The organism is Methylobacillus glycogenes JCM 2850, from assembly GCF_000617925.1.
GTDB lineage: Bacteria > Pseudomonadota > Gammaproteobacteria > Burkholderiales > Methylophilaceae > Methylobacillus > Methylobacillus glycogenes.
On the sequence record NZ_BAMT01000006.1, the window covers coordinates 56705 to 114375 of the forward strand.

General features: G+C 54.9%; 48 protein-coding genes, 12 pseudogenes and 1 riboswitch (2 of these 61 running past the window's edge). Of the genes and pseudogenes, 34 read left to right on the top strand and 26 right to left on the bottom strand.

The annotated features are described in order from the left end of the window. The 8 genes and pseudogenes from JCM2850_RS09615 to JCM2850_RS22780 form a co-directional block, all read right to left on the bottom strand. Positions 1-73, bottom strand: the beginning of a protein-coding gene (locus JCM2850_RS09615) for a MotA/TolQ/ExbB proton channel family protein (protein WP_025871463.1). The gene continues 359 nt to the left of window position 1, outside the view; only the first 73 of its 432 coding nucleotides appear in the window; it begins with the start codon at positions 71-73; its stop codon lies beyond the left edge, outside the window. Between the two features lie 293 nt (positions 74-366). After that, positions 367-4464, bottom strand: a complete 4098-nt coding sequence (locus JCM2850_RS18395) for a cobaltochelatase subunit CobN (RefSeq protein WP_234406191.1) — start codon at positions 4462-4464, stop codon at positions 367-369. Continuing rightward, positions 4461-5773 (bottom strand): annotated as a pseudogene (locus tag JCM2850_RS18400) (cobyrinic acid a,c-diamide synthase CobB). The gene JCM2850_RS18395 and the pseudogene JCM2850_RS18400 overlap by 4 nt, the downstream one beginning before the upstream one ends. Then, a complete protein-coding gene (gene cobO, locus JCM2850_RS09630) occupies positions 5767-6381 on the bottom strand; it encodes a cob(I)yrinic acid a,c-diamide adenosyltransferase (RefSeq protein WP_025871465.1) in 615 nt (204 codons plus the stop codon). Before cobO ends, JCM2850_RS18400 begins: the two are co-directional and overlap by 7 nt. Further along, positions 6378-6665, bottom strand: coding sequence for a hypothetical protein (locus tag JCM2850_RS22765; protein WP_234406192.1), 288 nt, complete (start codon positions 6663-6665; stop codon positions 6378-6380). The genes cobO and JCM2850_RS22765 overlap by 4 nt, the downstream gene beginning before the upstream one ends. Beyond that, on the bottom strand, positions 6608-6826 hold the full coding sequence (locus JCM2850_RS22770) for a hypothetical protein (protein WP_234406193.1): 219 nt from the start codon (positions 6824-6826) through the stop codon (positions 6608-6610). The genes JCM2850_RS22765 and JCM2850_RS22770 overlap by 58 nt, the downstream gene beginning before the upstream one ends. Before the next feature lie 263 nt (positions 6827-7089). Next, a complete protein-coding gene (locus tag JCM2850_RS22775; protein WP_036265906.1) occupies positions 7090-8019 on the bottom strand; it encodes a TonB-dependent receptor domain-containing protein in 930 nt (309 codons plus the stop codon). Beyond that, a complete protein-coding gene (locus JCM2850_RS22780) occupies positions 7971-8969 on the bottom strand; it encodes a TonB-dependent receptor (RefSeq protein WP_234406194.1) in 999 nt (332 codons plus the stop codon). The genes JCM2850_RS22775 and JCM2850_RS22780 overlap by 49 nt, the downstream gene beginning before the upstream one ends. Positions 8970-9098: 129 nt before the next feature. Beyond that, positions 9099-9299, bottom strand: a riboswitch (cobalamin riboswitch). A 117-nt stretch (positions 9300-9416) separates the two neighbouring features. On the opposite strand from JCM2850_RS22780, the gene JCM2850_RS09645 reads away from it, so the two are divergent. Then, positions 9417-9617, top strand: a complete 201-nt coding sequence (locus JCM2850_RS09645) for a coiled-coil domain-containing protein (RefSeq protein WP_025871467.1) — start codon at positions 9417-9419, stop codon at positions 9615-9617. Then, on the top strand, positions 9614-9916 hold the full coding sequence (locus JCM2850_RS09650) for a cell division protein ZapA (RefSeq protein WP_025871469.1): 303 nt from the start codon (positions 9614-9616) through the stop codon (positions 9914-9916). The genes JCM2850_RS09645 and JCM2850_RS09650 overlap by 4 nt, the downstream gene beginning before the upstream one ends. Before the next feature lie 277 nt (positions 9917-10193). On the opposite strand, the gene JCM2850_RS09655 is transcribed toward JCM2850_RS09650, so the two are convergent. Further along, entirely contained in the window at positions 10194-10553 is a 360-nt protein-coding gene (locus JCM2850_RS09655) for a DUF2237 family protein (RefSeq protein ID WP_025871471.1), read from the bottom strand. A gap of 64 nt (positions 10554-10617) precedes the next feature. Between JCM2850_RS09655 and JCM2850_RS09660 the strand changes: the two genes are divergently transcribed. Both JCM2850_RS09660 and JCM2850_RS09665 read left to right on the top strand, forming a co-directional pair. Then, the gene (locus tag JCM2850_RS09660) at positions 10618-11076 is read left to right on the top strand and encodes an EVE domain-containing protein (RefSeq protein ID WP_025871473.1); all 459 of its coding nucleotides are present in this window, start codon (positions 10618-10620) and stop codon (positions 11074-11076) included. Positions 11077-11165: 89 nt separating this feature from the next. Then, positions 11166-11615, top strand: coding sequence for a ferric uptake regulation protein (locus JCM2850_RS09665; RefSeq protein WP_051525359.1), 450 nt, complete (start codon positions 11166-11168; stop codon positions 11613-11615). Between the two features lie 158 nt (positions 11616-11773). Here JCM2850_RS09665 and ilvA read toward each other — a convergent pair. Then, positions 11774-13284: pseudogene (gene ilvA, locus JCM2850_RS18420) on the bottom strand (threonine ammonia-lyase, biosynthetic). Between the two features lie 178 nt (positions 13285-13462). On the opposite strand from ilvA, the gene rpiA reads away from it, so the two are divergent. The 3 genes from rpiA to ppx all read left to right on the top strand — a co-directional run bounded on the left by rpiA (position 13463) and on the right by ppx (position 16501). Beyond that, on the top strand, positions 13463-14122 hold the full coding sequence (rpiA, locus tag JCM2850_RS09675) for a ribose-5-phosphate isomerase RpiA (RefSeq protein WP_025871477.1): 660 nt from the start codon (positions 13463-13465) through the stop codon (positions 14120-14122). 120 nt (positions 14123-14242) lie between these two features. Beyond that, positions 14243-14950 carry a phosphate signaling complex protein PhoU gene (gene phoU, locus JCM2850_RS09680; RefSeq protein WP_025871479.1) on the top strand — a complete coding sequence of 236 codons (708 nt, stop codon included), beginning with the start codon at positions 14243-14245 and terminating at the stop codon, positions 14948-14950. Positions 14951-15004: 54 nt separating this feature from the next. Continuing rightward, on the top strand, positions 15005-16501 hold the full coding sequence (gene ppx / locus JCM2850_RS09685) for an exopolyphosphatase (protein WP_025871480.1): 1497 nt from the start codon (positions 15005-15007) through the stop codon (positions 16499-16501). A gap of 131 nt (positions 16502-16632) precedes the next feature. On the opposite strand, the pseudogene ppk1 reads toward ppx, so the two are convergent. The 5 genes and pseudogenes from ppk1 to JCM2850_RS09710 all read right to left on the bottom strand — a co-directional run bounded on the left by ppk1 (position 16633) and on the right by JCM2850_RS09710 (position 22429). Further along, a pseudogene (ppk1, locus tag JCM2850_RS18425) lies at positions 16633-18712 on the bottom strand (polyphosphate kinase 1). A 108-nt stretch (positions 18713-18820) separates the two neighbouring features. Continuing rightward, positions 18821-19093, bottom strand: a complete 273-nt coding sequence (locus JCM2850_RS09695; protein ID WP_025871482.1) for an oxidative damage protection protein — start codon at positions 19091-19093, stop codon at positions 18821-18823. Between the two features lie 134 nt (positions 19094-19227). After that, a pseudogene (locus JCM2850_RS18430) lies at positions 19228-21292 on the bottom strand (TonB-dependent receptor). 129 nt (positions 21293-21421) lie between these two features. Beyond that, entirely contained in the window at positions 21422-21730 is a 309-nt protein-coding gene (locus JCM2850_RS18435; RefSeq protein ID WP_025871484.1) for a hypothetical protein, read from the bottom strand. Between the two features lie 117 nt (positions 21731-21847). Beyond that, positions 21848-22429, bottom strand: a complete 582-nt coding sequence (locus JCM2850_RS09710) for a superoxide dismutase (protein WP_025871486.1) — start codon at positions 22427-22429, stop codon at positions 21848-21850. A 307-nt stretch (positions 22430-22736) separates the two neighbouring features. On the opposite strand from JCM2850_RS09710, the gene JCM2850_RS09715 reads away from it, so the two are divergent. Continuing rightward, on the top strand, positions 22737-23078 hold the full coding sequence (locus JCM2850_RS09715; protein WP_025871488.1) for a helix-turn-helix domain-containing protein: 342 nt from the start codon (positions 22737-22739) through the stop codon (positions 23076-23078). After that, complete coding sequence (locus JCM2850_RS09720) at positions 23078-24403, top strand: type II toxin-antitoxin system HipA family toxin (RefSeq protein ID WP_025871489.1); 1326 nt, start codon at positions 23078-23080, stop codon at positions 24401-24403. Before JCM2850_RS09715 ends, JCM2850_RS09720 begins: the two co-directional genes overlap by 1 nt. Before the next feature lie 77 nt (positions 24404-24480). Here JCM2850_RS09720 and JCM2850_RS09725 read toward each other — a convergent pair whose 3' ends face one another. Next, complete coding sequence (locus tag JCM2850_RS09725) at positions 24481-25569, bottom strand: NAD(P)/FAD-dependent oxidoreductase (protein ID WP_025871491.1); 1089 nt, start codon at positions 25567-25569, stop codon at positions 24481-24483. 235 nt (positions 25570-25804) lie between these two features. On the opposite strand from JCM2850_RS09725, the gene JCM2850_RS09735 reads away from it, so the two are divergent. The 15 genes from JCM2850_RS09735 to JCM2850_RS09805 all read left to right on the top strand — a co-directional run bounded on the left by JCM2850_RS09735 (position 25805) and on the right by JCM2850_RS09805 (position 38913). Then, entirely contained in the window at positions 25805-26716 is a 912-nt protein-coding gene (locus JCM2850_RS09735) for a KpsF/GutQ family sugar-phosphate isomerase (protein ID WP_025871493.1), read from the top strand. Positions 26717-26718: 2 nt separating this feature from the next. Continuing rightward, on the top strand, positions 26719-27255 hold the full coding sequence (locus JCM2850_RS09740) for a KdsC family phosphatase (protein WP_234406195.1): 537 nt from the start codon (positions 26719-26721) through the stop codon (positions 27253-27255). A 14-nt stretch (positions 27256-27269) separates the two neighbouring features. Further along, a complete protein-coding gene (lptC, locus tag JCM2850_RS09745; RefSeq protein ID WP_025871497.1) occupies positions 27270-28037 on the top strand; it encodes an LPS export ABC transporter periplasmic protein LptC in 768 nt (255 codons plus the stop codon). A gap of 58 nt (positions 28038-28095) precedes the next feature. Then, positions 28096-28632, top strand: a complete 537-nt coding sequence (lptA, locus tag JCM2850_RS09750) for a lipopolysaccharide transport periplasmic protein LptA (protein WP_439645860.1) — start codon at positions 28096-28098, stop codon at positions 28630-28632. Positions 28633-28660: 28 nt separating this feature from the next. Further along, entirely contained in the window at positions 28661-29383 is a 723-nt protein-coding gene (lptB, locus tag JCM2850_RS09755) for an LPS export ABC transporter ATP-binding protein (RefSeq protein WP_025871501.1), read from the top strand. An 18-nt stretch (positions 29384-29401) separates the two neighbouring features. Then, complete coding sequence (locus tag JCM2850_RS09760) at positions 29402-30859, top strand: RNA polymerase factor sigma-54 (RefSeq protein WP_025871503.1); 1458 nt, start codon at positions 29402-29404, stop codon at positions 30857-30859. A gap of 30 nt (positions 30860-30889) precedes the next feature. Then, positions 30890-31216, top strand: a complete 327-nt coding sequence (gene hpf, locus JCM2850_RS09765) for a ribosome hibernation-promoting factor, HPF/YfiA family (protein WP_025871505.1) — start codon at positions 30890-30892, stop codon at positions 31214-31216. Positions 31217-31333: 117 nt separating this feature from the next. Next, positions 31334-32290, top strand: coding sequence for an HPr(Ser) kinase/phosphatase (gene hprK / locus JCM2850_RS09770; RefSeq protein WP_025871507.1), 957 nt, complete (start codon positions 31334-31336; stop codon positions 32288-32290). Between the two features lie 2 nt (positions 32291-32292). Then, entirely contained in the window at positions 32293-33135 is an 843-nt protein-coding gene (gene rapZ / locus JCM2850_RS09775; RefSeq protein WP_025871508.1) for an RNase adapter RapZ, read from the top strand. Between the two features lie 86 nt (positions 33136-33221). Further along, entirely contained in the window at positions 33222-33629 is a 408-nt protein-coding gene (locus JCM2850_RS09780; RefSeq protein WP_025871510.1) for a PTS sugar transporter subunit IIA, read from the top strand. After that, positions 33622-33891: an HPr family phosphocarrier protein gene (locus tag JCM2850_RS09785; protein WP_025871512.1), complete on the top strand. Its 270-nt coding sequence runs from the start codon at positions 33622-33624 to the stop codon at positions 33889-33891. Before JCM2850_RS09780 ends, JCM2850_RS09785 begins: the two co-directional genes overlap by 8 nt. Positions 33892-33938: 47 nt before the next feature. Next, positions 33939-35681, top strand: a complete 1743-nt coding sequence (gene ptsP / locus JCM2850_RS09790) for a phosphoenolpyruvate--protein phosphotransferase (RefSeq protein WP_025871514.1) — start codon at positions 33939-33941, stop codon at positions 35679-35681. Between the two features lie 114 nt (positions 35682-35795). Further along, positions 35796-36137: a DUF4870 domain-containing protein gene (locus tag JCM2850_RS09795; RefSeq protein WP_025871516.1), complete on the top strand. Its 342-nt coding sequence runs from the start codon at positions 35796-35798 to the stop codon at positions 36135-36137. A 60-nt stretch (positions 36138-36197) separates the two neighbouring features. Continuing rightward, the gene (locus JCM2850_RS09800) at positions 36198-38240 is read left to right on the top strand and encodes a M3 family metallopeptidase (protein WP_025871518.1); all 2043 of its coding nucleotides are present in this window, start codon (positions 36198-36200) and stop codon (positions 38238-38240) included. A 136-nt stretch (positions 38241-38376) separates the two neighbouring features. Then, on the top strand, positions 38377-38913 hold the full coding sequence (locus tag JCM2850_RS09805; protein WP_025871520.1) for a YaeQ family protein: 537 nt from the start codon (positions 38377-38379) through the stop codon (positions 38911-38913). Between the two features lie 74 nt (positions 38914-38987). On the opposite strand, the gene JCM2850_RS09810 is transcribed toward JCM2850_RS09805, so the two are convergent. Then, positions 38988-39476 carry an aminoacyl-tRNA deacylase gene (locus tag JCM2850_RS09810; protein WP_025871521.1) on the bottom strand — a complete coding sequence of 163 codons (489 nt, stop codon included), beginning with the start codon at positions 39474-39476 and terminating at the stop codon, positions 38988-38990. 88 nt (positions 39477-39564) lie between these two features. Between JCM2850_RS09810 and JCM2850_RS09815 the strand changes: the two genes are divergently transcribed. The 3 genes and pseudogenes from JCM2850_RS09815 to xth all read left to right on the top strand — a co-directional run bounded on the left by JCM2850_RS09815 (position 39565) and on the right by xth (position 42077). Next, complete coding sequence (locus JCM2850_RS09815; protein WP_025871523.1) at positions 39565-40179, top strand: SAM-dependent methyltransferase; 615 nt, start codon at positions 39565-39567, stop codon at positions 40177-40179. Positions 40180-40329: 150 nt separating this feature from the next. Then, positions 40330-41190, top strand: coding sequence for a 23S rRNA (adenine(1618)-N(6))-methyltransferase RlmF (gene rlmF, locus JCM2850_RS18440; protein WP_369384873.1), 861 nt, complete (start codon positions 40330-40332; stop codon positions 41188-41190). Positions 41191-41304: 114 nt separating this feature from the next. Next, positions 41305-42077 (top strand): annotated as a pseudogene (gene xth, locus JCM2850_RS18445) (exodeoxyribonuclease III). A 70-nt stretch (positions 42078-42147) separates the two neighbouring features. Here the strand turns inward: xth and JCM2850_RS09830 are convergent. Then, entirely contained in the window at positions 42148-43035 is an 888-nt protein-coding gene (locus JCM2850_RS09830; RefSeq protein ID WP_025871525.1) for an SDR family oxidoreductase, read from the bottom strand. A 187-nt stretch (positions 43036-43222) separates the two neighbouring features. Between JCM2850_RS09830 and JCM2850_RS09835 the strand changes: the two genes are divergently transcribed. From JCM2850_RS09835 to JCM2850_RS09850, 4 genes are all read left to right on the top strand, one after another. Next, positions 43223-43636, top strand: coding sequence for a hypothetical protein (locus JCM2850_RS09835; RefSeq protein WP_025871527.1), 414 nt, complete (start codon positions 43223-43225; stop codon positions 43634-43636). A gap of 57 nt (positions 43637-43693) precedes the next feature. Next, positions 43694-44383 (top strand): MgtC/SapB family protein, encoded by a 690-nt coding sequence (locus JCM2850_RS09840; protein ID WP_025871529.1) that lies wholly within the window; start codon positions 43694-43696, stop codon positions 44381-44383. Between the two features lie 84 nt (positions 44384-44467). After that, positions 44468-45808, top strand: coding sequence for an anti-phage deoxyguanosine triphosphatase (locus JCM2850_RS09845; protein WP_199898303.1), 1341 nt, complete (start codon positions 44468-44470; stop codon positions 45806-45808). Positions 45809-45849: 41 nt separating this feature from the next. Beyond that, positions 45850-46533: a YoaK family protein gene (locus tag JCM2850_RS09850; RefSeq protein ID WP_025871532.1), complete on the top strand. Its 684-nt coding sequence runs from the start codon at positions 45850-45852 to the stop codon at positions 46531-46533. A 33-nt stretch (positions 46534-46566) separates the two neighbouring features. On the opposite strand, the gene JCM2850_RS09855 is transcribed toward JCM2850_RS09850, so the two are convergent. From JCM2850_RS09855 to def, 7 genes and pseudogenes are all read right to left on the bottom strand, one after another. Then, a complete protein-coding gene (locus JCM2850_RS09855) occupies positions 46567-47844 on the bottom strand; it encodes a sigma-54-dependent transcriptional regulator (protein WP_025871534.1) in 1278 nt (425 codons plus the stop codon). After that, positions 47841-49965: pseudogene (locus JCM2850_RS18450) on the bottom strand (ATP-binding protein). Before JCM2850_RS18450 ends, JCM2850_RS09855 begins: the two are co-directional and overlap by 4 nt. Before the next feature lie 6 nt (positions 49966-49971). Next, positions 49972-50487 (bottom strand): DUF4390 domain-containing protein, encoded by a 516-nt coding sequence (locus JCM2850_RS09865; RefSeq protein WP_088177753.1) that lies wholly within the window; start codon positions 50485-50487, stop codon positions 49972-49974. A 43-nt stretch (positions 50488-50530) separates the two neighbouring features. Further along, on the bottom strand, positions 50531-51808 hold the full coding sequence (gene rsmB / locus JCM2850_RS09870) for a 16S rRNA (cytosine(967)-C(5))-methyltransferase RsmB (protein ID WP_025871538.1): 1278 nt from the start codon (positions 51806-51808) through the stop codon (positions 50531-50533). A 2-nt stretch (positions 51809-51810) separates the two neighbouring features. Then, positions 51811-52649: pseudogene (gene htpX / locus JCM2850_RS18455) on the bottom strand (zinc metalloprotease HtpX). A gap of 202 nt (positions 52650-52851) precedes the next feature. Further along, a pseudogene (gene fmt / locus JCM2850_RS18460) lies at positions 52852-53780 on the bottom strand (methionyl-tRNA formyltransferase). 8 nt (positions 53781-53788) lie between these two features. After that, a pseudogene (gene def / locus JCM2850_RS18465) lies at positions 53789-54290 on the bottom strand (peptide deformylase). 94 nt (positions 54291-54384) lie between these two features. Here def and JCM2850_RS18470 point away from each other — a divergent pair. The 3 genes and pseudogenes from JCM2850_RS18470 to JCM2850_RS09900 all read left to right on the top strand — a co-directional run bounded on the left by JCM2850_RS18470 (position 54385) and on the right by JCM2850_RS09900 (position 57103). Next, a pseudogene (locus tag JCM2850_RS18470) lies at positions 54385-55445 on the top strand (LysM peptidoglycan-binding domain-containing protein). Further along, positions 55436-56544: pseudogene (gene dprA, locus JCM2850_RS18475) on the top strand (DNA-processing protein DprA). The pseudogenes JCM2850_RS18470 and dprA overlap by 10 nt, the downstream one beginning before the upstream one ends. A 106-nt stretch (positions 56545-56650) precedes the next feature. Then, positions 56651-57103 (top strand): Smg family protein, encoded by a 453-nt coding sequence (locus tag JCM2850_RS09900; RefSeq protein WP_025871540.1) that lies wholly within the window; start codon positions 56651-56653, stop codon positions 57101-57103. Between the two features lie 145 nt (positions 57104-57248). Here JCM2850_RS09900 and metF read toward each other — a convergent pair. Continuing rightward, positions 57249-57671, bottom strand: a pseudogene (gene metF, locus JCM2850_RS18480) (methylenetetrahydrofolate reductase [NAD(P)H]) (it continues 427 nt past the right edge of the window).

The window sequence follows — 57671 nt, forward strand, 5'->3', positions numbered from 1 at the left end:
GTACCAGAATGATGATGACAGGTTCAAGCAGCCAGGTGATTGCCAGATGCAGGCTGTCAAATGCTATAGGCATGATGGGTTTCCATTTAATAAGCGTATGAATAAGCGCAAGTTAAGAATGTAATGCGGGTTTGCGGGTACCCAGCCACAGGCCTAGTGCAAAGATGGGCAACAGCAGCAACAGCCATTGCCAATGTTGTTGCACGGTGTTGACGGCGATTTCATAGGCACGCGCGGGTGTCGGTTTCTCTGTTTGTTTGGCCTCTGGTTCAGGCTTGGCTTCAGGGCTAGCTTCAGCACGCGCTGCGGCGCTGGCTGGCGTGGCCGCTGGTGCTGCGTCGGGCTGTGGCTGAGCGGCCTCATTATCTACGCTGCATAGTCTGCAGCCTGCTTGTGCTGACCGTCACCACGGGCACGAGCCAGTGTCTGCTGTAGCGCGGCATTGCTGTCTGCATCCAGATACTGCCCCAGCCAGGGCCATAGCGGGTGATTGGGGGCGGTATGGCCGCTGCCGGGCAGGCCATTCTTGTTGACCAGACGCGCCAGATCGCCACCCAGGGTGCGTAGGGTTTCATCATTGGTCTGCCAGTAACCTTTTTCTGCCGCCACCAGCATGATGGCGAGCATATGCGCTTTGACCTGGGCATTGTGCTTGTGCTCAAGGAAAGGCTTAAGGCCTAGCTTGAGGCTATCGTCCATATACACCTGCTTGACCTCGTCCCAGGCCCAGTTCTTGATGATATCGGGACGTGTGACCTGCCAGCCCCAGAGGTTTTCCATAAACTCCTGGCCCATGGTGCGCGCGCCCGCATAGCCATGCTGCATCAGCGGGCGTATCCAGGCCGGGTTGAGGTAACGACCACGCAGCTCCATTAGCAGCGCGGTTTCCAGCGGGTCATCACTGAGGTGGTCGGGGTCGGTATGGTTGAGGATGCGTGCTGTCGGTCTATGTCCGGTCACGGTTTCGGTCGCCAGCGACAGGCCACCGAGATAATCGAAGGCATCGTTGTTGTCCATCAAGCCATATAGATTGGAAGCACGACCATGGTAGGTATTGGCGATGTTGTGCAAGGCGCTCTCAAGCACGGCATGCGCGGGTTGACCCTGGGCGTCCAGCGCATAGGCGTGGCCCATGCGCGTGAGGTAGGCCTGGCCTAGCTCGCTTCTGTCTTTCCAGCTGCCGGAGCGCTCGGTGAGGCGGTTAACCCCAGTGCCGTAAGCCCCAGGCGCATCACCAAAGATACGCCAGGCGGCCTCGCGCCCGGCCTGGGCTAAATTTTGGCCGTGCTGCTGGTGGGCCAAGGTACGGCGTATCCATTGCTGGGCCACACCATTATTGGCCAGGGCTTCATTCTGCGCAGGCAGGCTGGCGCCTAGTGGAGCGAGCGCAGCCTCCAGCGCGGCTTGCAATTGCGGGTGTTGCTGACGGATTTCGTCGGCGGACGCTGCCAGGGCCATGCGGCCACCCATATCTATCCACTGCATGAGGTTGGGGTAGAGATCACGGAACAGGCCGGAGGTGGTGACGATGACATCATGGCGTGCCACGCCGGGCTTGAGCTGCATTTTCTGCACGATGCCGCGTGCATTCCATTCCGGTTCTATACCCATCAGGCTGAGAATAAAGCTCACCATCACGCCTTCATCGCGCACTGCATCCGAGGCCCAGAGAATCACGCCTTCGCTATCTTCAATACGGTCACGCTCACGCACTTTATCCGCCATGCGCTCCCCAATCTGGAAGCCCAAGCGGGTGGGCAGCACATCACCATCCAGCGCATGGAAGTTACGCCCGGTTGGTAGCGATTCGGGCGAGCGCAGAGGGTCATTACCCTTGCCTGGTGGTACAAAGCCGCCTGCCAGTGCGTGCAGCAGGCCTTGCATTTCCAGACGCGGCGAGGCCGCCAGTTTGTCCTGGGTCTCCTGGCTGACACTGTTGCTTTGCCCGCGCGCCATGGAGTCCAGCATCATCTGCAAGGACTCTTGCGACCAGTCTCGGCCAAACACATGCAGGCCATGCGGCATGAATTTCTCTTGCAGCTTGGTGAGGTAATGGCCGATTTCATGCGCCAGCAAGTCATCATCGGTCTGTTCGAAGCCTATACCGCGCACTTCCAGCACATCGGCCATGCTGGCCTCCAGCTCGGCGCGTAGTTGCAAGGCTTCCACCAAACGGCGCATTTCGCGTGCGGCTTCCAGTTTCATGGTGTCCGAGCTTGAGGATTCATAGCTCTCGACAATCTGGCGCAGCTCCAGCAGGCGGTCATACAAAGGCGTGGAAGTCAGTGGCGGGGTCAGGTGATCTACCATCACGGTGAGGCCACGGCGCTTGGCCTGGGTGCCTTCACCTACGCCATCAACGATGTAGGGATAGATGCCGGGCAGGTCACCTGCCACCAGGCGCGAGTAATCACCTGCTGCCAGGCCTACCGCCTTGCCCGGCAGAAATTCATAGGTGGAGTGGCGGCCTATATGCACCAGCGCATCGGCCTTGAAGCCGGATTGCAGCCAGTGATAAAACGCCAGATATTGATGCGGCGGCGGGATGGTGGTGTTGGCGTGCAGCAGTTCCTCGTCTATCTCCCAGCCACGTGGCGGTTGCGGGCCTATGAAGATATTGCCGAACTGCAGGCCGGGAATCAGCAATTTGTGATCGTGCACCATGACCTTGCCCGGTGCTACGCCCCAGCCGCGCATGCCCTCTATGCCCAGCGCAGCGAGCCTGGTCTTTTGCAATGCCATGGTCTTGCAGTCGCTATGCTGATCCAGGCAGCGCAGATAGCCCTGCTGCAATTGGTCGAGCAACTGCAAGGCTTGTGAGCGCTGCGGGTGGTCTGCGCCTTCCAGCATATGGCGTAGCTCATGCATGGCTTTATCCAGGCGGTTACGGCCGATTTCAATTTCACCTGCCTGCTGGGCGGCCACCAGATCGGCATGCAGCTTGCCCAGTGGCCCTTCCACCATCTCGCCGCGTATGGCAGCGGGCAGCGTGTTGAACCAGTGCTGATAGGCAGGGGTATCTAGCGTAGTCACCTGCTGGCTCATCTCCGCCAGCGCGGCATTGTCTTCCGGCAGGTTGACGCCGCGTTCCTGCATCAAATCCAGTAAGGCTTCGGGGCTGCTAGGCAGAGTCCCAGTGTTATAGCCCTGGCGTTTCAGCGCTTGCAGCATTTCAAACAGCGAGGCGGGTACATCCAGATTATCCGCGCCTATGTTCTGGCGGCCAGGGGGATGGTTGTAATAGATCAGCGCCACTTTTTTCTCGGCGTTGGGCTTGGTTTGCAGTTGCTGCCAGTTGAGGCTGCGCGTTACCAATGATTGCACTTCGCTGCCCAGTATCTGCGGCAGCTTGAGTTCCACACCTGTGAGCTTGTCTATGCTGCTGGGGCCTGCGGCGGCAACGACCAGCGGCTGGCTGCTGCCTTGTATCTCTGGCATGGCCACACGATATTGCACGGAGTTGAGCGGTAAACCATCCTCAGAAAGCTGCCAGGCCGTAGCGCTGCGGTCAGTCAAACGTATGGCCTTGATCACTGGTACATCCAGCTGACCCAGCAACGCAGTGACAGTCTCGCGGCCCTCTGCCGCACCGACGACAAAATCTTGTAGCAACACCAGGCCGCTAGGCGTGGCCGGAGCCAGGCGCTGTTTGAGGCTGGCCACGACCTCACGTGAAGCCTCGCCCCAGCGCGCCATGATGGCGACACAAGCCTGACCGCGGGCTTCACTGGCGGCGCAGATGGCGTCTGCGGCTTGCGGGTCGCTGGTGCTGAGATCCAGCACTGCCAGCATGGGGCCGGGCTTGGCGGCCAATGGTTGCTGTAGTTCGCGGCCATGCTGACGCAGGCGCACCAGCGGTTCGGGGATAATCTCGGGCAATTGCGCGCTGGGGTGCAGCAAGTGGCGCATGAGCTTGGCAAGGTTTTGCGTGCCGCCTGCCTGCCATAAGTCATGCATGCCCAGCCATTGTCGTGCTGTGGGGTGCTGCTGCGCCAGCGCCGCCACTTTTTCCGAGAGATTGTTCTGTGTCAGCGTCAGGCTTTGTGCATGACCAAAGCTACGCACGGATTCGCCCTGCCAGCGTGATTGCAACGAGAGTGCGCTATCGCCATTAAAGGCAATAAAAGTGCGAGGTTTGGCCGCAGGTAGTTGTTGCAGTTGCGCTTGTAATTGCTGGGAAGCCTCGGCGTAGACCGCTACCGCCAGCACGCTATCCGCCTCTTGCAGCCAACGCCTGACAGTCTTGCTATCCGTGGCCAGCAATTGTGCCTGGGTGCGCATGATAATGCGGTCTTTGCCTTTGGCCTGATCTTGTAAGGCCAGCTGTGCCGCCTGCGCGGCAGCAGGAGCGGTGCGGTCAGACACCACGGCAAACAAGGTGGCAGCTTGCACTGGCAAGCTAGCAGCACTTAGCAAGGTGCTCATCAAGCCCGTGAGCAAGACGGAATAAAAACGCAATTTCATGAGGTGAATAAGCGGGCAACAGCCGCAGGGTTGGAGGGGAAATAGAAATGCAGATAACTGGCGGTGAGGCTGCCATGACGGTAGATGGCTTCACCAGGCTTTTGTGAGTTTTGCTTGCGCGCATGGCTAAGCGCTGTGAGCGGGCTGTTGAAACTTGAGTAATGGAAGGTATGCGCATGCAACTCACCCTCAGGCAGGCTGGCAAATTGCACACCCAGGCCCTGAAAGCGCGTTTGCATCTGGCATGCACCGGGCAACAGGCCCAGGGTAGGGCTGGCGTTGATGCTGTCGCTAGCCGCCATCATGCCGCCACATTCAGCCAGCATGGGCATGCCTTGTTGCCAAGCCTGCTGTAGTGCCTGGCGCATGGCCTGATTGCCTGAGAGTGCACCCAGATTCAGCTCTGGGTAGCCGCCCGGTAGCCAGATGGCGTCAGCTCGGGTAACTGCTGGTCGCTTAATGGTGAAAAAAAGCTTAGCTCCGCGCCCAAGGCCTGTAGGCAATCAAGATTAGCCTGATAGATAAAGCAGAAGGCTTCATCCCTGGCGATGGCAATCCGGCGACCGCTTAACAGCGCGGGAATGTCGTTTTGCGGCGGCGGCTGGAATGTTGTGGTTGGCGGTAAGGGCACAGGGCCATTGCTGCTCAACAAGCTGGCCGCGCGTGCTATGCGCTCATTGAGGTCGCTAATTTCATTGGCGCGGAACAGGCCCAGGTGGCGTTCGGGCAGGCTGAGCTCATCTTGCCTGAGCATGCCGCCCAGCCAGGGTATGTTGGCGGGCAGGCTGTCACGCAGAATCTGGCCGTGATGTGCACTACCCAATCGGTTGCCAATCACCCCGGCAGGCCGCAGGCCGGGCGCATGAGCATAAAGCCCGGCAGCAAGTGCACCAAAAGTCTGGGCCATGCCACTGGCATCGATAGTCAGTGCCAACGGCAAATTGAATTTGAGCGCAATATCTGCACTGCTGGGCTGGCCGTCGTACAAACCCATGACACCTTCAACCAGAATCACATCGGCTTCGGCGGCGGTCTGATATAAACGCTGGGCAATATCGGCCTCGCCACACATACCCAAATCAAGGTTGTAAACAGCACGGCCAGTGGCGGTCTGCAAAATCATGGGGTCGAGAAAATCCGGCCCGCATTTGAAGGCTTGCACGGTATAGCCTTGATTGCGCCAGGCGCGCGCCAGGGCGGCGCTGACCAGAGTCTTGCCCTGGTTGGAGGCAGGCGCAGACAACAGCAGGGCAGGTTTATTGAAGCTCACGCCTTCACTCCTGCCAGGCTTATGCGTCCTGCTTACCATTCCACACCGGGCATGGCTTGCACGCCCTGCTTGAAGGCATGTTTGACCATGGTCATATCGGTGACGGTATCCGCCAGTTCTACCAGTTCCGGCTGGGCGGCCCTGCCAGTGACCACCACATGCTGCATGGCAGGGCGGGCGGCGATATCGGCCAGCACTTGTTGCAGGTCTAGATACTGATACTTGAGAACAATATTGAGTTCGTCGAGGATGACCACGCCTACCTGATCATCCTGCAAAGCCGCACGTGCAGCCTGCCAGCCCTGGCTGGCGGCGGCGATGTCACGTTCGCGGCTCTGGGTTTCCCAGGTGAAGCCTTCACCCATGACATGCCAGCTGACATTGGGCTGATGACGGAAGAAGGCTTCTTCTCCAGTGTCTGAGCGGCCTTTGACAAACTGGACTACCACGGCTTTCATGCCATGGCCCAGGGCGCGGGCCAGAAGGCCAAAGGCGGCGGTGGATTTGCCTTTGCCATTGCCGGTATTCACCAGCAACAGACCGCGCTCGCTGCGCGCGGCCTCTATCTTGGCATCAACAACGGTTTTTTTGCGCGCCATGCGTTGGCTATGGCGCTGGTTGAGATCGGGTTTTTCCTGCTCTGTCATGCCGTTTGTTTGCGGCTGGCGCTCAGCGCCTTAACCACAATATGAATGATGGCCGCAGTGGCAACGTAAAACGCCAGCGTACCCAGCGAAGATGGGTAATGCTTGGCGATGCGCGCGCCGAATTCAGCCAGGGTTGGGTCGGTGTAGCGACCGGAGAAGAAGTAGAAGCCGCCGCTGGAGAACAGATGGCAGACAAAGCTGCTGGCGACTACGGTGGCTGCCAGTGTCAGCACGGATTGCACGGCAAAACGATAGTGCTTGGCAAACCAGCGACCACCCAGCACAAAGTGCCATAGGCTGGCAGCAGGAAGCCATAAGCAGGCGAAGTGCAGAAGTTATCAACGCCACCCCAGGTCACCGCCGCCAGGTCCAAACCACCGGCCAGTGCCAGCAAAGCAGGGAAGGCCCAGACTGGACGCAGATAAACGCCAGCCAGGAAGAACACGGCCCAAGAAGCGCTGGCAGATGATTGATAGAGGCAAAGTGATGGCCGCGCGTGAGCACGAGCAATGCGGCCAAGCCTAGGCCTATGATGATCTGATGGTTTTTGTTGAGTGTCAGCATGTCTGTCTTCCTTAAGCCAGGGTCGGTATTCAAAACGGGGTGAATCAATAGGGCATGATTCAAAAAACACTGAATTTTAACTGAAATACCCGCTCCGAACCCAGTTTTTGCGGGCTGCCATGGTGATGGCAACCCGCGCAGGGCTTAGAGCGTAGGTGCGTAACGTACCGATACAAACAGATTGGTACCCAGGGTGCCGTAATCCTTGGCCAGCTCGTATTTGCGGTCAAACAGATTGTTGACGCGCGCATTCAGCGACCAATCATTGTTGATGCGATATTCGCTGTAGAGATTGACCAGGGTGTAGCCGGACATGCGCTCAAGATTGGCGACATCGTTGTAGCGATGTGCCGCAGTTTCAATCTCAGTACCAAGTTGCAGATCGCCCCATTGTCGGCTGATGCCCAGATTGCCATTTTGCTTGGCACGACGCACCAGCAGGTTGCCAGTGTCCTGATCTTCAGGCCGCTGGAAATCTGCATTAGCCAAGATATTGAAACCTGCAAGCTGGCCTTGGTAAGACAGGGTCAAACCGCGAAGCAAGGCATTGCTGATGTTGACGGGTGTCAGCACGCTTGGCGTGGTGCGGGTATTCACAATCAGGTCGCTGACGCGGTTGTGGTAATAGCTGACGTTGAGCTGATGGCCATCCTTGATAAATTGCAGACCCAGTTCGCGGTTATTGGCTTCCTCGGGTTTGAGGTTGGCATTGCCAATAAAGCCCAAGGCCAGCGGGCTATAAAGCTGATTGAAGGTGGGCGCGGAAAATGCTGTGCCCCAATTGGCGCGCGCACGCAGTTCGGGCGTCAACTGGTAGGCATAACCCACTCCCCCTGTGGTTTTATTGCCAAATTGCGAGTTGTCGTCGTTACGTGCGGTAACTTGAACGCTATGTGCGCCAAACTTGCCCTGCCAGCCAGCAAAGCCGGATTGTATGTCTCGGGAATCCACAACATAGGTGCTGGTGCTATCTATCTTCTGCTCGCGGCGCTCCGCACCCAAAGTAAAGGTGCCAGCCACTTTAGTCACAATATCGTTCTGCCAAAGATATTGCGTCTGCACGGTTTCATACACGCTCTTGGTCTTGCGGGTATGGGTGGTGTTGGGGCTGTAGGCGGTGGAATCATCCTGCTCTGGCCTATGCGCAAGGTGCTGAGCCAGTTGTCGGTGAAGCGGTTCTTGCTATAGACATCAACCAGGGTCTGGCGCTGCCTGCTGTAATAGTTAAAGCGATTACGCGGATTATTTAATGGCGTCAGTGCGCCGCCATCGTAATAGTTGGTGCCTTCGCTCAGGTAACCAGAGATACCTATTTCGTGGCGCTCATTGAAATGCTGCGCCAGCTTGAAGGACAAGTTACGGTTGTTGTAGCCATCATCGTCCGGGTTGTAAGTGGCAAGGCGTTTGTTGGCAATTGCTGAGACACCATTGGTGCTGGAGAGGCCAGCCTGCAAGCTGAAGCTGGTGTTGTCCACGCGTCCGGAAATGCCTGTGCTGCCCATGGCGGTGCCATAAGTGCCCAAACCTACGGTGGCATTGATTTTGGGCTTGCCGTTGGCTGATTTGGTAAATATCTGGATCACGCCGCCTATGGCATCTGCGCCATACAGGCTGCTGGCCGGGCCGCGCAGGATTTCCACGCGCTCAATCTGATTGAGGGGGATATTTTCCAGTGAAGTTGTGCCCGAGGTAGCGGAATTAATACGCATGCCATCCAGTAGCACCACGGTATGTACCGGGTTGGCGCCACGGATGTAAACATTGCTGCTCTTACCCACACCGCCATTATGCGAAACCTCAATACCCGCCTGCATGGCGAGTAATTCCACCAGAGAAGTCTGGCCCGCCTTGAGGATCTGCTCCTCAGAAATCACGGAAACGTCGCCTATGACGTCATTGAGTTGTTGCTCTGTGCGTGAAGCCGTGACTACGGTATCTGCAACCTGAAGCTCGGCTGCATATAAGCTTGGCAAGCTAAAAATAGAAGCAAGTGCTGCTGCACCTGCGGACAAACGGAAAGACATGAATACAAACTCCCTGATGCAAAGCGACCCCGCTATTGCTGGTGATAATGGGAGTGTGCAGAGAGAGACGGACTGATGGCTGCAAGCGAGGGCGTGCAAGCGCGTTCGGTCAGCTGCATCCCCGCAGCACTTCCTAATCGTCTTGAGGCCGGTCTCCGGGCTTGCAAGATGCAATATATCGCCTTCCCATGAAATCACAGTGGCATTTGATATATCCGGCTTGCTTACCGTTGCGGGGGCAGCACAGGCATTGCCACAAGGTGGCGCACCTGTTTCCCTGTTTCACCTGCACGCCTAGTGGCTGCAGGCACCTGAAAACTTGGCGCCGATTATAATGGAATCGCAGTTTAAGCGGTGAAATAAGTTTGCAGGATAAGATATTGTATCCATGTCATAAATCACAGGTCAGAGTTGACCGTCAGCGGATTTTCCAATTATAGTGGCGCCATGAATGCCGATTTGATTACCTTGGAACAAAAGCTAGGACAGCTGGTGTCGCTTTGCCAGCATTTGCGTGCCGAAAACCTCGAGTTACGCCAGGAGCTTGGCACGGCCCAAGATGACAATAAGCAGTTGAAGGACAATATGGCGCTTGCCAGCGCCAAGTTGCAGGCGCTCATGGATAAGTTGCCGGAGGAGTTTCAATGAGTGCACGTGGCGTTGATGTCAGCATTATGGGCCGCGAGCTCACCATCGCCTGTAGCGATGAAGAGCGTGAAGGCTTATTGCGGTCTGTGGATTATCTCGACAAGAAAATGCGCGAGATTCGCGATACTGGCAAGGTGGTGGGGGCAGAAAAAATTGCCATCATGGCCGCGCTTAATATCGCGCATGAGCTTTTGACCGCCAATGTCGGTGGTTTTGACATTGGGGATTTCAAGCGTAGAATCTCCTCTATGCAGGAACAAATCGACGCTGTGGTGGTTGAATCCAACCAGTTGTTCTAAGCGGTAGTCATAGCGGCAAGTCATCATTGTTGCGACATTGCAAGGCAAGTCCAACATCCCGGTTTTAGGAATCGCTTAGCGATTCCTCCCTTTGTTCCCTGCGGTGCTGTTCGGGCCATAGATTCCTTGAACCATAAATTTGGCTTTGGTTTCGGTCTGCTAAGTAACTGTGTGCGCGCTCCGATGCGGGTGTACCTAACGTAGCTTAAGGTCGTCACCACTTGAACCCTACAGGTTCAGGATGCCGGTCCGGATGGTATTTGCGGGGAACTCCCTCTTATCTCAATGCGTGGTATTTCAGGTCAGCTAGGCTGACGATCTCCAGCGCACGCTCGTGCGTGGCTTCCAGAATCACTGGCGGGGCAAATCCTGCCTCGGCCGCCTCATACCAGCGCGAGGCGCACAAACACCAGCGATCTCCAGCTTGCAGGCCATCAAAGCCATATTCCGGCCTGGGCGTGGAAAGGTCATTACCGCGTGTCATGGAGTAAGCGAGAAACTCTTCGGTCATCATGGCGCAGACCGTATGGCTGCCAATATCCTCGGGGCCAGTCTCACAACTGCCGCTGCGGGTGAATCCGGTCAAAGGGTCTAGGCTGCAGGCTTGCAGGGTGGTACCAATCACATTACGCGGCATTGCTGGCTCTGAATCAGGGTTAAGACAGGTTATGATACGGAATCTGTATTGATTTGAGAATTTCATGCGTTATTGGTTGATGAAGTCCGAGCCTGCCGATGTGTCTATTGATGACTTGGCATCATTTCCAAACCAGAGTGTGGACTGGTATGGTGTGCGCAATTACCAAGCGCGGAATTTCATGCGTGACCAGATGAAGCTGGGGGATGGTGTGCTGTTTTATCATTCCAATTGTGCGGAACCTGGCATTGTCGGCATTGCCCAAGTCAGCAAGCTGGCTTATCCGGATAGGCTGCAGTTTATAGAGGGGCACAAGTATTATGACCCCAAGGCCACGGCTGAGACGCCGCGCTGGTTTAATGTGGATGTGCAACTGGTAAAAAAAACTCGCTTGCTCAGCCTCAAGGAGTTGCGTGAAACGCCAGAATTGCAGAATCTGAAGATTTTGCAACGTGGCAACCGTCTTTCAATCACGCCAGTGGACCCCAAGGATTGGGATTTCATTATGCAATTGCTGGGCTAAGAAGTGGCTTGGCCGATGCTTATCCAAGCCTCTGATTCATAAAATGCGTGATATGCTAACGCCGAAACTGGCACCAAATTCATAAGGAGATGATAGTGGGTACAAAAAAAGAAGACGGAATAGTGGATCCGCACCAGGATTTAAGAAACAGCGGGCTGAAAATCACCCTGCCTAGACTTAAGGTGCTGGACATCTTCCGTAACAGTGAGCAGCGCCATCTGGCCGCTGAAGATGTTTACCGTATTCTGATTACCGAACATTCTGAGTTCGGTCTGGCGACTGTATACCGTGTGCTGGCTCAGTTTGAACAAACTGGCTTGCTGAAGAAGAGCCAGCTTGGCAACAACAAGGCCGTGTATGAACTCAACGATGGTGAAGAGCATCATGGTCACCTGGTCAGCACCAGCACTGGTGAAGTGCGTGAGTTCTACGATCTGGGCATTGAAGAGCGCCTCAAGGTGATTGTGCGTGAATTGGGCTATGAATTAACCGATTACGACATCACCGCTTACGGCACGCCCATCGCCAACAAGTCCTAATTCAGATTCGCAATCTGCGCAGACCTGAAACCAGGGTCTGAAAAAAAGGCCTGAAACCACTATGCATGGTTTCAGGCCTTTTGTACTTTGCTGGCGCTAACTCTGCACCAGCGCCTTAGCTATCTTGCACTGGCTTTAGGTAGAATTTTCTTACCGCATTATCCCAAGAACAGCTTGTAGGCTGGATTATCGCTCTCGTTCCAATACGGGTAGCCCAGGGTATTCAGGAACTCCCCAAACGCTGCTTCCTCGCCTGGTGGCACCTGCATGCCTACCAGTACTCGGCCAAAATCCGCGCCGTGGTTACGGTAATGGAACAGGCTGATGTTCCAGTCGTGACGCATATTGTCGAGGAAATTCATCAGCGCGCCGGGCTTTTCCGGGAATTCAAAGCGGTACACCTGCTCATGCTCGGCCTGTGGCGCATGACCGCCCACCAGATGACGCAAATGCAGCTTGGCCACTTCGTTATCGCTCAGGTCCAGCGTAGGTAGGCCATGGGCTTGCAGCTGTTCCACCAGCAGGCTGGTTTCATTGGGGTCGCTGATGGCTACACCCACATAGATGTGCGCGGCGCTGGCATCAGCGTAGCGGTAGTTGAATTCGGTGACGTTGCGGTTGCCTATCAAACGGCAGAACTGCTTGAACGAGCCTGGAGTTTCCGGGATGGTAACGGCCAGCACCGCTTCGCGTTTTTCGCCTATCTCGGCACGTTCGGCCACAAAGCGCAGTCGGTCAAAACTCATATTGGCACCTGAGGCCACTGCCACCAGGGTCTTGTCTTGCAGTCCGTGCTGCTGGGCGTAAGCTTTGAGGCCTGCCAGCGCCAGCGCACCCGTGGGTTCCAGAATCGCCCGTGTATCCTCGAATACATCTTTGATGGCAGCACAGATGGCGTCGTTATCCACCAGTATCATTTCATCCACATATTCCTGGCACAGGCGGAAGGTTTCTTCGCCTACCAGTTTCACTGCCTTGCCATCGGCAAACAGCCCGACTTGCTCCAGCGTTACGCGTTTGCCCTGCTGCAGTGACACAGTCATGGCATTGGCGTCATTGACTTCCACGCCTATGATGCGGATTTCCGGACGTACGGCCTTGATGTAAGCCGCTACCCCTGCAATCAGGCCGCCGCCGCCTACCGGGCAGAAAATCGCTTCTATGTTACCCGTGTGCTGATCCAGAATTTCCAAGCCCACCGTGCCTTGCCCGGCAATAACGTCAGGATCATCAAAGGGGTGGACAAAGGTCAGCTGCTGCTCAGCCATAAGCACCAGAGCGTGGTTATAGCGTCGGTATAGGATTCCCCCGCCAGCACCACCTCGCCACCACGGTTACGCACTGCGGCTACTTTGATGCTGGGTGTAGTGACAGGCATGACGATCACAGCACGGCAGCCCGCATTTTTTGCGGCCAGGGCCACACCTTGGGCATGGTTGCCAGCCGAGGCTGTAATCACGCCGCGCTGCAAGGCTTCTGCCGAGAGATTGGCCATCTTGTTATAGGCACCGCGCAGCTTGAAGGAAAATACCGGCTGCATATCTTCGCGCTTGAGCAGCACCTGATTGCCCAGGCGGCGGGAAATATTGGGCAGACTGTCCAGTGGGGTCTTGCTGGCCACGTCATAGACGCGGGCGGAGCGGATTTTCTGCAGGTAGTCGGTTTTCATTGAGTAAGGGCGGTCCAAGTCTGCAGGATATACAGCAGCAGTGTTATGATTGAGGGGCTTGGTTCGAAAAGAACCTGAATTATAAAGAAAACACAGGGGATGCAAAACGCCGCGCTTGTTCATAAAGCCGGGATATTTTGCCTGCCCCTATCAGAAATGCAGAAAAGGGTTATAGCAGATGGCAACACAAGACGAATTGAAACTACAGGTCGCACAGGCGGCAATTGAGTATGTCAAAGGTGGCATTATCGGTGTGGGCACTGGCTCTACCGCCAATTTCTTTATTGATGAACTGGCCAAGGTAAAAAGCCGTATTGATGGCGCTGTGGCCAGCTCTGAAGCCACTGCCCAGCGTTTGCGCGGCCATGGCATACAGGTTTATGACCTCAACGATGTTGATGGCATGGAAATCTATGTTGATGGCGCGGATGAAATTACCGAGCATATGCATATGCTCAAGGGTGGCGGCGGTGCTTTGACCCGTGAAAAAATTGTCGCAGCCTGTGCCAAGGACTTTATCTGTATCTGTGATCAGAGCAAGCTGGTGCCAGTGCTGGGCAAGTTCCCGCTGCCAGTCGAAGTCATTCCTATGGCGCGTGGTCATGTGGCCCGCGAGTTGGTCAAGCTGGGCGGTCAGCCCAAGCTGCGCGATTTCACTACCGATAACGGCAATGTGATTCTGGATGTGCATGGCTTGTCCATCACCAACCCGGTTGAGCTTGAAGCCAAGATCAATGACATTGTTGGCGTGGTGACCAATGGTCTGTTTGCCGCCCGCCCAGCCAATGTGTTGCTGCTGGCGACACCTGAAGGTGTCAAAACCTTGCAAGCCAAGTAAGTAGCCGAATTAATTAACATTAAATTGTCATAAAAGACAATTAAGCTGCAGAGTTGACTCAATCACCCTGGCCGAATTCCGCGCATATCGGCCAGGTTCAATCACGGAAGGGATCGCGTTATGCAATTTGAACACACGTATAAGCAATACGATGCCGAGCTGGAATCAGTCCGTGCCAAAGTACTGGAAATGGGTGGTCTGGTAGAGCAACAGATCGTCAATGCGCTTGAGGCCTTGGTCAACGCGAATCCGACCCTGGCAGATAAAGTGATTGCCAATGATCACAAGGTCAACGCCCTGGAAGTGCAAGTGGACGAAGACTGCAGCCATATCATTGCGCGACGTCAGCCTGCTGCTGGTGACCTGCGCATGATCATGATGGTGGTGAAGACCATTACCGATCTGGAGCGTATTGGTGACGAGGCGACCAAGATTGCGCGCGTTGCGCAGAAGGTCTATGAATCTGGCCGCATGTACACGCCACGCTTCAACGAAATCAAGACCATGGTCGGCCACACACGCGAAATGCTGCGTACCGCCCTGGATGCGTTTGCGCGTCTGGATGTGACCAAGACCGTAGATGTGGCACGTCAGGATGAGCAGGTGGACGAGCAGTTCCGTGCCGCCATGCGCCAGCTGATCACTTTCATGCTGGAAGATCCCCGTACCATCTCCATGTCACTGGAAGTATTGTTTGTGGCAAAAGCGGTAGAGCGTATCGGCGATCACGCAAAGAATATTGCTGAATACGTCATCTACATGGTAAAAGGCAAAGACGTACGCCACACCACGGTGCAGGAGATGGAGCGCGAAGCTCAAGAGCCTTGATGGTTCTCCTGATGCCTGGGTGGCAGGCAGCTTACCGTTCAAGATAGGTGGATTTTGGCTATAAGAAAAACAGATTTCCCGGAAATTGCAGCAGTTGATCTGGGCTCCAATAGTTTCAGATTGCAGCTGGCACGGGTGTCGGATGGGCATCTGATTTTTCATGATTCACTGCGCGAAGCGGTACGCCTGGGCGCAGGGCTGGATGCCAAGGACAACCTCAGCATCGAAGCCCAGCGCCGCGCCATAGACTGTCTCAAGCGTTTTGGCGAGCGTCTGCGCGGCTTGCCGCCGCAGGCGGTACGCGCCGTCGCCACCAATACCTTCCGCGTTGCGCGTAATGCCCCCAATCTGATGCAAGAAGCCCAGGACGCCCTGGGTTTCCCTATTGAGATCATTGCTGGCCGCGAAGAGGCGCGCATGATCTTCGTCGGCGTCAGCCACAGCCTGCCTCCAGCTAGCCATAAGCGCCTGGTGATAGACATAGGCGGCGGTTCTACAGAATTCATCATAGGCAAAGGCATGGAGCCCATAGAGATGGAAAGTCTCTACATGGGCTGTGTCAGTTACAGCCTGCGCTATTTCCCTGATGGCAAATTAACCGAGACCGCTTTCGATAAGGCGCGCATTGCCGCGGCTGCGGAACTGCAGAGCATACGCAAGCATTTCATCGCCGAAGGCTGGGAGGAGGCCGTAGGCTCTTCCGGTACGGCCAAGGCCCTGGGCGAAATCATACGGCTGAGTGGCTTGAGTGATGGTGAAATCACGCGTGATGGCCTGGAATTCCTGCGGCAGCAATTGCTCAAGGCCAAGGAAATTCGCAAAATAGAATTGCCCGGTTTAAGCCCAGACCGCGCCGCAGTGTTGCCTGGCGGCTTGGCGATTATGACCGCAGCCTTTGAGGCGCTTAAACTGCAACAGATGACCACAGCCAATAGTGCCTTGCGCGAAGGCGTGCTGTATGAGTTGCTGGGGCGTCTGCACGACCAGGACATACGCGAGGTGACAGTGGCCAGCTTTATGCGCCGTTACCAAGTGGATGAAGATCAGGCCAACCGCGTGCGTGAGCTGGCGCAATTGCTGTTGGCGCAATGTGAGAACAAGCTGCAGCAGCTCGATCATGATACCGCTGCGCATTATCTGGCCTGGGCCGCCAATCTCCACGAGATAGGCGTCACCATCGCCCATGGTGCTTATCACAAGCATTCTGCCTATATTGTTGAAAATGCCGATATGCCGGGCTTTTCCAATATGGAGCAGGAAACCCTGGGCCTGTTGATGAAATCGCAGCGGCGCTCATTGAGCAAGCTGGAAGGCCATTTGCTGGAGAATTCAGATCGCTTGTTGCTGATCCTTATCATGCGACTGGCGGTGTTGTTCCATCGTAACCGTCAGGCGGATCATAGGCCTGACCTGGCATTGACCATACACAAATCCGGCTATGAGCTCAGCATAGAGCCAGGCTGGCTTAAGGAAAATCCCCTGACTGCGGCTGAGCTGGAGAATGAGGTGGGTTACTGGAAAGAAATTGGCTATCAGCTGAAAGTGAGCTGAAGCCTCAGCTTGCAAATCAGTGCAGCACCATCATTAACAATAAGTATTAAAAATAAGTATTAAAAAATTAGGTACCCAAGCAAAAAGGCCGTTAAACGGCCTTTTTGTTTATCAGTCTTCTGCGAAAGGCATCAAATCTCAGGCAATACTTCCTGCCCAAGTTCTGTCATCAGCGCCTGCTGCGCAGAGTAAGCCGCACGACGGCTGGGCTTGGATTCATAACTGCCATCCGACAACATTTCCCAGGCATTGATATTGTCCTTGAGGTAAGGCTCCAGCCCTTCCTTGAACACGCGCTTTTTCACCTTGGCATCCAGCAGCGGGAAGCAGACTTCAATGCGGCGGAAGAAGTTGCGGTACATCCAATCCGCACTCGACAGGTAAATATGCTCGGCGCCATTGTCGTAGAAATAGAAAATGCGTGTGTGCTCTAGGAAGCGCCCAACAATGGAGCGCACCTTGATATTCTCTGAAATGCCGGGAATGCCAGGGCGCAAGGCGCAGACCCCGCGCACAATTAACTCTATCTGTACCCCGGCATTGGAGGCATCGTATAGCGCACGTATCACATCCGGGTCCAGCAGTGCATTCATCTTGCGATAATGCGCGCCTTCTTGCCAGACTTGGCAATCTCGGCCTCGTGCTGAATGGCTTGATCAGGCGTTGATGCAGGGTAAAGGGCGATTGCCACAGGTGACGCAGCTTGCTGGCGCGGCCCAGACCGGTCAGCTGTGCAAACACGTCATTAACGTCTTCGCTGATTTCTTCCTGGCAGGTCAATAGGCCAAAGTCAGTGTAGAGGCGTGCGGTACGCTGGTGGTAATTGCCCGTTGCAATATGCACATAGCGGCGCAGCTTATCTTCATCACGGCGCACTACCATGGCCATCTTGGCGTGGGTCTTGTGACCCACCACACCGTACACCACATGGGCTCCTGCATTCTCTAGCTGGGCGGCCCAATTGATATTGGCTTCTTCATCAAAGCGCGCCAGCAGCTCTACCACCACGGTGACTTCCTTGCCGCGCTGCGCGGCTTCAATCAAGGATTTCATCAGCGTGGAGTCAGCACTGGTGCGGTAGAAGGTCTGCTTGATCGCCAGCACTTGCGGATCTTCCGCCGCCTGCTTGATGAATTCAATCACCGGATTAAAGGACTGGAAGGGGTGGTGCAGCAGAATATCCTGCTTGCGGATAGCCTTGAAGATATCTGCATCCTTGCCCAGTTCCTTGGGCACGCTGGCGGTATAGTGCGGGTACTTGAGGTCTGGGCGGTCCACGCTATCGGGGATTTGCATCAGGCGCACAAGATTGACTAGGCCGTTGACCTGGTAAAGATCTTCCTGCGACAGGCCAAACTGCCCCAACAGGAAGGCCGACATGGCGGGTGGGCAACTATCGGCCACTTCCAGGCGCACGGCATCACCATACTGGCGGTGGGTCAGTTCACCTTGCAATGCCAGCCGTAAATCCTTGGTTTCCTCATCATCCAGAATCAGGTCGCTATCCCGCGTCACGCGGAACTGGTAGCAACCCTTGACCGTCATGCCGGAGAACAACTCGCTGACGTGGGCGTGCAGAATGGAAGACAGGAAAACAAAACCATGATCGAAGCCAGCAATTTCCTTGGGCAGGCGGATCACGCGTGGCAAGGCGCGCGGGGCTTGCACAATGGCTACACCGGAGTTGCGGCCAAAGGCATCCTTGCCTTCCAGCTCTACGGCAAAGTTAAGGCTCTTGTTCAATACTCTGGGGAAGGGATGCGCAGGGTCCAGACCTATAGGCGTCAGGATAGGCATCAGTTCACGGAAGAAGTAGGCGGCAATCCATTCACGCTGTACATCGGTCCAGTGACCACGGCGTATAAAGCGGATTTCCTGCTCAGCCAAGCGCGGCAGTACTACCTCGTTGAGGATTTTGTACTGATGATCCACCAACTCATGGGCCAAGGCGCTGACCTTGCTGAAGGTCTGCTTGGGCGACATGCCATCGGCACCAATTTGCGGGGAATTGTATTTGATCTGGTTCTTCAGGCCCGCCATGCGGACTTCAAAGAACTCATCCATATTGCTGCTGAAAATGCAGAGGAATTTGAGGCGCTCCAGCAGGGGGACACGTTCGTCTTCTGCCTGGGCAAGTACGCGACGGTTAAAGGCAAGTATGCCTAACTCGCGATTGATAAAGTATTCCGGGCTCAATTTGATGGTAGACAAGATGAAAACCCCACTTTATGCCCGGAATATGACAGTTTAATGAAAAACTCCCAGGCTGGGTCTGAGCTTGAGGCTCAGACCAGTAAGCAATGCTAAGACCTGCTGTATTTACTCTTTGGGTGGCACGTAGCCAGTGGCTGTGTCTGCGCCATCACCAAAGAAATAAGCTTCGGTTTGCTGGGTAAGATACTTGCGTGCCGATGGGTCCGCCAGACTCAGGCGGTTTTCATTGACCAGCATGGTTTGTTGCTTGAGCCAGCCAGCCCAGGCTTCTTTGGAAACCTGTTCGTAGATACGCTTGCCCAGCTCGCCAGGATAAGGAGGGAAATCCAATCCATCCGCGTTGCGGCCCAATTTGATGCAGAAAACGGTACGTGCCATGTTGCGCCTAGTGTACTTGATAAGACGTCTATCATAGCGCAAGCCACTGCCTGGCGCGATAGTGAAGCGCCAGGCAGCAGGGTTTGCAAGCGGCTATAAAGCCGCTAGATACACACTGAGGAATGGCCGCGCACTTAGAAATCGCCGCGCAAGCCTACCATCAAAGACCTGCCGCCCATGGGCGCAATATCCTTGAGGATGGAAGTGTGGTCACGTATGGTTTGATCAAGCAGGTTGTAAGCCTTGGCAAAGGCTTCCAGCTGGAAGCGGTCTGGTGTGGGCAGTTTGTAGGTCAGGGTGGCGTTAACCAGGGTATAACCATCCGTCACCAACTCATTTTCATCGGTGCGGTTCTGCTTGAAGGCACGCAGTACATCCAGCCTTGCGCCCGCGCTCTTGAAGCGGTAATCCAGGCCAAAGCCCAGTTTCAAGGGCGAGATACGCGGTAGGGAATCCCCCGTATCCCTATTGGTGGCCCTGACATAATCGCCACGCAAATTAAGGTCCAGCGTGCCTACGGTGTCATAAACCCTGAATTTACCCTCGGCTTCCAGGCCCTTGAAATCTGCGCGAGCAGACTTGAACTCGGCTTCGGCAATCTCGGAATCAGCTTGGCCAGTTTCACCTTCTTCATTGACCAGGTTGCCGCTGTTGAACAGGCCGATAAAGCTGCTGAAGCGCGTGTAATAAGCGCCCACGCTAAAGGAGTTATGTTGCTGCTTCCATTGCAGGCGCGCATCTATGCCGTTGGAGCGTTCTTTTTTCAGCTCGCTGGAGCCGACTTCATATTGGTCTGTGGCCACATGATGGCCATCTGCAAACAGCTCAAAATAGCTGGGGGCGCGTTCGTTATGGGAAAGATTGGTAGTCACCGACCATTGCTCATCCAATTTGAACAAAGCCCCAGTCGCCAGGCTGTAGGGGGTGAATGAGCGCGATTGCGCCGGGCCAAAACCATCGCCGCCACTGGATTCTATCTTGCATGTTCCACACGGCCGCCAAAGGTGAGCTTGAAGGCATCCAGCGGTAATTCTTCATACAGATATAGCGCACGCGTCTTGGTGCGATTGGTCGGCACAAAGGCTTCCTCGCCCAAGGCTTCAAAGCGTGAATTGTGGAATTGCAGGCCGATCACCCCAGACAAAGGGCCAATATTGCCATGTGAGGTTCAATCGAGCCTTCCAGGCCACGGTTCTTGAAAGTGGTGCCGACTTCACCATCTTCCAGCTCCTGGTGCTGGTAATCAGTATGCGCCATGCGCACCTTGACCTTGCTGATCACACTGCCTAGGTCGCGCAATTCGGAGGCAAAATCCCAGCGCTTGCTTTCCATATCAATCAATACATCGGGCTCGGCCACCGTGCCGTATTTATTGTTGAAGGTGGAATAGGAGGCGCCCACATAGCCATTTTCCAGCGCAATCGAAGCACCCAGTGCGCCGCCATCGGCATCAGAGCCGCTGTTCACCAGACGTCCCTTGTTTTCTCTCACTTCTCCTGTCTGCGCTGCCTTGCGACTGGACATGGCATAACCTGGGATGTCGAGGTCATCGGTCTTGCGCTTGTAGGCATCGGCATGCACAGTCAGCACCCCATTACCTGCATCCATGACAATGGCACCATTCTTCTGGTTTTCAGCACCGCCAAAACGCACTTCGCTGCGGCCAGTCACCCCATCTATCGCTTCCTTGGGAATACGATGATCTATGGCATTCACCACGCCACCCACAGCGCTGCCGCCATAAAGCAGGGCCGCCGGGCCACGCACCACATCAATTTGCTCAATCACCAGCGGGTCCAAGGCCACGGCATGGTCAAAACTCAAGCTGGAGGCATCCAGTATGCCCACACCGTTTTGCATCATGCGCACGCGCTCACCATCCATGCCGCGGATAATGGGACGTGAGGCATTGGGGCCGAAGTAGGTGGAAGAAACACCGGGAATGGATTTGAGGGTTTCGCCCAGCGTGCTTTCACGCTGCAAGCTAAGCTCGCGGCCAGCCAAGGTGGAGACAGGCACCACCATATCGTCGGAAGCCACGCCCAATGGGTTGGCGGTGACCGAGATGGTGGGTAGTTCTATAGCCTCTGCCCAAGACAATGTGGGGATGAGGCTGCTGCCAAACGCCAGTGAAATGGCAGTTAAAGCGTGGCGGCGGATCCAGCGTGGGGAGTGGGTACTCATACAAATTTCTCGCATTCAGGTCGATATTGTGGCGTTTAGCCTGAGCCTTAGCGGGCACAGGCATGGCAACGCATGCACGGCGGGCGCGGGGAGTAGCTTTGCTCAAATCTGCTAGATCAAAGCGCACCCTGCGCGGGCCGGAATTCAGTGCTGAATGTGAGTGGGAGGTGCGCGGGCGCTGTAGGCGTTACGCACAAGCTGAGAGTGATCCAGCGTGGGGCTGGCAACAGGCTTGAGCGAGAGGGAGTGGGTGGCGGGCAGGATATAGCTACTGCCGGAGATGAGATTATCCAGGCTGGCCAGTGACAGACATTGGTCACAAACGCCGCTGTGCGGTGCTTGGTCTTGCTGGCTGTAATCCTGTAAATGCGAAATTTCATGCGCAAGCACGCTCTGTTGCCCCAGAAGAAGCAACAGTGTGAGTAGATAACCAAGAAATAGCTTGCGCAACATGGTTGCAATCTTAGCAGGCTGCCATGGAAAAGAAAAACGGCCAGTACTAAAAAAGTACTAGCCGTTGATGATTTTAAAGACAACAGGGGCGGAATGTTGGCGCCCACAAAGTCAGGATTAGCCCTGGAAATTAGCCGCTACGAAATCCCAGTTGATGATGTTCCAGAACTCTTCAGCATACTTGGGACGCGCATTGCGGTAATCCACATAGTAAGCGTGTTCCCATACGTCTATGGTCAACAGTGGTGTCTGACCCTTGGTCAGAGGTGTCTCGGCATTGCTGGTGCTTTCCAGAGTCAGGCTGCCATCGGCGTTCTTCACCAGCCAGGCCCAGCCTGCACCAAAAGTGGTGATGGCTTTTTGCGTGAACTGTTTCTTGAATTCTTCAAAACTGCCAAAGGTCTTGTTGATGGCCGCTGCCAGCTCGCCAGTAGGTTCGCCACCGCCGTTGGGTTTGAAGCAATTCCAGTAGAAAGTGTGGTTCCACACCTGAGCTGCATTGTTGAAAATGCCGCCTGAGGATTTGCGTACGATTTCTTCCAGGCTGGCGTTTTCAAACTCGGTACCTACGATGAGGTTGTTGAGGTTGGTGACGTAAGCCTGGTGATGCTTGCCATAGTGAAAATCTATGGTTTCAGCAGAGATAACTGGAGCCAGAGCGTCCTTGGCATAGGGAAGGGGAGGCAGTTGATGCGCCATGCTTATTCCTTTTTTGATGTTAGAGATGGAAATCGGCAGGCATTTTGCCATAAAGAAAACAAAGCTTAGGTAGCGAGAATCATTAGCACATCGGGCTCAATACCGAGTTGAGATTTACCAAGATGGGCTTAAGCAAGGCCATGGATGCACATAGGCGAGTGGCAATACGTAGTCTAAAGTCACATCATAATGAAATGCTCGTTAATTCGAGCATAAAACACTTAATGCTCGAATTGGCGATCAATTTATCATTGACAAACAGAGTTGACTTGCCTAAGTTAATGCTTATAAAACAGGATGATCCAATATGCGCATACAACAATCTGCAAGCATCAAACCCGAACTGGCAGAGGAAGGCAAACAACTGGGCGATATCATTGCACGCCTGCGTATTGCGCGCGGCGTCAAGCAGACTGAGGCCGCACTGCGGGCCAATATTTCCCGCAATACGGCCTATCGCCTGGAAAAGGGTGACCCGGCAGTCGCTATCGGCCAGATTTTGCGCTATATCGATGCCATTGCGCCTGGGATTACCTTGATGCAACTGGTGGCAGAAAATGACCCAGCGCTCACCGCCCTGAAAATGAAAGAGCAACGCCAACGAGTGCGTGGCCTGTCTACTGAACAACTGCGTGAGGTGGACTTCTGATGGCTGAGCGTAAGCTCTTCCTATTTGCGCATTTGGATGGGGATTGGGCGCCCTGTGGACTGCTTGAACTGGTTGAGAGCCCGGCGCTTGCAGCCTCATCCTTTATTTACGGTACGCGCTATCTGGAGCGCAAAAACGCCATAGAAATAGACCCGCTTAGCCTGAGCCTGCAAGACAAGAATATCGTGCGGGGCAAGCAACTTTTCCCCCTGAATGCCTTGCCGTACTTTGGCGGAATACGCGATGCCGCGCCCGATTCCTGGGGGCGGCGCGTGATCGAGGCCAAGCTCAAGGTGCCTGCTAACACCCTGCCTGAATCGGAATATCTGCTGCATGCTGGGAGTGAGCGCATAGGGGCTTTGGATGTACGCAGTGATATCAATGACGCACCGCGCCCAGGCGTCACAGGCTTGCATACGCTGGCGCACCTCATGGAGGCCGCTGATCGCATCGCCGAGGGGCAGCCTGTGCCCGCGCATCTGGAAATGATTTTTCTCGACGGCACTGCCTTGGGTGGTGCGCGTCCCAAGGCCACGGTCCGCGATGAGCAAGGTGTACTCTGGCTTGCCAAGTTTGATACTAGGCAAGATCCGTATTGTTTTCCGGCCATAGAGGCTGCCACGCTGCGGCTGGCGCGTGAGTGCGGCATGACGGTGCCAGAAGTGCGCACGATTAATATCGGTCAGCGCAAAGTCATGCTTATACGCCGTTTTGATCGCTATTTTGCACCACCTGGCATTGAGACCTTCCCCTCAAATCTGGGCACGCCTGGGGCGGGAGTTGTAGAAAAGCGTTTGCCCTTTTGCAGCGGACTCACTCTGGTGGGTTGTCATGAGACTGAATCACCCACCAAAGCATACGTTGACCTCGCCGATGCCATAGGCCGCTATTGTCAGCCGCAACGCATCATGAGCGACAAGGCAGAACTGTTTGCGCGCATGGTGTACAACATCCTGGTCAGCAATGACGACGATCATCTGCGTAACCACGGATTTATCCATGATCCCGTGCTCAGGGGCTGGCAGCTCTCGCCACTTTACGACGTGATGCCACGTCCTGGCATTACTCAAGAGCGGCTGTTACACCTGGGAGTGGGCGCAAGTGGCAGGTTGGCGACCTTGGATAATGCCTTATCCAGTTGCGGCAGATTTGGGCTTACCGAAGACGCGGCATTGAGCATCATGGCGCGGGTATGGCAAAAGGTACGCGAGTGGCGTGTTTACTTTGAAGACTATGGTGTAGAAAAAAGTGATATCCACAAGCTACAAACGGCGTTTCGCCATATTGATGACGTCGCATCTGCACAGCTCAGAAAACGACTCTGATCACCATCAATAGCGCGGCCGCCGCAAGGGCGGGCTTATGCGTACGGTATTTAAATTCGGAATCTAAGCAAGACGCTCTAATGCTCGGGCAGGGCGTAGGGGCTGGGGTCGGTCCAAGGTTGATCTCCGCAGATCAATGCTGCTATCAATCTGGCGCTGCCTGGGCCCATGGTCAGGCCGTAGCGGAAATGCCCGGTGTTGAGGAATAGATTGCCCACGCTGGGGTGGGCGCCAATCACGGGCAGGTTTTCCGGGGTGCCCGGACGCAGGCCGCTCCAGTGCTTGATGATGGGCAGGCCGCTGAGTTCTGGCAGTATGGCTTCGGCTTTCTGACGGATTTCGGCCAGTACTTCCGGTGTGGTTGAAGGGTCAAATCCAACGTCTTCCAACGTGCTGCCTGCAAGCAGATAGCCATCGCGGCGCGGTACCAGGTAGAAGCCTTCACGGTAAATCACGGTGTTGAGGTTTTTCACGGGTTTGTACAGCACAATCTGGCCGCGCATAGGCTTGATTTGCAGTTGGCTGGCTACGCCCTTGAGCAGCTCAAAGCTCCAGGCTCCTGAAGTCACCACAAACTGATCGCCACGAATCCATTCACCATCCTGGGTTTGCCAGGCAGTCAGCTGGTCTGTGCCTGCAGGCAGGGGTAGCAATTGGGTATGTTCGAGCAGGCGCACTTGTTTCTGCTCCAGCCAGGCACGCAGGGCATGCATAAGGCAGGGCGGGCGTACCTGGTTCACCTCGGGTAGCCACAGGGCTTCATCACCATGAGGGGATTGCACGCCATAGTCGGCGGCGCTGACCGCACGCGCTGTTACCTGATAGCGTTCGCACCAGTCCAGGGCTTGGGTGCGGTCAAATGTTGGCAACAGCAAAAAGCCGGAATTGAGCATTTGTGGGTCTATGCCGGTGTCACGCAATAGCTGCGCGCATATTTCGCCGTAATGCTGGGCACCATAGTGAGTCAGGATATTGACCTGGTCGGAGTACATCCAGGGTAGCAAGGGGAACATAATGCCTGCCCCGGCCCAGGAAGATTCGCCCGAGGTCTGACTGGCAATCTGGTTGCGCTCAACGATGGTCACGCGGCAACCGCGTTGTACCAATTCCATGGCGGTCAGGCAGCCGACTATGCCGCCACCCACAATCACAACATGGCGGCTCATGGCTGATAAGTCCTGTGACAGTAGGGTGGGGATAAGGTGAGGACAAACAGAGTCATTAGGCAAAAATTATGCCGACTTTACCGGCATATCCTTTATTCAGGGCAGATTCCCTTTTATACTTGCCACTTATGGCAATTTCCAATTTAACGTCAGGCACTGGCAATACAGGCAGCAGCGGCATCAGCAACATCCTCTGGAGCTGGCGCGCGAGGTTCTGAGCATAGAAGCACGGGAAGTGCTCGCACTGGCGCAACGTCTGGACGATAACTTCGTCAAGGCAGTCGAGCTCATTTTACAGTGCCGGGGACGAGTTGTCGTGACCGGGATGGGCAAGTCCGGCCATATAGGCAACAAGATTGCCGCCACCTTGGCCAGTACGGGTACTCCCGCTTTCTTTATGCATCCAGGTGAAGCCAGCCATGGCGACCTGGGCATGATCACCAAGGATGACGTGGTGATCGCGATTTCCAATTCCGGCGAAGTGGATGAGTTGCTGGCGATATTGCCCCCGCTCAAGCGCATAGGCGCACCGCTGATCAGCATGTCGGGCAATCCCAATTCCACCTTGTCCAGAGCCGCAGCGATTTTTCTTGATTCCCATGTATCGCAGGAAGCCTGTCCCCTGGGACTGGCGCCCACTGCCAGCACCACGGCAGCCCTGGCCCTGGGCGATGCACTGGCAGTGACCTTGCTGGATCAGCGCGGTTTTTCACGTGAGGATTACGCGCTTTCGCACCCGGGTGGCTCATTGGGTAGGCGTTTGCTATTGCATGTGCGCGATGTGATGCGCAGTGGCACAGCCATCCCCACTACCGCGGCGAGTGACAGCATCAAGGATGGTTTGCTGGAAATGTCACGCAAGGGTCTGGGCATGACGGCGGTGCTGGATGCCCAAGGCCTGGCGGTAGGTATTTTCACCGATGGTGATTTGCGCCGTGCTTTTGAGGCGGGCATTGATATTCATGGCACGACCATGGGCGAAGTCATGCACACACGTCCGCATACCATACAGCCGGATCAGCTCGCAGTGGATGCCGTGGCACGTATGGAACAATTTTCGATAACTAGCCTGCTGGTGGTAGACCAGCAAGGCAATCTGGTGGGTGCACTCAATATGCACGACCTACTTATGGCAAAGGTGGTTTAGCAGTGAATTCAGAAGTGATCTCTATAGAAGAGCGCGCCAAGCGCATCAAGATAGCCGTGTTCGACGTTGATGGTGTGCTCACCAATGGTGGCTTGATGCTGGGCGATGATGGGCTGGAGTACAAGATATTCCACTCGCAGGATGGCCTGGGCATGAAGATGCTGAAGAACACCGGGCTGCGTATGGCTTATATCACTGGCCGCACCTCCAAGCTGGTGCTCAAGCGTGCGGAAAATACTGGCGTCGATATCATCTATCAAGGCATAGATGACAAGCTCGAAGCCTTGATGGATCTGGTGGAAAAGCAGGGTGTCAGCCTGGATGAGTGCCTGTTCATGGGCGATGATGTTATTGATATTCCGCCTATGCGCCGCGCGGGTCTGGCGATTACCGTGCCGCATGCCATGCCACTGGTGAAAGAATATGCCCACTACACCACAGAGCGTCAGGCCGGGTTTGGCGCGGTGCGCGAAGTCTGTGAACTGCTCATGAAAGCTCAGGGCACCTTTGACGGCCAAATGGCCCAATACCTGAAGTAAGCTGACGCCAGCCTATGCAAGGACGTTCCAACACCATCCTCTTTCCCTTGGCAGTGCTGGGCCTTTTGGCCTTGCTAACGCTATGGATAGACCGCACCGTGCAGCCACCCGAGCCGCGCGTGGATGGTAACACCCGCCACGATCCAGATTACGTGCTCAACAATTTCGTCACTACCAAGACCGATACCGCAGGCAACATCAGCCATGTGCTCAAGGCCACCGAGATGCGGCACTACCCGGATGACGACAGCACAGAGCTGGAAAACCCGCACTTCACCCAGTATGGAGTGGGCAAGCCCAGCACCATGATAGAGGGCAAGCGCGGTAGCGTCTCCAGCAATGGTGAGATCGTCAAGTTCTACGATGATGTGCGCGTGGTGCGCCAAGCCACAGCTGACCGTGAAGAGATGACCTTGACCACGGATTATCTCGAGGTAGAGCCCAAACGTGAGGTGGCGAAGACCAATCGCCCGGTCGTGATTACTCAAGGGCCTAAGACCGTGGTGCGCGCAGTGGGCATGGTCTACGACAAAAAGAGCCAGACCATACAGCTCAATAAGCGTGTGCGCACGCATTACGAAAAACCTGCGGTACGTAAAAGCAGTAAGCCCAGTAAAACCAAGGCCAGTACGGGTGCTAGCGTGAAGCCTGTGCCTAAATCATCAGCCAAACCAGCGGCAAAAAGCACAGATAAAACGCCTGCACGCCAGCCTGTAAACAGCACTAAACAAAGCAAGTCCAGTGCCAGTAAAAATGCTAAGCTGCCAACTCAAACTAAATAAAATGACATCCTTCAGCGGAGAACATATGCGCACCCTGCGTAGCCACTTATCTTTAGGCATGCTGCTTGGCATGCTGTCCGGCCTGATGCCTGGCTTGGTCCATGCAGAAAAGGCCGATAGGGAAAAGCCCATAGAACTGGAAGCCGACTCGGTACAGGTCAATGACGCCAAAAAAACCAGCACCTACGTTGGCAACGTGATCCTCACCCAGGGTACGCTGATCATCAAGGGCGATAAGCTGGTGGTACGTGAGGACAAGGAAGGCTTTCAGCACAGTACTTCTTACGGCAACCCCACCACCTTCAAGCAGAAGCGTGATGGCAAGAACGAATACATGGAAGGCAGTGGCCAACGCATAGAGTATGATGGACGCATGGACAAGGTGCAGTTGTTCACTAAAGCCTGGGTCAAGCGCGGCGAGGATATCGTGCATGGTGATTACATCATGTACGATGCCAATGCGGAATACGCGGAAGTCATCAGTGGCGGCTCACAGTCTGCCACGCCAGCCACACCGAACGGTCGTGTACGCGCGGTGATTCAACCTAAAAAGAAACCAGCCACCGAGGGTGCCCCGGCAGCCGATACTCCTTGAGCTTAAGCGGATTTAGATAGTAGTGACCATGAGCGAATTGAAAGTAGAAGGTTTGCGCAAGAAGTACAAGTCTCGCACCGTGGTGCAGGACATCTCCTTGCAACTGAACAGCGGTGAGGTCGTGGGCCTGCTCGGCCCTAACGGTGCGGGCAAGACCACCAGCTTTTACATGATGGTGGGCCTGGTGCCACTGGATGATGGCCGTATTCTTCTGGATGGCAAGGACCTGAGTCGCATGCCTATCCACCAGCGCGCGCGCATGGGCTTGGCTTATTTGCCGCAGGAGCCCTCCATCTTCCGCAAGATGACGGTGACTGAAAATATTCAGGCCATCCTCGAATTACAGGATATGACTGCCGAACAGCAGAAGGAACAGCTTGAATCCCTGCTGCATGAACTCCATATCACTCATATACGCAACAGCATGGCGGTGAGTCTTTCAGGTGGTGAGCGCAGGCGTGTGGAGATTGCCCGCTGCCTGGCCACCAATCCCAGCTTTATTCTGTTGGATGAGCCTTTTGCCGGTATTGACCCGATTGCGGTGCTGGATATTCAGAAGATTATCCGCTTTTTGGTAGGGCGCAACATAGGCGTACTGATCACTGATCATAATGTGCGTGAGACGCTAGGTATCTGTGACCGCGCTTATATCGTCAACGAGGGCAGGGTATTTGCCGCGGGCAAACCCAGCGAGATCATCCACAACGATAGCGTGAGAGAAGTGTATTTGGGCAAGGACTTCCGCCTGTAAGCCGGGCGCATAAGAAACATGAAACAAAGTCTACAGCTAAAATTTTCGCAAAACCTGGCATTGACGCCGCAGTTGCAGCAGTCGATCAAACTGCTGCAGTTGTCATCACAAGAGCTCAACCAGGAGCTGGAATCCCTCCTGCAAGCCAATCCGCTGCTGGAACGTGTGGATGGGCCGGATGGTGTGCCTGATGTACAGGAAAGCTATACCCCGGTAGAAAGCAGTGTGCCAGCGAGCGAGGCACCTGCCTCCAGCAATGAAGAGCTGCCCAGAGTAGACGAGTTTGGCGGAGGTGATGATTATTTCGAGTCTTTCCAGGGTAGTGGCCGTTGGGAAGAAGGTGGTGGCAACAGCGATGATGACAATGATTTCAGCTTCCAGGAAGCCGTCAACCTCACCTTGCGTGAGCATCTGCTAAGCCAGATCAAGCTGCTGCCGCTGTCAGAACGTGACCAGACTCTGGCCATGGTGCTGGTGGATGCCATCAACGATGATGGCTATCTGGATCAACCGCTGGAAGAATTGGCAGAACTGCTGCCGGAAGAGCTGGAAATTGATTTGCTGGAGCTGGAAACCGCGCTCAAGCATATCCAGAACCTAGACCCACCCGGCATAGGTGCACGTAGCCTGGCAGAGTGCCTGGCGCTACAACTGCGCGCCCTGCCTGCTGATACTGATTATGTGGATTTGGCCGTGAAAGTGGCCGAGCATCATTTGCCCTTATTGGCCACGCGTGACTACACGCGGCTACGCAAGCTGCTGGCTTGTGATGACGATGTACTGAAATCAGTGCAGCAACTGGTGGTGCAACTGAACCCACGCCCAGGTGCAGAGTTTAGCCACATTACTTCCGATCATTACATCCAGCATGAAATCGTGGTCAAGAAAATCAAGGGCATCTGGATTGCCAGCCTGAATGATGAAGTGGTGCCCAAGCTGCGCATCAACCAACTTTATGCGGGGATTTTGAAACGTAACCGCGATAGTTCGAGTCAGTACTTGATGAGCCAGATGCAAGAAGCCAAATGGATGATCAAGAATATCCAGCAACGCTTCTCGACCATATTGCGTGTGTCGCAGGCGATTGTTGACCGCCAGCGCAATTTCTTTGAGCACGGTGAAGTGGCGATGCGGCCGCTGGTGTTGCGTGAAATTGCCGATGAGCTTGGTTTGCATGAATCCACGGTTTCACGCGTCACCACGCGCAAGTACATGCTCACCCCCAGAGGTGTATACGAACTCAAGTATTTCTTCGGCAGCCATGTGGCCACAGAGTCAGGCGGCGCATGCTCGGCCACTGCAATTCGTGCGCTGATCAAGCAAATGGTAGGCGAGGAAAACCCGAAAAAACCGCTGTCGGATAACCAGATTACCGACATTCTCGGCAAGCAAGGCATAGTTGTTGCAAGACGAACCATAGCGAAATACCGCGAGTCTCTACAGATACCCGCGGCCAACCAGCGCAAGTCGCTTTGATTTGCGCGTTTTTTCAGTAAGGAGAGCGTTATGAATTTGCATCTGACCGGACATCACCTTGAGCTTACCCCTGCATTGCGCGAATACGTGCAGTCCAAGCTAACGCGACTGAGCAACCATTTTGACCATGTAATTGACGTCAAAGTGACCTTCAGCGTGGAGAAACTGGTGCAAAAGGTCGAAGCCACGCTGCACGTGCCTGGTAATGACTTGCATGCCGAGTGCAGCGCAGAAAATATGTACAGCGCAATTGACTCCCTAACTGACAAGCTGGATAGGCAAGTGGTCAAGCACAAAGAAAAAATCGGTAATCACAATCAGGCCTCGGGCGGCCTGAAACACCAAGCTGTAGAATAATCACGGCATGCTGCCGAAGAGTGCAAGGCTCATGAATTTGCCCTGTCATGGGGCGTGGGCCTGGTACTCTTCGCAGTACTCACTTTGATAGACAAGTTGTAAGGCATGATCAACGCCATGGCTGAAATCAGTGTTACCCAGTTGTACAAGGACACCCGCCGCAAACTCAAATTGAAGTGGGTGGCTGGACTGGCTGGAGGTGATAATCCTCTCACCAGCGAAACCGTGACCAAACCCTCCCTGGCCTTGATCGGTCATTTGAATTTTGTGCATCCCAACCGCGTACAGGTGCTGGGATGTGCCGAGATGGACTATCTGCGCAGCCTGAAAAACCGCGAGATGCAACAGGCCATCAAAAATCTTTTCTCTGCAGACCTCGCTGCCATCATCGTTGCCAATGGTGAATTGGCCCCCGACGAACTGGTGCTGGCGGCTGATGATTACAGCACCCCTTTATTTACTTCTCCCTTGCGTAGCCCCGGCCTGATGGATGTGCTCAGCCACTATCTGGCGCAGGCGGTGGCCGTGTCAGAAAGCCTGCATGGCGTGTTTCTGGAAGTGCAGGGTTTTGGCGTCATGATACGCGGCAACCCGGCCATAGGTAAAAGCGAGCTGGCGCTGGAGCTGATCTCGCGCGGTCACCGCCTGGTGGCCGATGATATTGTCGATTTTTACCGCATTGCGCCGGATAGGCTGGAAGGGCGCTGCCCACCGCTATTGCAGGATTTCCTTGAAGTGCGTGGCCTGGGTGTGCTGAATATACGCGCGTTGTTTGGTGACAATGCCGTCAAGCCGACCAAACCGCTGGACTTCATCGTTCAACTGGAAATGGCCGATACCATGGTGCCGCTGGATAGGCTCAAGATCAAATCCCATGACGAGAAAATACTCGACGTCAAAGTGCCCAAAGTGGTGATCCCAGTGGCTGCGGGTCGCAATATTGCGGTGCTGGTCGAAGTGGCAGTGCGCAATCATATGCTGTTGCTGCGTGGCATCAACGGCACCAAGCAGTTCATGCAGCGCCAGCAGCGCGAAATGGCGCGTACCGCCAAAAAACTCAAGCTGGTGGAGTAAGCATGCAGCTTGTCATTGTCACGGGCCTGTCGGGATCGGGTAAAAGCATAGTACTCAAGATGCTGGAGGACAGTGGCTATTACTGTATCGATAATTTGCCCGCCACCCTGCTGCCGCAAATCTCAGAACACCTGAGCCAGGGTCACCACGACCAGGTAGCCATCAGCATAGACACCCGCAGCGCCTCGCTGCAAGCCTTGCCGCAGAATTTACGTCAGCTCAAGGACAGCGGCATGGAAGTGCAGGTCTTGTTCCTGGAAGCCAATGTCGAGACTCTGGTTAAACGTTATAGCGAAACCCGGCGCCGTCATCCGCTCAGCAATGAAACCAATACCCTGGCCGAGAGCATCAGTCATGAGCGCCACCTACTGGAGCCGCTGGTCGATCTGGGCTTGCGCATAGATACCAGCAACCTCAGTGCCAATACCTTGCGTAACTGGGTCAAGGAATTCGTCATCCGCAAGAGCAACGGCCTGACGCTGTTGTTCTCTTCGTTTGGCTTCAAACATGGCATTCCGCTGGATGCAGATTATGTGTTTGATGTGCGTTGCCTGCCCAATCCCTACTACGACAAAGAATTACGGCCTTATACCGGCCAGGATCAGGTGATCTGTGATTTTCTCGAGCAACAAGCCAGCGTGCAACTGATGTTTGATGATATCAGCGGCTTTGTCGAGCGTTGGCTGCCCAGCTTTGTTGCCGATAACCGCAGCTATCTGACCGTGGCTTTGGGTTGCACTGGCGGGCAACACCGCTCGGTGTATCTTGTTGAGCGCTTGGGCAAATATTTCCGCGAGCGCGAGGGCAAGGTCATGATACGACACCGCGAGCTGGAAAAAGCTTAGCTAGACCAGGCTGCAGGTCGGTGACTAAATCTGTTACTAAATCGGTGACTCGATCGCAGCCAGTCATTCAAGACAGGATAGACAGTATGATAGGAATACTCATCATTGCTCATGGCACCCTGGGCGAAAGCCTGATTCACTGTGCAAGCCATGTGATGGGCGCGCGGCCGCAATTGCTGCGCCAGTTGGGTGTAGGTACGCATGATGACCCCTCTAGCCTGCTGCCGCAGGCACAGCAAATGATACGCGAGCTGGATGAGGGCCAGGGTGTGCTGATACTTTCCGATATTTATGGAGCCACGCCTTGTAACCTGGTCAGCCGCTTGCTGATTCCAGGTCATGTGGAGGGGGTGGCCGGGGTTAATCTGCCCATGCTGGTAAGGGCGCTGACCTATAGAAATGCCAATATCATGACCCTGGTCGACAAGGCCATCAGTGGAGGGCGTGACGGGGTAGTACATTTTTCCAAGGACGCATGTAAGCATCATGATTAAACAAGAAATAGAAATCATCAACAAACTGGGTTTGCATGCCCGCGCATCGACCAAGCTGACGCAGACTGCCAGCCAGCATCAGTGCGAAATCTGGATAGAGCGCAACGGCAGACGCGTCAATGCCAAAAGCATTATGGGCGTCATGATGCTGGCCGCCAGCAAGGGCAGCAAAATCATATTGGAGACCAATGGCAGTGATGAACAGGCTGCCATGGAGGCCTTGGTCAATCTGATCAATGGTCGTTTTGGCGAGCCTGAATAAGGTTTATCCCTCAATCCCCCCAGGATAGCGATCAGAAAGAAGCAACCATGGCGCAAAGCAGCAAGGTGAGTTTCTCCATGCACGGTGTGGGTGTGTCTAGTGGCATCGCCATAGGCAATGCCCACCTGGTATCCAATGCCCTGCTCGAGGTGGTGCACTACCATATCCCCAAGAAATCGCTGGTGGCGGAGCTGCTGCGTTTTGAGAATGCGGTTGAGCGCGTGCGGCAGGATCTGGAAGAAATACGCAATCAGCTGCCCAGCAATGCGCCCGCCGAACTTAGCGCCTTTATCAACACCCATTTGATGATACTGGCCGACAAACACCTGTCGGAAGAACCCAAGGCCATCATAGAGCAGGATTTGTGCAACGCCGAATGGGCATTGAAACAGCGCATGAATGAGCTGGTGGCGCAGTTTGAACTGATAGAAGACGAGTACCTGCGCGAGCGCAAGCAGGATGTGGTGCAGGTTGTCGAGCGTGTCATCAAAGTCTTGCTGGGTCACCCTAGCGAAGTGGCCATACGCCCGGACGAAAGTGCGCTGATTCTGGTAGCGCATGATATTTCGCCTGCGGATGCTATCCAGTTCAAGCATCACCAGTTTGCAGCTTTTATTACCGATGTAGGTGGGGTGACCTCGCATACCGCGATTCTGGCGCGTAGCCTGAGTATTCCCTCCATCGTTGCCTTGCACCGCGCGCGTGACCTGATACGCGATGGCGAGCTGATTATTGTTGATGGCAATGACGGTGTGGTGATCGTCAACCCGGACAAGGACACCCTGGCGGAATATCGCTTGCGCCAGGAGCAATGGGAGTTAGAGCAGCAAAAACTCAAGCGCCTCAAGCAGACCCGTGCGGTCACTTTGGATGGGGTGGAAGTCGAACTGCATGCCAATATTGAAGTGCCTTCCGATGTAAGCAAGGCCAAGGCGGTAGGGGCAACCGGGATTGGCTTGTACCGCACCGAGTTTCTGTTCATGAACCGCCGCGATATGCCCAATGAAGAAGAGCAGTTTGCGGCTTATCGTACCGTGGCTGAACTGATGAAGGGCCAGCCAGTGACCATACGCACGCTGGACCTGGGGGCGGACAAGCAGATGAACCCAGATGCCGCGCGTAGCTGCACCAACCCGGCGCTGGGGCTACGCGCCATACGCCTGTGCCTGTCTGAGCCGCATATCTTCCATACCCAGTTACGCGCCATTCTGCGTGCTTCGCACTACGGCAAGATCAAGATTTTGATTCCTATGCTGTCCACCTTGTCTGAGCTACGCCAGACCATCGTGCTGCTGGAGCGTGCCAAGGCCAGCCTGCGCGCAGAACAGCTGCCGTTTGACGAAGAGATCAAGCTGGGCGGCATGATAGAAATCCCTGCGGCTGCCATCAATGCTGAGGCCTTTGCGCGTGAGCTGGATTTCCTTTCCATAGGCACCAACGACCTGATTCAGTACTCGCTGGCGATAGATCGCACCGATGATTCGGTTTCGCATCTCTATAGCCCCTCACACCCTGCCGTGCTCAAGCTGATTGAAATGACCATACGCGCAGGTAACAAACAGGGCATCCCGGTATCAGTGTGTGGCGAAATGGCGGGCGATCTGCACTTTACGCGCCTGCTGATGGGCTTTGGCTTGCGCCAGTTCTCCATGCACCCTTCGCACATACTCAGTATCAAGCGCCAGGTATTGCAGACCGAGTTGCAGGCGGTGGCACCCTTGGTGCGCAAGATCATGGGGCTCTACGATATAGAGAAGATTGAGCCTGTCTTGGTTAAGCTCAATCATTAACCCAGGCAAGACGAGTCCGCTGATAGCGCTGGGTCGTTTCAATGCAGCCCTGCCTGTCAGTGTTTGCCGGGATGTCGCAACACTTAACTGCTTGGCCTTTAGGAGAAACCTAATATGAGTGACCTCGTCCCCGTTGTCAGTGCAGATGACAAGAATATCGCCGTACTAACCCATCTGGGCGGCACCTTGTTCAGCTTTGTACCTGCCTTGCTTGTCTGGCTGTGGAAGAAGAATGACAACGCCTTTATCGCCGAGCAGGCGCGGGAAGCGTTGAATTTCCAGATTACCCTCTTGATAGGCTATGCCATCAGCTCCATATTGACTGTGATACTAGTGGGATTTGTGATGGGAACTGTGCTGTGGTTGGGCAATCTCATACTCTGCATATTGGCGGCCCTTGCGGCCAGCCAGGGCGAATCCTACCGCTACCCATGGACTTTGCGCTTAATCAGTTAAGCTTTTATCAGTCTCATGGCATAAAAGCCGCCATGAACACGTCACAACAAAGGATTTCAATTGAGCAACACTGCATCCAACCCCTTACTGCATTTTTCCGGCCTGCCGCAGTTTGATCAAGTGCGCGCCGAGCATGTGACCCCTGCTGTCGATCACCTGCTGGCTCAGGGCAAGCAATTGATAGAAGCCCTGGTAGCCGACACAGCGGCCCCCACCTGGGAAAACTTTGCGCGTCCGCTGGAAGATTTTGAGGAGCAGATGTCACGCTCCTGGTCACAGGTGGGCCACCTCAATGCCGTGATCAACAGCCCGGAGTTGCGTGAGGCCTACAACGAAAACCTGCCCAAGCTGACGGCTTTTTATGCCGATCTTTCACAGGATGAACGCCTGTATGCCAAGTTCCGCGCTCTGCGTGGCAGTGCGGCGTACGAGCAGCTCAATACTGCACAGCGCAAGATTCTGGACAATGAACTGCGGGATTTCCGCTTAGGCGGTGCAGAACTGCCTGAAGACAAAAAAGCCCGCTTCAAGGCCATACAGGAAGAGCTTTCCACCCTGGCAGCCAAGTTTGAAGAAAACCTGCTGGATACCACCAATGATTACGCACTGATCATAGAAGATCAGGCCAAGCTGGCGGGTATCCCCGAAGATGCATTGCAGGCTGCCGCCGAAGCTGCCCAGGCCGATGGCAAGACTGGCTGGAAATTCAGCCTGCAATTCCCCTCTTATATGCCTGTGCTGCAATATGGTGAAAACCGTGAATTGCGCGAGACTTTATACCGTGCCTATGCCACGCGTGCTTCCGAGTTTGGCAAGCCGGAATGGGATAACACTACCCTGATACGCGATATCCTTAATCTGCGCCATGAGGCGGCAGTGCTGCTGGGTTACAGCAACTATGCTGAAACTTCGCTGGCGACCAAGATGGCCGAGACCCCAGCCCAGGTGGAAGACTTCCTCAATAAACTCGGTGCGCGCGCACGACCTTTCGCCGAGCGCGATATGGAAGAACTGCGCCAATATGCTGCTGAGAAGCTGGGGCTGACTGAGCTATTGGCCTGGGATATTGCCTATGCCTCGGAAAAATTGCGCGAAGACAAATACGCGTTTTCCGATCAAGAAGTGAAGCAGTACTTCCCCGAGCAGCAAGTACTGCAAGGCTTGTTCAAGGTCACCGAAACCATCTTTGGCCTGCAGGTACGCAAGGTGGAGGCACCGATTTGGCACAAGGATGTTAGCTTCTATGAAATAACCGACCAGGCGGGCAAGCCTGTAGGCCAGTTCTATCTTGATCTCTATGCGCGCAACAACAAGCGCGGGGGTGCCTGGATGGATGAGGCAATTACACGCAGACGCAAGCCGCAGGGCATAGAAACCCCAGTGGCTTTCCTCACCTGCAACTTCTCTGCGCCAGTGGGCGGCAAGCCTGCTTTGTTCACGCATGATGAAGTCATCACCATGTTCCATGAGTTTGGCCACGGTCTGCACCATATGCTGACCCAGGTGGAAGATTACGGCGTCTCTGGCATCAAGGGTGTGGAGTGGGATGCGGTGGAACTGCCCAGCCAGTTTATGGAAAACTTCTGCTGGGAATGGGAAGTGCTGCGCCATATGACACGCCATGTTGACACTGGCGAGCATCTGCCACGGGCATTGTTCGACAAGATGGTGGCGGCCAAGAACTTCCAGGCTGGCATGCAGACCGTGCGCCAGATTGAGTTCTCGCTGTTTGATATGCGCTTGCACGCCAACTTTGAGCATTACGAAGCCGATACTGCGCTCAAGCTGATAGAATCTGTGCGTGATGAAGTGGCGGTGCTGCGTCCTCCGGCATGGAACCGTTTCCCCAACAACTTCTCGCATATCTTCGCGGGTGGTTATGCCGCGGGTTATTACAGCTACAAATGGGCAGAAGTACTCTCTGCCGATGCCTACAGCATGTTTGAGGAAAGCGGCGTATTGTCGGCCGAGGCGGGCAAACGCTTCTGGAATGAGATTCTGGCGCAGGGCGGCTCACGTCCTGCCTTGGAATCCTTTATCGCCTTCCGTGGCCGCGAGCCCAGCATAGATGCTTTGCTGCGCCATAACGGTATGACTGCCTAGGACATGACGATCCAGACTAGGGGCGTTTAGGGTCGTGTGGCCATAAGCGCCTAGGATCAAGCTCTGCTAGCAAGCGGCCAGTGTTTAACCTACACTGGCCGCTTGTTTTTTGTCCGTCACTAGCTAAGAAACTTCCATGGCACTTAAATCCACCGTCTACAAAGCCAATCTGCAGATTGCAGATATGGAACGGCATTACTATCAAGATCACGCCTTGACCCTGGCGCGTCACCCTTCAGAAACCGATGAGCGCATGATGGTGCGCCTGCTGGCCTTTGCCCTGCAGGCTCATGAGCGCCTGGCATTTGGCCAGGGCTTGAGCGCAGATGACGAGGCCGATATCTGGCGTACGGATCTGACAGGCAGGATAGAACAATGGATAGATGTAGGCCTGCCGGACGAGCGCTTGCTGCGCAAGGCCAGCAGCCGCGCTGATGAAGTGCTGCTGTATGCCTATGGCGGACGTACGGCAGAGATGTGGTTTGAGCAGAACCGTAAGGAGTTGGCGCGGCTGAAAAATCTGGCAATTTATAATCTGGCGCCGGAAAGCACTCAGGCGCTGGCAGCACTGGCGCAACGTACCATGGATCTGCAATGCACCATACAGGATGGTCAGGTCTGGCTCAGCAATGCTGATGGTAGTGTAGAAGTCAGCTTGGAACGTTGGCAGTAAGCTGAGCTGGGTAAATGGCGGTATTCACGGCTGGGCAAAGTTGCGCTATTCAATGCTGTGCAAAGTTGCACTTTTTAATGTTGGGCAAAATTGCCCATTGGCGCATCGGCTAGCAGTTTAGACAGATCGCGGCTTTTCAGGCCCAGCGCATAGCCCAGTACGCCGCTGCCTATGACCACATCCTCGTAATCGTAGACACTGCTGTCCACCAGCACTCTCAACTCCTCGGGCAGGGCAATCGGGGCCACGGCACCCACCACATAGCCTGTCGCCGCCTGCACTTCATCATATTCGGCCATACGCAGCTTGCGTTCTTCCAGCTGCTCACGCAGGCTGGCCCAGTCGGCGCGGCCACCGCCTGCCACTGCCAGCAGCACAAATTGCTCAGAGCCAGTACGGAACACTATGCTTCTGACCACAGACTTGGGTTTCAAGCCTTGCTCATGCAGCAATTCTTCCAGTTGCCGCACGGGTTTCTTGTCCTCACTCAGTGGAATCTCAATGATGCGGTAAGCGATGTGATGCTGATCCAGCAAGGCGGTAACGGGAGACTGTAAGTCCATGCGAGTGTCCTTGTTTCGATAAACCTATGATGTGCCTGCCAGGCAGTTTTCATTAATATGCACAATGATGGCATTGGAGACAATTACTATGTGGGATGAACGTTACAGCACTGAGGATTATGCCTACGGCAAAACCGCCAACACCTTTTTGCAGCAATATGCGCAACATCTGGGATCAGGGGTTACTAAAGGCAAGGTGCTGAGCCTGGCAGAAGGCGAGGGACGCAATGCCGTGTTCCTTGCGCAGCAGGGCTATGAAGTCACGGCGGTAGATGGTTCGCTGGTGGGTTTACAAAAAGCGCAGCGTCTGGCCGCAGAGCAGGGCGTGAGCATTGCCTGCATACATGCTGATCTCAATGAGTTTGATCCTGGTGAGGCGCAATGGGATGCCATCATCAGCATCTTCTGCCCCATGCCGCCTGCCTTGCGCCATTGGTTGTTTCCGCGCATCATACGCGGCCTCAAGCCCGGCGGCGCTTTCCTGCTGGAAGCCTATACACCGCAGCAACTAGCCTTTGGCACTGGCGGCGGCAATGATGCAGCCTCCATGCTCAGTCGAGAAATTCTCAGTACTGCCTTGGCCGGGTTTACCTTCCAGCATCTGGCAGAGCTGGAACGGGATGTGGTTGAAGGCCAGTACCACACCGGACGGGCGTCTGTGGTGCAGGTGCTAGCGCGTAAACCTGGCAGCGAGAGGGCCTGAATATCAATACCACAGCGGCTATCTGGATAATCCATTAATGAGTTCACCACCTGTCATAGAGGAAAAACTGCGCATGCATGCCCGTAATCGCCATCGCGCTGGCTATGACTTTGCCAGCCTAGTGACGGCACACCCTGGCTGAAAAAATATGTGCGGCTTAATCCGCTAGGGGTCAGCACCATCGATTTTGCCAATCCTGCGGCGGTCAAGGCGCTCAACCAGGCTTTGCTCATGTCTTGCTATGGCGTGGTGCACTGGGATATCCCGGCAGAATTTCTCTGTCCGCCCATCCCTGGCCGTGTCGATTATCTGCATTACCTCGCTGATCTGCTTGCTACATCGGCCCATGAAAAACAGCCTGAGGTGCGGGTGCTGGATATAGGCACCGGGGCCAATCTGGTCTACCCCTTGCTGGGGCAATATGAGTACGGCTGGCAATTTGTGGGCGTGGATACCAACCCTGCGGCGCTGGCGAATGCACAGCGCATCATAGAGGCCAATCCTGGCCTTGAGCAGCGTATCAGCTTGCGCCAGCAGCGAGATGCGCACGCCATTTTTGATGGCATTATCAAAGCGGGTGATCAATTCAGCTTCAGCATGTGCAACCCACCATTCCATGCCTCCTTGCAAGAAGCGCAAGCAGGGGCCAGACGCAAATGGTCAGGGCTGGCGCGCAGCGCTGGCCAGCAATCTCAGTCCAGAAATCATGCGCAGGCCAAGCACCATCAGCAGCCCAGATTGAATTTTGGTGGCCAGGCAGCAGAGTTATATTGTGACGGCGGTGAGGTGGGCTTTATTACACGCATGGTGGCAGAAAGTGCACGCTACCCCAGCCAGTGCCTGTGGTTTACTACCTTGGTCTCCAAAGCCGAGAGCCTGTCAGCGGTCAAGCGTGCGCTGAAGCAAGTGCCAGTGCAGAGTGTGGAAGTGATAGAGATGGCCCAAGGACAGAAGCAAAGCCGTATTTTGGCCTGGAGTTTTGTAGAGAAAGCCGGACGCAGAGCAAAATAAACCTGGTCTGGCTTGCTGGTCTGGTTTGATCTTGCAGCCATGCGGCGCATGCAGGGCGGGACTCAATGGTAAACTTGCAGCTATCTTCTTTGAACCACCCCGAATCCATCCCTGATGAAAATTGCTACCTGGAACGTCAATTCCCTCAACGTCAGATTGCCCCATGTACTGGACTGGCTAGCTGCCGAGCAAGTCGATGTGCTTTGCCTGCAAGAGACCAAACAGGAAGACAGCAAGTTTCCCTATGCGGCGCTGAAAGAAGCAGGCTACAACGCCATTCACAGCGGGCAAAAAACCTATAACGGCGTCGCCATTATCAGCCGCATGCTCTGGAAGATGTCAGCATGGGAATTCCTGGCCTGAACGATGAGCAGAAGCGTGTGATTGTCGCCACGGTGCAGGGTATCAGGATAGTCTGCGCTTACATTCCCAACGGCCAGAGCCTGGATTCGGACAAATATCAATACAAGCTGGGCTGGCTGGAAGCCCTGCATCGCTATCTGCAGGAAGAGTTGCAGCGTCATCCCAACCTGGCCTTGCTGGGTGATTACAATATCGCCCCTGCCGATGAAGATGTGCATGACCCTGCGGCCTGGGTTGGGCAGGTGCTGGTGAGTGAGCCTGAGCGTGAGGCCTTCCGGGGCTTGGTGGGTCTGGGCCTGCATGACAGCTTCCGGCTGTTTGAGCAAGAGCCAGGTAGCTTCAGCTGGTGGGATTACCGCATGGCTGGTTTCCGTCGCAATCTGGGCCTGCGCATAGACCACATCCTCGTCAGCCAGCCCTTGCTGGCACATTGCCTGCGTTGCTGGATAGACAAGGCACCACGCAAGCTGGAGCGCCCTTCAGACCATACACCTGTGGTGCTGGAGTTGAGCGCTTTACCCTAAACCAAATCCAAGCGCATTAATGGCTCTGATTCCAAAGCCATTCAGCACAAGAGGATGCTTTTTATCGGCATTAATGCTTGGCCGTGCCATGAATGCGGCCGCTGCCACCGGATTGGTACAAAGTGCCTTGCGGATGTTGCGGGGCACGGCCTTGTTGCTGGGCTTGTACCAGGCGATGGGACAATTTATCGGCGAGGGCGGGCATCAGTCGACTCAGCGAAATATTCAGGGTGGCCATCACGCCTACGCGTATATCGCGCCCGCCTTGCTGGGCTGCTTCCAGTATGGCTTCTGCCACTTGCTGCGGATCTATCTTGGGGTCGGGCAAACGTGGTTCACGCGATAGATAATTCTTGGCGTGCTCACTGTAAGGCGTGTTCACAGCGGTGGGTTGTATCAAAACGATAGAAACCTTGCTGCTATCCATCTGCTCGGTTTCTACGCGCAGATTATCGGTAAAACCTTTGACCGCATGTTTGGAGGCAGAGTACATGCCCTGCAAAGGCAACACGCTTTCCGAAGCCTCTGAGCCTATGTTGATCAATACGCCACCACTGGCACGCAGATGCGGCAAAGCCGCCAGCGAGCCATGCACCAGGCCCCAGAAGTTGATATCAAACAGCCTGCGGCTATCGGCTTCCAGCACATCATCCAGACGCCCATAGATACTGACACCAGCATCATTGACCCAGGTGTCTATACGACCATGGCGCGCAATGACTTCCTGCACCACCTTATCTACATCTGCGCGTTCGGCCACATCGGCAGCGACAAAACTGGCTGAACCACCACTGGCATTGATCTCGCTGCTCAATTGCTCCAGCAGTTCGCCGCTGCGCGCCACCATGACGACTTCAGCGCCCAGTGCTGAAGCCAGAATGGCAGTGCATAGCCCGATGCCGCTGGAGGCGCCAGTGATGACCATGACTTGTTCATTCAGGGGTTTATGTTGGGACATGAGCTTGCTCCTGAGAATTAGCTTGTCTCTATCCTATTCCCTCAGACTTGAAATACCATCGGAACAGCTCGCAAATCCCTGTAGGATAGCCCTTCAGGCGCTGTTGTCAGCTGGATGTCAACTTGCGGCGCTGTGAGGCGTTAACACTTTTATATCCCCTAAACGCTATCCGACAAGGAGTGCAGGCATGAGCGACGATCTGGTCAATACCGGCCCGCTGTTTGATCTGCAGGCACAAACCTTGTTTGTCTACGTCAAGATTCCCATCACCCGCCATAGTCTTGTCGACCCATTTCATCAGCGTGAATATGAACTGGCCAGCCGCTTACAGGATGCGGCGGCGGGCAACGTCATAGGCTGGGGGCAATCGGTAAGCGATGCCGCTGAAGATGGTGAGCAACATCCTCTGCACCAGCGTATAGACATCACCACGCAAAACTTGGCGCATACACGCCAGCAACTGCGAAAAATCCTGATAGACCTTGCAGTGCCTGCAGGCACGGAAATTCACTATACGCAGGCAGGTCAGGCCTATGTGGATATCTATTTGCCACATGCCAATAAACAGACGGGGTGGCAGTTGGGCGTAGGAGATAGCTGACTTGTCCATATTGGCTGAATTCACGCACAATAGTGCGCTGCCATTTCGAAAGCCCGTATGCACGATTTCGCCCTGATTGCCTTGCATCTCGCCAGCGCCTTGCTGGCGGGGGGCGTCATTGGGCTGGAGCGCAGTTTTCATGGCCGTCCGGCCGGCTTCCGCACCCATAGTCTAGTTTGTCTGGCATCCAGCCTGCTCATGCTGCTCACCTTGTTCCAGTGGGATTTACTGCCTGATGTGCCGCGGGAAAGCATCAATGCCGACCCCACGCGTATGGCGCAAGGCATCATGACCGGCATAGGTTTCCTGGGCGCTGGGGTGATCTTCAAGGAAGGTTACACCGTACGCGGGCTGACTACGGCAGCCTCAATCTGGATCACGGCTGCCATAGGCATCATGCTGGGCATGGGTTTCTTCTTCCCTGCCGTTTTGACCACCTTGTTGACGCTGGGCGTGCTATCACTATTCCGCTGGATAGAGGTGCGCCTGCCCTCGCACTACTATGCGCATTATCTCGTGTGTTTTGATCGCCATGATTATATGGACGAGCCCGAGCTGCGGCGCTTTATAGACAAGCAGGGCTTTACCATAGCCAATATGAGTTATGCCCTGAATCATGATGGCACCACCATGGAGTACAGCATGATACTGCGCAGCTCCAGCCAGGCGCATATGGCTACCCTGGCCAAGGCCATGCTCAATATGGACATGGTGAAGTCTTTCCGCCTGGCACCTACGCGCGATTGATGCCAGGTACAGCGTCATGCCTAGGCATAAAGTTATGCACTCACTGAATGCTAGCTGAGCGGATTTTCATGGCAAACTCTGCCTATGGAACATAAACACTCTCCCCTCAGCCCGGCCTGGATAGCCCGCAGGCGCTATGAAGCCGGATACACCGGAAAAACCTTTAACTCAGATAGTCTGGATAGCGAATATCAGCGTGACCGCGCACGTATTATTCACTCGGCGTCTTTTCGCCGCCTGCAATCCAAAACCCAGATTTTCAGCATAGGGGACAGCGATTTTTATCGCACCCGCCTCACGCATTCGCTGGAGGTCGCGCAGATAGGCTCGGGTATATGCGAGCGCTTGCGCCAAACCTATGCGCAACAATCAGAGATTCAGGCGTGGATTCCATCCATGGGCCTGATCGAAGCCATTTGCTTGGGCCATGATCTTGGGCATCCGCCTTTTGGTCATGGCGGTGAAGTAGCACTGAATTCTGTCATGCATGCCCACGGTGGCTTTGAGGGCAATGGCCAGACCCTGCGCATAATCAGCAGGCTGGGGGAATACTCTCCCGAGCATGGGCTGGATCTCAGCAGACGCACCATGTTGGGCCTGCTGAAATATCCGGTGTTGCATCATGAAGTGGCTAATTATCCGCAAGCACCAGCACAGCAGAGTTCAAATATTGATCATGCCCAGCCACCCAAATGCCTGCATGATGATGAGGCCGATGTGCTGGAATGGATATTGGCAGCCTTCTCGCCGCAGGACAGTCTGCATTTCCGCCAGCAGCAAGCGCGTGTTGGCAAGCATGGCAAAGCGCTGCATCAAGGCTTTGATACCTCCATCATGGAGCTGGCAGATGATATCGCCTATGGCGTGCATGATCTGGAAGATGCGCTGGCGATGGAACTGGTCAGTGCGCGGCAATGGCAGGAACTGGTGCTGCAGCCCGCGCAGGCACTGAGCACCTGCCCGCTGATGCAGGAGACGGATTTTTACCAACAGAAACTCTTCTCGGGCAGTGACCGTGAGCGTAAACATGCCATCAGTCGCCTGGTGAATTACTTTATTGCCAATATCCGCGTCACGCAGCAAGCCGGATTTGACAGCCCAGCTTTGCAGCTACAAGCCGAGATGGAACAAGAAGCCCACGATTTGCTGCTGATTCTGAAGAAATTCGTCATGGATGTGGTCATACGCAGGCCGCAGATTCAGGCTTTGGAGTTCAAGGGCCAGCAGATGATCATGCGCTTGTTTACTACCTTGCTAGAAAACGCCGAGCGTTTGCTACCTAGCGCCAATCTGGCGCAGTTGCAGCAGAGCGGTAATGCAGAGCGGGTGATCTGCGATTACATAGCCAGCATGACGGATATCCACGCTACGCGGCTTTATCACCGCTTATTCAGCCCAGACATAGGCTCGGTATTTGATAAATAAATAAGTTGTTCAAATGTACATTATTTTAGCTAAACCTCGCCATGAGCAGTTTGCCCGCCAGCGCCGATAACTCCATTAGCGTTGCAGCACTGTTGACGCTATCCGGTGGCTTTCTCGATGCCTTTACCTATGTTGGCCATGGACATGTGTTTGCCAATGCCATGACCGGCAATATTGTGCTGATGGGAGTAGCGCTTGCAGGCCAGGACTGGGCGCAGGCGTTACGCCACCTGCCGCCCTTGCTCGCATTTGTGGTGGGGGTGTTTCTGGCTAATTGCCTGCGCTTGCCCAGAGTGAGAAAAGCCCTGGCCAGCCCGGCACTGGTGTGTCTGGGGCTGGAGATCGTGATACTGGGCATAGGCAGCCAATTGCCTGTAGATTTCCCCGATGCCTGGCTGGTGCCTTGTATTGCGCTGGTGGCGGCGATGCAAAACTCCAGCTTCACACATATAGGCAGTACGCCCTATAACTCTGTGATGACCACAGGCAATCTGCGCCGCAGCATAGAGGGCTTATTCAGAGGGGCAGTGAGCAGGCATGATGGTGGGGCCTGGCGCGAGGCGCGCCTGTTTGGGCTGGTGTGTTTATGTTTCTTGCTAGGCGCAATTGCTGGCGGCGTATGCACCCTGGCCTGGCATAACCTCGCCTTGCTGGCGCCCATGCTGATGCTGATATTGGCCTTTATCATCTGCTTGCTGGATGCCAGACAAGCGGCATTGAATTAGCTCAGTATTTGCCAGCTTATTTGCGTTGGATGCCTATTTGGGTTTAACACCTAGCTGCTTGAGCTTGCGGTAGAGGTGGGTGCGTTCCAGCTGCACGTTCTCAGCCACTTTGCTCATATTGCCGCCAGCCTTGACGATATGGTGCTCGAAATACAAGCGTTCAAATTCATCGCGCGCTTCACGCAGCGGCTGTTCCAGATTAAAGGCCAGCGAAACGGTCAAAGGGCTGCCCGGCCCGGGTTTGGCTTGATGCATCTGGGAAAACTGTCCCACCACGCGATTAACATCAGCCAGGGTGATTTTCTCGCCTAGAGAAGTCTGCACCAGATTGCGGATTACGCTATCCAGCTGCGCCAGGTTGCCGGGCCAATCCGCATTGCGCAATGCATTGAGGGCGGCGATATCAAACTCTCTATACGCGGCTTCACCAGTTTCTACCATCAAGGTCACCATGGAGCGGGCCAAGTCGGGGATATCCTCGCGGTGATCTTCCAGCGCGGGTACGCCCACGGTGGTGACCGACAACGCCTGCAATAAGCCTGCGTCAAATGTATTTTCAGCTACCAGCTGCGGCAGCGCACGTGATGTGCCACAGACTACACGTACATCGTATTTATCTGCCTTGCCCAGCAACAGCAGCAGGCCTTTTTGCTCGGTTTTGTTGAGCTCCGCCACTTCGGGAATGAAAATCAAGCCATCACTGCTTTGTTCTAGCAGTTCCAGTGGTGCTGTGGCCAGCCGTTCGGTCTCGGTCAATTCCAGCCAGGGGCTGCCGGGCTGTTGCAGGAAGCGGGCGCACAGCTCCAGGCCGCTACCCTTGGCCCCAATCAGCAACAGGCTGCTTTTCAATGCCGCCACTTGCTCCAGACGCTGGCGCAATTCGCTAATGACGGCACTTTTACCCAGATTGACCAGGTTCATGTCCGAGCGCGGTTGTTGCTCGCTGTGCTTGAGTGCAGCGTTGACGGTCTTGAGCAGTTTCTGCAGCGCGATGGGTTTCTCGAGGAAATCGAACGCGCCTATGCGCGTGGCTTCCACCGCGGTGTCTATGGTGCCGTGACCGGACATCATGACTACAGGCATGGTCAACAAGCCGCCATTGCCCCATTCCTTGAGCAGGGTGATGCCATCACAGTCCGGCATCCAGATATCAAGCAATACTAGGTCTGGCCTGGCCTGTTGGCGCCAGGTACGAGCTTCGGCGGCGTTTTCTGCCAGCCTGACCTGATAACCCTCGTCCTGCAGGATGTCTCTCAATAACTCGCGGATGCCGATTTCATCATCCACGACTAGCACTTGCCTGGCTGTCATTGCTTGCGCTCCGCTATAGGTATGGTGACAGTGACAATTGCACCGCCATGTTCTAGGTTTTCCACCTTGATCGTGCCTTTGTGTTCTTCAATGATTTTCTTGACGATGGCAAGCCCCAAGCCGGTGCCATGACGTTTGGTGGTCATATAGGGTTCAAAGGCGTGGGAGAGGATTTCGAGCGGGAAGCCTGCGCCATTATCACGCACACAGAGCTTGACCCTGTCTTCGGCCACACTACAGCCTATGGTGATGGCGGGCTGGGGATGGTTTTCCAACGCATCCTGAGCGTTCTGCAACAGGTTATGCAATACCTGGCGCAACATGCTGGCATCACCCTGTACCTTGGGCAGGTCGGCAGGAATATCCAGCTCGATATGAGCGCTGGCGGCTTCATACAAGCCCAATACATCATGTATCAGCTGCTCAAGATCTACGCTGTCGGGGTTGATGGCAGGCAGGCGCGCATATTCGCTGAACTCATTCACCATGCTTTTCATGGCATTGACCTGGCTGACAATGGTGGCGGTGGCGCGCGACAGCATTTCAGCATCCTGGGCATCGAGCTTGGCGCCCAGCTTGTGTTCCAATCGCTCTGCCGAGAGCTGGATAGGCGTCAGCGGGTTCTTGATCTCATGCGCCAAACGCCGCGCCACTTCTGCCCAGGCGGCATCGCGCTGGGCCTGGGCCATTTGGGTAATGTCATCAAACACCACCACAAAACCGCCATCCGGGCCGCTGGGCAGGCGCGTGCCGCGCACCAGCAACACTTGCTTGCCCTGAGTGGTGCTGACTTCCATCTGCTCCTGCCATTCGCTGGCGGAGTCTGCCTTGAAATAGACTTGAATACGGTTAACGAAACTGGCCAGTGTGGCCTGTTGCTTGGCCAGCAGCTCCAGCGGCTGATTCAGCGCCTCGTCATTAAGTGGCACGCTGAGGATATGCGAGGCGGCATAGTTGAAGGTACGTAACTGGCCATTTTCGCCCAGCACCAGCACACCCGAGGACAAGTGGGCGAGTATGGTTTCCAGGTATCCGCGCGCGGCTTCCAGGCGCACCCGGTTGCGATCAGCAGCCTGGGTAGCGTCATCCAGCTGGCGCGTCATGCTGTTGAAAGATTGCACCAGAATGCCAAGTTCGTCCTTGCCGTGGGCGGGCAATATAGTGCCGTAATCACCACGCGCAATGGCGCGCGTGCCCTCGGCCAAAATACCTAGCGGTGCGGATAGCCTGCGGCTAAGCACAAAGGCAATGGCAATGGAGGAGAGCATGGCCAGCATCAGCACCAGGGTCAGCGTCAGCGCAAACACCTCTTTCAGTGATTCGCGACTGATGGAAAGCTCCTGATAATCCTCATAGACATCCTGCACGGCTTCAGCCGTGTCTGACAGTGTTTTTGGCACGGGCTGCAGCAGTTGCAATACGCGGGTTTCCCCCGCCATATCATTCATGCTCACAGGGGCCAGTACGCGCAGATAAAGACCTTTGCCCAATATGGCTCAATCACGCCATAAACATGCTGACGCCCCTGGCGTAGTTGCGGCACGCTGGGCAGCTCAGGCAGGAAGCTGGAAGGGTCACCACTGGAAAACGCTAGGATGCGGCCCTGCAAGGTGAGCAATACCGCATCACGTACGCCACTTTTCTCGCGCAGGTCATTCAGCACACTCAGGTGCAGGTTGCCAGGCTGGAAGGCCAGGGATAAAGCCATGCTCTCGGCCTTGTCTTCCATATCTGACAGCATGATATCCAGCGCACTCTGACCAAGGCGCAAGCCACCTTCAAGCGCAGCCTCTACTTTGACGTTGAACCAGGATTCGATGGAGCGGGTAAGGAAATTCACCGAGACCGCATAGACTAGCACACCGGGGATAATGGCCATCAAGCAAAGCCGCCGAGCAGGCGCAAGGTCAGGCGGCTGCCCATAATGCTATTGCGCAACTGACGGTAAAGCCGCCACAGCTGTATGCCTATGATGACAATCAAGGCCAGCGCCAACACGATATTCAGCACCAGCAGCAGCGAATAATTACTGCTGGCCGCTGCCGTGCGCGTGCTGGCGTGCGACAGCAGATACAACAGGACTGCACCCAGAGCCGCACTGATGAAGACGATGTATTTCATGATGACTTAATTGGCTAAAGGCGGCGTCCAGCGCAGGCGCTCGGAGACCATATTCCAATCCTCGGAGTTCAGGGTGTCGACCTGTAATGCCTTGGGTAGCTTGGATTGATCCAGGCGCATGCGTAATGCAGCCTGGTAATTTTCACCTTTTTTCAACAGGTCGGCTTCCAGCACGTGCCAGTTCTTGATGTGCGAAAGTTCTTCCTTGGCTTCCTGCAGGCTGGTAAACGATAGCTGATGGCCATCGCGGTTGAGTAGGTATTGACGGGAAAGTGCGTGATAACTGAGGGCAACTTTGCTGGTCAGGCTGACAATTTCGTCGTCAAACCAATAGCGTTTGAGTGCCACCAGCTGAAATTCCACCAGAAAGTTGAGTGGCATGCCCTTGTTAACGGCTTCTTCCACCGCGGGGCTGAGTATCAGGTCAAAATCGGCATCCAGCAGGTAGATGCCTTCGCCATGCACCAGTTCAGCGGATTTGATCTCCAGGCTGCTTGGCGCCGCCAGCAGGGTGCTGGGCATCAAATTGCCGCAAATCAGGGCAAGCAACAGTAAAAGCCACAGCCTAAACTTTCTGCAGTAAAGCGTAAAAGAAGCCGTCATGGTCCTTACCGGGGAGTAGTTGTCCTTGATTCAACTGCAGGGTGGCATGCGCTAAAGGTAGCTGGCGTGCGTCCGCTTGTTGCTGCAGGAATTGATCAATTTGTTGCTGATTTTCTTCGTGAAAAACCGAACATGTCACGTAGAGCAATTTACCACCCTTTGCCAACAGTCGCCACAAGCCTTGCAAGATCACGGCTTGTTGGCTGGCAAAGGCGGCAATATCCTCAGGTCTGCGTAGCCATTTGATATCGACATGACGCCTGACGATGCCAGATGCGGTGCAGGGCACATCAGCCAGAATGCGGTCATAGTTAATTTCATTCCACCAGCTTTGCGGGTCTGCAGCGTCACCTTCTAACAAGGTAGCTTGCAGTTGCAGACGCTCCAGGTTCTGGCTGACGCGGTCCAGGCGCAGGCCGTCGTGGTCCACTGCCGTCATAGACACATCGGCAAGCTCAAGCACATGCCCGGTTTTGCCACCAGGCGCGCAACAGGCATCCAGTACTTGCATGCCATCGGCCACATCCAGCTCAAACGCGGCAAATTGCGCGCCCCAATCCTGTACCGAGGCATGGCCTTGTTCAAAACCCGGCAGACGGCTGACGCCGCAGGGGCGCTCCAGCATGACAGCCTGTTTATCCAGGGCATGCGCTTCCAGCCCTGCCTCTTGCAGCGCAGCAATGTAGTTAGCGCTGTCGCCATGACGGCGATTGATGCGCAGCGTCATGGGTGGGTGCTGGTTGCCTGCTTCCAGCATGGCTTGCCAGGCATCAGGGTACTGTTGCTTAAGCTTGTCTATCCACCATTGCGGATAGGAGTAGCGCGCGTATTCATGTTGATCGGCTTTTTGCTCCAGGCTCTCGCGCTGGCGCAGAAAATTGCGCAATACGGCGTTGACCAGACCCTTGGCCCAGCTATTTTTGGAACGAGATGCCGCTAATACGGCCTGGTTGACCACGGTGTGCGAAGCGGCCTGGTCATAGCAAAGCTGATAAAGACCCACTAGCAGTAAATGGTGAATGGAAGCATCGGTGAGCGGTTTTTGCAGCAATTGCTGTAGCAAAGTCTCCAGCCGCGCGTAGTAACGCAAAGTGCCATAGGCAAAATCCTGGCTGGCAGCACGCTGTTGTTGCGTGATCTTGCTGTTCTTGCGATACAGCTCTTCCAGTACTACCGATAGATTGCGACCATCCAGAACCTGGCCTACCGCCTGTGCTGCTAGTTGTTGTGCGACTTGCATCCTTAAACAGCCATCGCCATGAGGCGGGAAATACGTTCCTCAGTATTGGGATGGGTGCTGAACAAGCCTTTAATGCCTTCGCCAGACAGGGGGTTGATAATCATCATTTGTGCCGTTTCTGGATGTTGTTCTGCGGTTTGCAGAGGAATCTGGTGCGCATAGTTGTGGATCTTCTTTAAGGCAGCCGCCAAGGCGGTCGGGTCACCGGATATTTCGGCACCACCACGGTCAGCTTCAAACTCGCGCGCTCTGGAAATCGCCATCTGAATCAGCATGGCAGCAATCGGGGCAACTATCATGATCAGGATAGCCACCGCAGGATGCACGCCACGCTCTCTGTCGTGCGAGAACAGCATGCCAAACTGGGCGATGGAGGAAATAGCCCCGGCGATGGTCGCGGAAATGGTGGAGATCAGGGTATCCCTGTGCTTGACGTGCGCAAGCTCGTGCGCCATCACGCCACGCAGCTCACGTTGGGTGAGGATGCGCATGATGCCAGTAGTGGCTGCCACGGCGGCATGTTCGGGATCACGCCCGGTCGCAAAGGCATTGGGCTGGTCTTCATCAATGATATAGACCTTGGGCATGGGCAATTGCGCGTTCTGCGCCAGTTCCTTGACCATGTTGTAAAACTCGGGTGCAGTGCTGGCATCCACCTCGCGGGCGTTGTACATCTTCAGCACGGCCTTGTCAGAGAACCAATAGGCGTACACATTCATGGCAGCAGCCAGCAGCAAGGCGATCATCATGCCGCCTGCGCCGCCCAGTGCAGCACCTACCGAACCAAACAGCACCACTATCCCCGCCATGAGGATAGTATCTTGAGCCAATTACCTACCATGTTTCACTCCGATCAAAGCATTGTTCAGGGGAGGGCAAGAGCGCCGTTATCCCGATTTCAAGAACGGCACAGGCCGTTTGCAATCCCTACTTAGATGGCGCTAAAGTCAAAAAATTCAAGCAGATTGCCTGCATGCGCTTGAGGTTTTGGCCAGATGCCTGCGCATGCCAGACATCCTGTCTGCATGCCTGCGGTTTAATACTCAAAGACTACCGAATTTTTCGCCTATATTGAGCGCATGTCCGGCGAGAAAGTCCCTGGCTTTGAGGCGTTTGCCTCCTGGCATTTGCAGCTCCAGAATGCGCAGCAAACCGTTGCCGCAACCCACCACAATGCCATCATCCACGGCCACCACTTCCCCCGCATTAGCCTGACCGGGTAGAGCCTGTGCCAGCCATACCCGGCAGGTTTCGCCATGAAGCTGGGTTTGCGCTACCGGGAATGGGTTGAAGGCGCGCACCTGACGCGAAAGGTTTTCCGCGCTGTCATGCCAATTGATGGCTGCTTCTGCTTTTTGCAGTTTTTCGGCATAAGTCACCAATGACTCATCTTGTGGCTCGGCATCAAGCCTACCCTCTGCCTCAAGCTTATTCAGACTTTGCAGCATCAGGCGTGCGCCAATGTCAGCCAGGCCGTCGTGCAGGGTTTGCGCAGTATCTTGCTCAGTGATGGGCAGGCTGCCCTTGATGATCATGGCACCTGCATCCAGCGCAGGCACTACTTCCATGATGGTGACACCAGTCTCGGCATCACCTGCCAGCAGCGAGCGCTGGATAGGGGCTGCGCCACGCCAGCGTGGCAGCAGGGAAGCATGCACATTGAAACAACCATGGCGTGGCATATTGAGCACGCTGGTGGGAATGATGAGGCCGTAGGCTGCGACCACCATGCATCGGCCTCTTCCGCCGCAATGCGCGCCTGGGCTTCAGCATCTTTCAGGGTTTCAGGCTGAAACACGGCAATGCCATGTTCCAGTGCCAAGGTTTTCACCGGGCTGGGTTTGAGCTTCATGCCCCGGCCAGCCGGGCGGTCTGGTTGCGTCAGCACCAGGCTGACTTCATGTTGAGAGGCGATCAGCGCCGCAAGCGCAGGCACCGCGAAATCCGGGGTTCCGGCATAGATGATTTTCATGGCAAGCCCTAAGCGCGTTCGCGCTGGCGTTTTTTCAGTTTGTTCTTGATGCGGGATTGCTTGAGGCCGGAGAGATATTCGACAAACACCTTGCCCAGGAGGTGATCAATTTCGTGCTGTATGCAGACTGCCAGCAGGCCATCTGCTTCCAGGGTGAATTTTTCGCCACGTTCGTTCAGCGCTTCCACCGTGATTGATTCGGCACGGGTGACCACATCATAAATACCGGGCACCGACAGGCAGCCTTCTTCATAGTCCTGAGTACCGCACTTGCTGAGTATCTTCGGGTTGATGAATACCTGTAGCTGGCTCTTGTCCTCGGACAGGTCCATAACGATGACTTGTTTGTGTACATCAACCTGGGTGGCGGCCAGACCTATGCCTGGCGCATCGTACATGGTCTCGGCCATGTCGCGCACCAGCCGTCTGATCTCGTCATTGACCTCAGTCACTTCAGCAGCGACTTTGTAGAGGCGTGGGTCGGTAGGTAAGGATGTCTAAAATTGCCATAACGCTTGATTGTTTAATAGATAGAATGCAGAATCCAGTGCAAGTTACAGAATATTAATATTAATCTGCGCCAGCAGGCATAAGGTTATGCATTATGTATAGACGCATTATAACGCTGCTCCTGCTTTGTTGCCTGATTTTGCCTGCCCAGGCAGATGAGGTGAAGTTGCAGCCCAATTACCCTGAGCGCTATGTGGTCGTGAAGGGCGATACTTTATGGGGAATCGCAGGCCGATTCTTGAAAGACCCCTGGCAATGGCCACAGGTCTGGAAAATGAATCAGGACCAGATCAAGAATCCACACTGGATTTACCCAGGGGATGTGGTGGTGCTGGACAACAGCAGCGGATCACCCGAACTGCGCTTGCTCAAGCAGACTGTGGCTAATCCTACGGTCACCGTGCAGCCTGATATTCGCACCGAGAAACTCAATGCTGAAGCGATTCCGACCATCGCTCCCAATATCATTGCGCCTTTCCTCAGTCAGCCACTGATCATAGAGAGCACAGCGCTGAAGCAAGCGCCTACCGTGATTTCAGGTACAGAAAATCGCGTGATACTGAGTCCGGGTTCGCGTGTCTATGTCGATAAAATCCCAGAAGGCGAGGCGACCTTATGGAATATCTACAGACCGGGTAAAACCTACGTTGACCCTGAAACCAAGGCCATACTCGGCACCGAGGCCATTTACCTTGGCGATGCGCGCATCACCAAATATGGCGAGCCAGCCAGTGGTGAGATAGTCAGAGCAAGGAAGAAATCTTTGCCAATGACAAGCTGGTGGCAGCCCCAGAAACCCTGCAAACCAACTTTATCCCACGCGCGCCTGGCGGTGAGATTAAAGGCAGAATCTTATCTATTTATGGCGGGCTGGCAGAAGCGGGCAGTAATACCATCATCGCTATCAGTGGCGGTGAAGCCGCTGGCCTGGAGCAAGGCCATGTGCTGGCGATCAACCGCAATGGCCGTGTGATCAAGAACCCCAAGTACGATAAGAATGACAAGGAAAAATCCAAGGAGCCGGAAAACATCAAGCTGCCGAATGAGCGTATTGGTTTAGCCATGGTGTTCCGTACCTTTGACAAGATTTCCTATGCCCTCATCATGCAGGCCACAGAGCCAGTCAATGTGCTGGATATTGTGGAATCGCCATAAGTAGTACTCATGCAACGGAAGCCGGACTCTGGGTAAACCTGAGTCTGGTGCCCGGTCTAGGCCCGCAAGCCATGTGCCAGCTTCTGGCGGCATTGGGCTCTCCTGAACAAATCTATGCCACCTCCAGGCAACGGCTGCGCGATTACCTGCCAGAAGCTGTTGCCAATGCTATCGCCGCTGGCCCCAATGCCGATATTACAGACCAGATACAAAGCTGGCTGCAGCAAGAGGGTAATGCACTGGTGACGCTGGCAGATGCTGCTTATCCTCGCTTACTACTCGATATCTCCAATCCTCCGCCCTTGCTCTATGCCAAAGGTGAGTTGTCATTACTCAATGCGCCATCCCTGGCGATAGTGGGTAGCCGCAGTGCCAGTGCGCAAGGTGAAAAAAATGCAGAACAGTTTGCTGGTGCTTTGAGCCAGAGCGGTTTTTGCATCGTCAGTGGCATGGCGCTAGGTATAGATGCGGCCGCGCATAGAGGGGCTTTGCAGGCAGGGGGCAGCACGATAGCCGTGGTGGGCACGGGTCTTGATATCGTCTATCCCGCTCGCAACCGACAATTGGCGCACCAGATTGCCAGTCAGGGCCTGATCATTTCCGAGTTTGCCCTGGGTACGCCGTCAATAGCGAAGAATTTCCCCAGACGCAATCGCATCATCAGTGGCCTCAGCCAAGGTTGCCTGGTGTAGAGGCTAATTTGCAAAGTGGCTCCTTGATTACGGCACGTCTGGCTTTGGAGCAAGGGCGTGAAGTGTTTGCAATTCCCGGCTCTATCCATTCACCACAGGCCAAGGGCTGTCATCAATTGATCAAGCAAGGAGCCAAGCTGGTAGATGACATGGGGGATATTCTTGCCGAGCTGGGCGGTATGCATGGGCATAAGTCAGGCGCAAGCAAGGCCAGGCGGGTGCAGCAAGCAACCGCAGAGTCAGATTCGCCGCTGCTGAAAGCACTGGGCTTTGAGCCGATTTCTTTGGACACTTTAGTGGAGCAAAGCGGCTTGACGGTTGAAGACCTTTCGGCCATGCTGTTGGTGCTGGAGTTGGAAGGTCAAGTAACCTCTCTACCGGGAGGGCGTTTCCAGCGCATCGCCTAACTCTGTGAATGATGAACGAGACATGATGGCGATTCTTGCAAGTTGAACTGCCTAGTATGAGTTGATTGTGATCAGAGTCACCCGGGTCATTTTGATTGGGGAATGTATGTTCGAAGTCCTGGTGTACATGTTTGAAAATTACTTTGAAGCAGATATCCATCCCGACCACGATACACTTTCAAAAGAACTATTTGCCGCTGGATTTGACCAGGATGACATTAATGGCGCGTTTGATTGGTATAACGCACTGGAAGCCATGTCCGAAGTCAGTGAATCCCAGCTCAGCCCGCTGAGCCTGAGAATTTACAGCGATATCGAAACCAAAAAACTCAGTAGTGAAAGCCTGAGCTTCATGATGTTCCTGGAGCAAGCGGGTATTTTGACGCCTGGCCAGCGCGAATTGGTGATCGACAGGGCGCTTGCCCTGCCGCAAGCCGAGATCGGGCTGGAGGAAACCCGCTGGATAGTGCTGATGGCCTTATGGAACCAGGACAAGGCCAGTGATTATCTCTTTGTTGAAGACGCCATGTTCAACGACAATCGCTCCACGCTTCACTAGTTTTTGGCACTAGACTTTTGGCAATAGGCTTTTGCTCTAAAAGGCCTGACAATTAGCGTAAAAAAACCAGGGGCCAAGCCCCTGGTTTGTATCATTGCCTCACCTGCTTTAGTTACGCGCTATTCACAGATGAAATAATGCAGTGTTACTTGCCCGTGCGCTTTTCAACGCCCAGGCGGTCAAGAATGTTGCTAATGGTACCTGCCTGATTCAAGGTGTAGAAATGCAGGCCGGGCACACCGCCAGCAATCAGTTGTTCGCACAAATCCTGCACCACATCACTGCCAAAATCACGCAACGACGCCAGGTCATCACCAAAATCCTGCAATCTCAAGCGTAACCAGCGCGGGATTTCTGCCCCGCATACACTGGAGAACCGCGCCAGTTGGGTGAAATTGTAGATAGCATGACGCCGGGTACGATGGGAATATCTATGCCCAGGCTGTTGGCCTGATCCACAAACTGGAAATAGGCATCCGCATTGTAGAAATATTGCGTGATGGCGGCATTGGCACCAGCCGCCACCTTGTGCTTGAAGTATTGCAGATCAGCATTGGGTGAGCGGGAT

What these genes read in the sequence shown, in the direction of transcription:
- JCM2850_RS09660 (WP_025871473.1), top strand. Translation starts at nt 10,618, where the DNA reads ATGCGTTATTGGTTGATGAAGTCCGAGCCTGCCGATGTGTCTATTGAT.
- JCM2850_RS09780 (WP_025871510.1), top strand. Translation starts at nt 33,222, where the DNA reads ATGATAGGAATACTCATCATTGCTCATGGCACCCTGGGCGAAAGCCTG.
- JCM2850_RS09835 (WP_025871527.1), top strand. Translation starts at nt 43,223, where the DNA reads ATGAGCGACGATCTGGTCAATACCGGCCCGCTGTTTGATCTGCAGGCA.
- JCM2850_RS09665 (WP_051525359.1), top strand. Translation starts at nt 11,166, where the DNA reads ATGATAGTGGGTACAAAAAAAGAAGACGGAATAGTGGATCCGCACCAG.
- lptB (WP_025871501.1), top strand. Translation starts at nt 28,661, where the DNA reads ATGAGCGAATTGAAAGTAGAAGGTTTGCGCAAGAAGTACAAGTCTCGC.
- JCM2850_RS09795 (WP_025871516.1), top strand. Translation starts at nt 35,796, where the DNA reads ATGAGTGACCTCGTCCCCGTTGTCAGTGCAGATGACAAGAATATCGCC.
- JCM2850_RS09645 (WP_025871467.1), top strand. Translation starts at nt 9,417, where the DNA reads ATGAATGCCGATTTGATTACCTTGGAACAAAAGCTAGGACAGCTGGTG.
- rapZ (WP_025871508.1), top strand. Translation starts at nt 32,293, where the DNA reads ATGCAGCTTGTCATTGTCACGGGCCTGTCGGGATCGGGTAAAAGCATA.
- cobO (WP_025871465.1), bottom strand. Translation starts at nt 6,381, where the DNA reads ATGACAGAGCAGGAAAAACCCGATCTCAACCAGCGCCATAGCCAACGC.
- JCM2850_RS18395 (WP_234406191.1), bottom strand. Translation starts at nt 4,464, where the DNA reads ATGAAATTGCGTTTTTATTCCGTCTTGCTCACGGGCTTGATGAGCACC.
- JCM2850_RS09785 (WP_025871512.1), top strand. Translation starts at nt 33,622, where the DNA reads ATGATTAAACAAGAAATAGAAATCATCAACAAACTGGGTTTGCATGCC.
- JCM2850_RS09865 (WP_088177753.1), bottom strand. Translation starts at nt 50,487, where the DNA reads ATGCCCAGCACCCTGCTGGCGGCGCCAAGCAGCCTGGAGATCAAATCC.
- JCM2850_RS22780 (WP_234406194.1), bottom strand. Translation starts at nt 8,969, where the DNA reads ATGTCTTTCCGTTTGTCCGCAGGTGCAGCAGCACTTGCTTCTATTTTT.
- JCM2850_RS09855 (WP_025871534.1), bottom strand. Translation starts at nt 47,844, where the DNA reads ATGACAGCCAGGCAAGTGCTAGTCGTGGATGATGAAATCGGCATCCGC.
- JCM2850_RS09900 (WP_025871540.1), top strand. Translation starts at nt 56,651, where the DNA reads ATGTTCGAAGTCCTGGTGTACATGTTTGAAAATTACTTTGAAGCAGAT.
- lptA (WP_439645860.1), top strand. Translation starts at nt 28,096, where the DNA reads ATGCTGCTTGGCATGCTGTCCGGCCTGATGCCTGGCTTGGTCCATGCA.
- JCM2850_RS09710 (WP_025871486.1), bottom strand. Translation starts at nt 22,429, where the DNA reads ATGGCGCATCAACTGCCTCCCCTTCCCTATGCCAAGGACGCTCTGGCT.
- JCM2850_RS09760 (WP_025871503.1), top strand. Translation starts at nt 29,402, where the DNA reads ATGAAACAAAGTCTACAGCTAAAATTTTCGCAAAACCTGGCATTGACG.
- JCM2850_RS09655 (WP_025871471.1), bottom strand. Translation starts at nt 10,553, where the DNA reads ATGCCGCGTAATGTGATTGGTACCACCCTGCAAGCCTGCAGCCTAGAC.
- hpf (WP_025871505.1), top strand. Translation starts at nt 30,890, where the DNA reads ATGAATTTGCATCTGACCGGACATCACCTTGAGCTTACCCCTGCATTG.
- JCM2850_RS09840 (WP_025871529.1), top strand. Translation starts at nt 43,694, where the DNA reads ATGCACGATTTCGCCCTGATTGCCTTGCATCTCGCCAGCGCCTTGCTG.
- JCM2850_RS09815 (WP_025871523.1), top strand. Translation starts at nt 39,565, where the DNA reads ATGTGGGATGAACGTTACAGCACTGAGGATTATGCCTACGGCAAAACC.
- JCM2850_RS09845 (WP_199898303.1), top strand. Translation starts at nt 44,468, where the DNA reads ATGGAACATAAACACTCTCCCCTCAGCCCGGCCTGGATAGCCCGCAGG.
- JCM2850_RS09715 (WP_025871488.1), top strand. Translation starts at nt 22,737, where the DNA reads ATGCGCATACAACAATCTGCAAGCATCAAACCCGAACTGGCAGAGGAA.
- rpiA (WP_025871477.1), top strand. Translation starts at nt 13,463, where the DNA reads ATGGCAACACAAGACGAATTGAAACTACAGGTCGCACAGGCGGCAATT.
- JCM2850_RS09805 (WP_025871520.1), top strand. Translation starts at nt 38,377, where the DNA reads ATGGCACTTAAATCCACCGTCTACAAAGCCAATCTGCAGATTGCAGAT.
- hprK (WP_025871507.1), top strand. Translation starts at nt 31,334, where the DNA reads ATGGCTGAAATCAGTGTTACCCAGTTGTACAAGGACACCCGCCGCAAA.
- ptsP (WP_025871514.1), top strand. Translation starts at nt 33,939, where the DNA reads ATGGCGCAAAGCAGCAAGGTGAGTTTCTCCATGCACGGTGTGGGTGTG.
- JCM2850_RS09695 (WP_025871482.1), bottom strand. Translation starts at nt 19,093, where the DNA reads ATGGCACGTACCGTTTTCTGCATCAAATTGGGCCGCAACGCGGATGGA.
- rsmB (WP_025871538.1), bottom strand. Translation starts at nt 51,808, where the DNA reads ATGCAAGTCGCACAACAACTAGCAGCACAGGCGGTAGGCCAGGTTCTG.
- JCM2850_RS09725 (WP_025871491.1), bottom strand. Translation starts at nt 25,569, where the DNA reads ATGAGCCGCCATGTTGTGATTGTGGGTGGCGGCATAGTCGGCTGCCTG.
- JCM2850_RS09830 (WP_025871525.1), bottom strand. Translation starts at nt 43,035, where the DNA reads ATGTCCCAACATAAACCCCTGAATGAACAAGTCATGGTCATCACTGGC.
- JCM2850_RS18435 (WP_025871484.1), bottom strand. Translation starts at nt 21,730, where the DNA reads ATGTTGCGCAAGCTATTTCTTGGTTATCTACTCACACTGTTGCTTCTT.
- JCM2850_RS09720 (WP_025871489.1), top strand. Translation starts at nt 23,078, where the DNA reads ATGGCTGAGCGTAAGCTCTTCCTATTTGCGCATTTGGATGGGGATTGG.
- JCM2850_RS09850 (WP_025871532.1), top strand. Translation starts at nt 45,850, where the DNA reads ATGAGCAGTTTGCCCGCCAGCGCCGATAACTCCATTAGCGTTGCAGCA.
- JCM2850_RS09810 (WP_025871521.1), bottom strand. Translation starts at nt 39,476, where the DNA reads ATGGACTTACAGTCTCCCGTTACCGCCTTGCTGGATCAGCATCACATC.
- JCM2850_RS09650 (WP_025871469.1), top strand. Translation starts at nt 9,614, where the DNA reads ATGAGTGCACGTGGCGTTGATGTCAGCATTATGGGCCGCGAGCTCACC.
- lptC (WP_025871497.1), top strand. Translation starts at nt 27,270, where the DNA reads ATGCAAGGACGTTCCAACACCATCCTCTTTCCCTTGGCAGTGCTGGGC.
- phoU (WP_025871479.1), top strand. Translation starts at nt 14,243, where the DNA reads ATGCAATTTGAACACACGTATAAGCAATACGATGCCGAGCTGGAATCA.